Source organism: Paenibacillus sp. YAE3, from assembly GCF_057546105.1.
Genome location: NZ_BAAIYF010000006.1, coordinates 286,590 through 344,260 on the forward strand (window position 1 = coordinate 286,590; position 57,671 = coordinate 344,260).

Below are 57,671 nucleotides of genomic sequence, written 5' to 3' on the forward strand. Positions count from 1 at the left end.
TGTTCACATACAAATTCCACGAACATATAGGAGAACTGGAATCCTTTCATCGTTTCGAAATCCCAGGTATCGTTATTTAATTCATCAAATGATGGAATCGCCAGATTGCGGATCGCATCTTCCGTCGAACCTTTAATAAAGTCCTGAGTCATCTGTTTGGCTTCGAATCCGCCTATCCCCTGCCTGATCCATTTGGGAGCCGTTGGATTAATATCATTGATTAGCCACATGGTGAACAAATGGACCGTGCTTTTCAGGATGGATTGATACGTATGTTCGGGTCCTGGATTCAACGGAGATACGATTTTAAGAATATGTCCTTCATATGTGCCCATAAACCAATTGGGTGCATCGGCTTCTCCTACAGCTTGATGAAACGTTGGCAGATCAGGGTATATTTCAATAACGACTTTTCGTGATGGACGGTGATTGTATTTTGTCGAGATACGTTCTACATTATTGCTGAGTTCGGCGAACAAGTCATGTTGTACCTTCTTCAAACGATGACTCGAGCCTTCGTTGCCACCCTTATCTACAATTGAAATCAAATCTTGAATAGACATAATGGTAATTTCTCCCCATTCTTTGAGTTCTTTTTTTAGTCTTTCCAGTGATCTGTACAATCTGTTCTTTACTGCACTCTCACGCATCCCAACGATTTTAGAAATTTCAGACAACATACAGTCCACAAAAAAACGCAGGGCAATAATTTCTTGGTCTACCTCATCTAATTCTTTTAGCGCCGCTCCGATATCAATCCGAAAATCAACATATTTCGTAAATTCAAGGGAGATCGACTGTGATTCGTAATCTTGAAAATCAAAAGGAGATTCTTTTTTCCGGGATAACTTCCGATATTCGTTTTTTACTGTATTCTGAGCGATCTTAAAAATCCACGTGAATAAACTAGAGGTACCTTTAAAGCTGTGAATATTTTCGGCAGCCTTTAAAAAAACCTGTTGAGTCATGTCTTCCGCAACCCGTGGGTTTAATTTCAGCGAAAAATATTGGCGGATTCGTTGACGATGCTGCTCATACGCTCTTTCAAAGCTTGTGATGATCTCCTGTTCATCCGGATAAACAGGTTTTGTGTCATGAGCTCCTGACATGGTGAAAACCTCCTCTTGATTTACAATGAATTAGACACCAGAGGGAGCCAAAAAGCCACGTACATACAAAAAATATTATGTATTACACGTTCGGCAAACGAAAAAAAGCCGCAGTTCGCGGCTAATTAAGCGTGTGCGTCCTTGTCGTCTTACATGTCCTGTCTGTCGTGTCCGTTGAACCTTGAGCAAGCCACGCCCTTACTCCCCGTGCTCCGCGATATATTCCGCCAATCGGCGGTAGATCCCCACGATCTCCTCCATCGGCATCCGTACAAGACCGCTGGACGACGGAGCCACGAACTCGTGGATTTCCGGGATGACCGGGTCCGGTTGAAACCCCCAGTCGACTTTGCTTTTCCGGCTGTATTCGGCATAGACGCCTTTGCCGACAAAGCAAGCCACCTTCGGGCGATACTTCCGGAGCTTCGCGCGGAGAATTTCCCTGCCCTCGGCATATTCGCTGCGATCGATGTCATCGATTCCCCGCGTCGGTCTCGCAACGATATTGGTGAAGCCGTAGCCCATTTTCAAAAGGTCTTGGTCCTCCGAGGCCTCGTAAAGCCGCGGCGTCAATCCCGCCCGGTACAATATCCGGTAAAAATTGTTGCGAGGATTGGCGTAATGATGCCCGGTCTCTCCGGACCGCAGGCTCGGATTAAAGCCGATAAACAGGATGGACAACCCCATGTCCAGGTGATCCGGTATTTCCGGCATCGCGCTCACCTCCTTTGGATACGTTGGATTCGGAAAGGCGTCGACCGGAGGAACGGTTTATTCCGGCGCCGTTCGGCTGTTGCCCGATCCCCCGCGCCGTAAGCCTTAGGCTTATGATCATGGTATACCCCCGGAGCAGCGCCTGCAACCAGATCATCCGAACCTTTAACACTAAATTAACATCCCCCTCCCTATAATGAAGTTGTCGCCAAACTGAATTGAATTAAGAAAGGGGTTGCCTTTTATGAATCGAAGAAAGCGCTATCAAATGTTGCTTGCCGCCTTTTTCCTTCTCTTCTCCGCAGCGTTGTCCGCCTGCTCCTCGGCAAGCTCAACCGGCAGCGCTCCTCCGCCCGCGGAAACCGCAAAAGACAGCGCCGAAGCAACGCCAAGCCCTGCGGAAACGCCCAAAGAAACAAACGATGAACCGGTCACCATTAAAATTTTGTACCCTTGGGGGGCCGATGCCTTCGAGCAGCGGTACCGCGGAATCGAAAAGCTGCTTCCGAACGTGACGATCGAGCTGGTCGATTCCCAGGCTCAGATGGATCCCCTCCAGGAGCTGAACGCCCAGAAAATCGTCCCCGACATCATTTTTGCGAACTGGGGGCTCGATGCCTTATACGAGCTGGACATGATCGAGCCGCTGGACGACCTGATTCAAAAACACCAGTTTGACCTGAAGGCGCTGGACCCTTCGCTCGTCGCTTCCATTCGCGCGATGGATCGCACGGGCCAAGGACGGATTCTCGGATTCCCCATTCAATACAGTCCGTACGGCATTTGGTACAACAAAGAAGTGTTCGACAAATTCGGCATCGAATATCCCACGGAACGTTTGACCTGGGACGAGGTGGTCGAGCTTGCGAAGCAGATGACCGCGGAACGCGACGGGGTTCAATACCGCGGATTGGAGATGGGACCCGGGCTCGCCTCGGGCGAGGTCACCGTTCCGTTGTCCCAGCTTGCGGTAAACTTGACCGATCCGGACACGGGCGAAGTGCTGATCGACAAAGAGCCGGCCGTGACGCAGTATTTTGAACTGATGAAAAAGATTTACGGCATTCCCGGCATTGTGAACGAAGATCCGGAAGCCCGCAAGGATTATGAATTTCCGAAGAAAAACGTAGGCATGATCGTCTCTTGGATCGAATATTTGCGTTGGGGCGTCGGCGACCCCGAAGTTGCCGCGAACATGGAGGCGGCCCCGCTGCCGGTATGGGGGGACGGGGAAGAATCCGCTCCGCCGGCGGGAAGCAACCTGCTTGTCATTAACAAATACAGCGAGCATAAGGACGCGGCCTTCAAAGTGCTGACGGCTTACCTGTCCCCCGAGCATCAGACGGAGCTCGCCAAAATCGGGGATGCACCGCCGTTGTTCAATAATAAAGACGTCATCAGCCACTTCGGCGAAAACGTGGAGGTGTTCCAAGGAAAAAACGTTGCCGCTTTTTACGAGACGTCCCCTGCTTTGCCTCCGGCGAAAATCAGTACCTGGGACCAATACGTCGACATCGGGGGCTCCATGCTCAAGTTTTCCCAGTCGGACATGGACATTGCGTCGTTTTTGCGCCAGCTTAAAGAGGAATCCGAAATCAAGATCAAAGAAGCCAAAAAGCAAAAGGAATGATCCGGCTTTCGGCTTAAGCAAACTCAAGCATAAAGAGGTGAATCTGCTTGAAATACCAGGTGTTTAGCGCCAACGAATGGCTGTACCCGGATCAATCCGTCACGCATCCCTCCGAACATGAGCTTCAGATTCGAATCGCGGGAGCCCGTGGCTCTTATGCAGGCTGTCAGGTTCTCTTGGGCGATTTGCCGGTTCATAAGGTTATAACTTGGGCGTTTCATGACAACGGAAAAGGGCTGCGGGGCCTTACCGCCCTTGCATCGGGATTTAAGATCTACCGGCTGCTGGACGTGCAAGTGAACGAAAATACCGATATCGACGTATCTACCGTGCCCGTCGGGACGCCGGCTCCTCCTTACGTGACGCGCCAAGCCCCGTTCCGCGTGTACGATGCGCTGCTTCCGGTCGAAAAGCCGTGTGCCGCAAGGAACGCAAACGAAGCCTACTACCTATGCTGGCACATTCCGGAAGAGGCTGCTCCGGGCATTTACGGCGGGGGCGTTACCCTGACGGTCGATGATCAAACCTGTGTCATCCCCGTTCACATCGAGATATTTAAGGCCTTGATTCCTGCACACGGACGGCTCCATATCTCCAATTGGTTTTCGACGAGCAACATCGCCGAGCGGCACGGCCTGGAGCCCTGGTCCGAAGCATTTTGGTCGATACTCGAACAATATGGGCTGGCGATGAGGCGCTGCCGTCAGACCCATTTCATGGTGAACGGCTCTTTTATCGACGTCACAGCCCTTGGCGATGGACGTTATGCCTTTGACTTCTCGAAAGCGGAACGGCTGATCACGCTGTTCCTTAAGCTTGGATTTACCCATATCGAAGGCGGCCATGTGGCCGGACGTGTGAATTGGGAAGATCCGGCCTTCGTTTTGAATGCAGTTCCGGGCATCCAAGCCACCTCAAGGGAAGGATACGCCTTTCTGTCCCAATATCTAAGCGCATGGCGGGATTGGCTTGAAAAGAAGGGGTGGCTTTCGCTGCTCGTTCAACACGTGGCGGATGAGCCGATCGCGCCTTCGGCTGCGGACTATCGCATCCTGTCGGGGATCGTGCGCAAATGGCTGCCCGGGGTGCCGCTCATCGACGCCGTCATCGATACGGGCGTTGCCGGAGCCGTGGATGTATGGGTTCCCACCAATAAGGAATACGAGCTCCGCCGGGAAGATTACGAGCATTACCGGAGCTGCGGGGATACGCTGTGGTTTTACACGTGCTGGAATCCGGGCGGCGATTATTTGAACCGCTTCCTCGACATTCCGCTTTTGAAGACGCGTTACCTTCATTGGGGCAACGCGAAGTACGGGCTGGACGGATATTTGCATTGGGGATTCAATTATTATTTCCAAAACCAAGATCCGTTCGAGCTGGCGAATCCGCTGCTTGCCCCCGACGTCCACGATCGGCGCGTACCTGCCGGAGATACCCACATCGTGTATCCCGGTCCCGACGGCCCGCTCCTCAGCATGAGGCTGGAAGCCATGCGCGCCGGCGTGGAGGATTACGAGCTGCTGCAAAGTCTAGGAGATCATGACCCGGAGCTTGCCGGAGACATCCTTGCCTCCTGCATGAAAAGCTTTACGGAGGTCGACACGGACCCCGCCGCTTTTGACCGGGCTTACCGGCGGCTGCTGGAAGCCGTATCGGCGTATGCGCCTTAGGCAAGTCGATTTCCCGTCATGATTTACGCGCCTCGAAAGGCGAACCAAGCCAAAAATGGCTGTTCCGTCCGTAGTCTTGAGCTACGAAGGAACAGCCTTGTTATTTCATGCCTGTACGAACGCCGGAGAACCTGGGCGCCGACAACAGCTCCGACAAACCTGCAAGTCAATACAGCTTGTCCGAAGTCGCCTTGGCGGTAATTTCCCTGTATTTGATCGCTTGGTCTTTCATTCTTAACGATACGGCGACGTTCAGGATGTCGATGATCGCAAGCTGCGACATTTTGGCCGCCAGCGAGCTGCCCTGCAGCGGATTTTCCCTGCCGACGACGATCAGCACGATATCTGCGATTTTCGTGATCGGCGAACGGGCGTTGCTTGTGACGGCGATGATGCGGGCACCCGCCTTTTTGGCGATGTTCAGGTTGTCGATCGTGTCCTTGGTGCTGCCCGAAATGGACAAGCCTACGGCTACGTCGCCTTTGTTCATCAGGGAAGCCTGCATCGCCTGAAAATGGGTGTCGCTGCTCGCCATGCTGTTTTTGCCGATTCGGGCAAAGCTGTGCGCTCCCTGGGCCGCAGTCAATCCCGACGAACCGACGCCGAAAAAATGAATGTTCGCGGCTTCGGCCAGCGCATCGATCGCTTGGGTCAGCTGCTCCTCGCTGACAAGCTCCCTCGTCTGCTCGAGCGTGCGCAGATGCGTGCCGATAATCTTTTGGCTCAGCGTCAGCGGGTCGTCATCCTCGGCGATTTCCTCATGAATATGATCGGTCGGCTTCACCAAGTCCTGCGCCAAAGACAGCTTGAAGTCCTGGAAACCCTGGAATTTCATTTTCCGGCAAAAACGCAGCACCGTCGTCTCGCCTACTTCCGCCTTCTCCGCCAGTTCCGTCACCGAATCGTAAATCAAATCCTGGGCGTTTTCCAAAATATAATGCGCGACCTTCTGCTCGGTTTTCGTCAGGCCGTTCAAGTGGCTGCGGATGCTCAGCAGCGTTTTCCCCATTTCCTGTGTGCCCGGCATGTTTTCCTCCCCTTCCCGTACCATGTCAACGTTTCCCAAACGGCTCGCCCGGAATATGTTCATCATTTGTGCATATAAAAGTGAATTCCGCCTCTAAGTCAATCTTATTGTACCCGGTCGCAAATGCGGTTGGCAAGCGAAAGGCGCGTATCCCCAGCCCTGAAACGGGCCCGTTCCTCATCACAAAAAACAAGTTGCCAATCGAACCTAATATAGTAAAATTTAGAAAAAAGATCAGGTGGTGGGTGGTTTGAAAAGGAGCCTTGGTTGGATTCTGTTATTGATTCTTGCGTTAAGCGGATGCGGCGGCGGCAGCGAAAAAGAAGATGACAAGCCGTTCGCCAAAGAAGACATGGGCATCGTCAAAACCGCCAGCGGCGAAAAAGTCCATTTTGGCATGAAACGGGCGGATGCCGAAAAAGTGCTGGGGAAAGGCAAAGACGCCGGAAAAGGCCGATGGGAATACGCCCCCGGCATCCTCGTGTTCTATAGGAACGACTCCGTCGCCATGATTACGATGGAAAAAGAGACCCTGGGCCAATACCAAACGACCCGCGGCGCCGAAATCGGCATGCGGCTCGAACAAATCAGAAGCCTCTATGGCGAAAACGATATCCCCGATCCGACGGGCGCAAACCTGAATTATATTTACGATTTTAAAAAAGGGGAGTTCCTCGACGAATACCCCTCCGTAACGGATGAAAAAACCAAGGACATTGTTGTGTTTTCAACGATGTTCGATTCCAACGGGCAAGCTGATGCGCTGATCATGATCGACGTCTATTTTCAGAACCACGGAGAATGAGCGCAAAAACTCCAAAGCCGGTATGTATTTACGAAAAAATAGAGCCCGCGCGAATACGTCCGCGGCAGGCTCTGACAATATGGGGTTATCTCGCTTCGATGCGCTTTTCCACGCACCACTTGATGACAAACAGAAACGCGATGCTAAGCAGCAGCTCGAAAACGAACGATCCCAGCCAGTTCCATCCGGCCATGGCGGTCAGCGAATCATGCGTAATCGTGCCGGTTCCGTTTTCGTAATGGAAAGTCACCAGATTGAACGCCTGCGTGGAATCCTGGCCGAACAGCAGGTTTTCCAGCCAGTCCATGACGGCCGACAGGATCATGAACAGCAGCAGGCCGACCCAAAACGCGCCTTTTTTCGTGATGCTGCGGGCCAGCGCAATCACGACGTAAAACAACAAAAACCCGTAAACGGTCGTAATCACGGTCTCCAGCGCCAATCCGATCCACACGTATACGGGAAGATGAAGCGCATCTCCCCAAAAAGACGTATCGAAGCGGCCCAGAAAATACATTCCCGCCCCGGCAGCGATCACCATGACTGCGAGCGTGTTCAGGATGGCGTAGACAAGGGACGCCCAAACGTAAGAGAGGGTGTTTACCGGCAATAGCCTGCGGCTCACCGATTTGATGTTGTAGTCGAACACCCTCAGGTTGTTGATCGTGAAAATAACGGCGGCCGCAAAGTTGGCGACGATGATGACGCCCAGTTTAACCTCCAGCATCGCGGGAGACAAGATCATTCCTAGCTCGCATAAAATCAGCACGGCGCAGACGGCCAGCAGCAAATTCGCGTTCCGTCTCAGGTCGTATTTGAGCAGCTTCATCATTCGCCGAACACCTCTTTGAACATGTCGTCCACGCTCCTTCCATGCTTCATGCGGATGTTTTCCACTTCCTCATGCAGCACGATGCGGCCGTCCCGCAAAAACATCACTTCATCGAAAATCCGTTCCATGTCCCGCACCAAATGGGTGGAGATGATCAGGCTGCTGTCTTCGCGGTAAAAACGGACGATCGCGTCCAAAATTTTGCCGCGGGCCACCGGATCGACACCGCCGATCGGCTCATCCAGCAAATACAGGCTGACGTTCCGGGAGAGGGCCAGCGTCAGCTGCAGCCGTTCGTTCATCCCTTTGGATAGGATGCTAACGCCGCTTTTCTCGTCCAGTTTCATGAAATCGAGCATCTCGCGGGCCTTTTCTATATCAAAATCGGCGTAAAAATCGTGGTAAAAGGCAATCGCATCCTTCACCTTCATCCAACGTTCGGTCATCGGGCGGTCCGGCATGTAGGAAATGAGGTTTTTCGTTTCCCTGCCTGCCGTTTTGCCCATTACCGAGATGTCGCCGGCCGCGGCCGGGGTCAGCCCCGCAATAATTTGCATCAGCGTGCTTTTGCCGCTGCCGTTCGAACCGAGAAGCCCGACCAGCCTGCCGGGGCCGATGTCGAAGCTGACGCCGTCCAGCACCTGCTTTTTGCCGTAAGTTTTCGATATGCCGTTAACCTTCAGAAGCGCGTCCATCCGGATGCTCCTCCTTCCGGTCCTTGCCGCCTTCGGCCGCCACGGCCTCTTTCACGATCGTCACGATGTCCTGATTTTTGAACCCCAGCTCCTGCATGCCATGGATGAATTGGTGAAGCAGTTCTCCGGCCATTTCCTTTTTGATCGCCATAATTTTGGATTCCTCGCTTGTCACATATCTTCCCAGACCCCGTTTCGTCTCAACGACCTCCTCGCGCTCGAGTTCCTGAAACGTCCGCTGAATCGTGTTGGGGTTGATTTGCAAATCCGCCGCCAGCTCCCTTACCGACGGAATTTTGTCGCCGGGCTGGAGCAGGCCGGATACGATCTGTCTTTTGATGTGGTTCATGATCTGAAGATAGATCGGCAAATTGTTGTCGAATTCGATGCTCAAGTGGACAGACTCCTTTCGCCGTCAGCTTAGCTCCTATGCCGCATCAGGCTATATCACGTCTCTTAAACGTAACAAAGCTGGCGCCAAGAAACAAGACCATATATACCGCCAGTACCGCGATGGAAAAAGGAAGCGTCATCCCTTCGATCGGCGGCTGCCCTCCGTGGCTGTACACCGACAGATCGGTGTTCGGGAACAGCACGTATTTGTAAAAGCTTTTCGGAATCGTCAGGCTGCCGAGCACGACCGCCGCCATGCTGACGCCCATCGCCGCGCCCGTAGAACGGGTGAGCACGCCCATCATGAAACCCAGCGTCACGTAAACGATGCTGTACACCAAAGCGCTCCCGCCCGCGATCCATAGATCCCGCCAAGCACCGGCAGAAGCTTCCATTCCGAAAAACGCCGCGCCGGAAGCGAATCCGACCGCTATCAGCCAAACGAAAAGCGATAGCGTAAAGAGCAGCGCCGCTGCATATTTGGAAGCAAGCACTTTCATGCGGCTTTGGCCGCGGATCAGCAGAAATTTGATCGTGCCGAGGTTATGCTCGCTTGCCACCAATCCTGCAGTGAAAATGACGGCCAGCATAGCGGCAAATTGGCCGAATCCGCTCGTCGAGGCCATCATGGCCGTATATTCGAATGCGGAGCCGATCATATCCCCGCCCCAGCGTTTGAAGGCCCAGGCCAGCCCGGCAAGAGCAACGGCGATGATGGCGTAAGGAATAAAAAAGCTGCGTTTTTTGGACATTTTCAGCCACTCGTTGATGACAAGCCGATTAAAACTAAGCAATGCGGTTTCCTCCCGTCCATTTCAAAAATTCGTCTTCGAGCGACTGCTTCAGCTCCGTAATCTGGTAAATCGGAACCCCGGCGGCGCCGAGCGCGGTAACCATGTCCGGAATATCTTTGTAGCGAAGCGCCACCAGCAGTTCGCTTTGGTCCTCCGCCACCTGCAAAATCTCGGCATGCTCCTGGCTTCCCAGCACTTGCTTCGCTTCCTCGAAACGCCCGACCCGGAACATGACGCGCACGAAATTTTTCTCTTCCGGCCCAGATCCGCCGCTTTCGCCCACGGTGCGTACCGTCACGAGCTTCCCGTCCTGAATGACGACGACCCGGCTGCACAGCTGTTCCATCTCCAGCAGCAAATGGCTGGACACCAGGATCGAAATGCCTTCCTCGCGGGCGATCGTTTTCAGGTAATCGCGCATTTCGCGGATGCCGGCCGGATCCAGGCCGTTCGTCGGCTCATCCAGAATGAGGACCGACGGCTCGTGCAGCAGCGCCTGCGCGATGCCCAGACGTTGGCGCATCCCAAGCGAATAAGCTTTCACTTTCTTTTTCATCGCCTGTTCGAGTCCCACCAGCCGGACAACTTCATCGATCCGCTCGTTGCTGATCCATTCGTTCATCCGCTGATATTGCTTCAGATTGTCGTAGCCCGTCATGTAAGGGTAAAATTCCGGGTTCTCGATAATGGCCCCGATATGGCGGATCGCCTTCTTCCACTCATGCCGGATGCTGCTGCCGCGGACGAACACGTCTCCTTCGGTCATCCGGATCAGCCCGGCAATCATCCGGATGGTCGTCGTTTTCCCGGCTCCGTTCGGGCCGAGCAGCCCGACGATTTCGCCCTCGTGGACGTCGAACGTCAGCTGATCGACGATTTTTTTGCTTCCGATTTTTTTGGACACGCCTCTTAGCGAAAGCACGGCGGCATCCCCATGTATAGGTTGAGATTGGGTCACGTTCACATCTCCTTTGTATTAGTGTTATAGTTAGATAGTACACTAGAACAATGGTGATGTAAAGCCCGAATTGAATCCGGCAAAACATACGGAAAAGCCGCCCCCTTGTTTCAAGGAGCGGCTTTTCCAAACATGCAGCCATTATTTATATTGGTTCACGTTCAAGCTTCCGGCAGCGACATCGATCCAATAATAAGCCTCGGGCGTAACCAGGTACAGGTTTAAGGCATCCTCGTTATACGGTCCCGCGGTAGCCAGGTGGAAAACACCGTCCTTGTCGAGCGTAACGTGAAGGTCCTCGATCTGCTGCGGCCGGTCTCCCCCGGTCTGCACCATGATTTTCAACGTTTCCCCCGCGTGGCCCGCAAACTTTCCGTCAAGCGCAAGCGTACGGTCGGCACGGAAATCCGCGACGAACATGTAGTCCTCCAACCGATCCGGCTTACGGTACACTTCCCGTTTCGGCAGCGGCGGCAGCACGGTTGACGGCGTTACGGACGCCGGTCTGCCGCGAAGCTCTTTCAGCTTCGGCCGCAAATACTGCAGCAGCTCCGCCGCCTCCCCCCGCGTAAGTTCCTCGCTTCCCTTGAAGCCATCCAGCGAGCGTTCCGTGACGCCCTTTACATAGTCGAGCGCAAGGACGTACCAGACCGCTTGGCTTTCCGGGTAGTTCACCCCATCCGCCGCAGCAATGATTTCGGCCGCTTTTTGACGTGTAATCGCCAAGTCCCTTGCGGTTTTGTTAGCGATTCCGGCAAGCGGAATGTTCCGCTCGGCCGCGGCTTTATAAGCTCCGTCCGCCCAATGCGTTTTTTTTGCAGGCGCATAAGCTTCATCATCGACTCGGTACATGCGAAGCAGCGCCGTCCAGAATTCGGCCTCCGTTACCGCCGCATCGGGCCGAAACTGATTGCGGTCCGATGCGGTCATCACTCCCGACCGAAGGGCCCATTCGATCGCGGACCGGCCCGTGTGCCCGGCGATATCCGTTATCGCGGCGGGATTCGTTCCCGGATATTCCTTTAGCTTGAGCTTCGGCAGCACTTTGACCTTGATCCGGTTTTGAACGCTCCCCGATGTCAGCGTTACCGTATAATCGCCGGGTTTAACGCCTTTTAACATGCCCTCCGGCGAGACGGCCAGCCCTTTGGGCTCGCTGCTAACGTAGCCGACTCCGGTTTGGAGCGGTTCCGTCACCCCGTCGTCATACATCCCCTCGGCTTCGATCGGCAGTTCCCCGCCTTCATTGAGAACAAGCTCGGGATATCGGGATTGGACGAAGACCAATTGATGTCCTTTTCCGGTGGTAAAAGACCATGTCTTTTGCAACTTCCCGGACGTTCCTTTCATCTGATAGGAAAGCGATATTTTGTATGTATGATTGCCTTTCAGAATCTGTTTGGGATACAGGAACAACGTATCCCCGCCGTAAAGCTCCTCATAATACGGCACCGCCGCGCCGCTTTCGTCCGCGATTTGCGCTTCATGCCAAACCATATCCCGTTCCGTCGTAGCCGAAATGATGTAACCGGAATGATCCACGTTAAATTGGCTCAACGGGTTCGGAGATTCAAGACCGTAAAAACCGACCCCGACGTTCGTCATGCCGTCATAGGGATAAACCGAGATGCCTCCTTGGATCGGACCAGGCTCCGAAAAACCGGCAAAATCGGCCACGGCCGTTCCGTCCGCCAAACCGAAGCCGACTTCCCTGTATTTCGGGCTCAGAATGATTTTGCGGTGATAGGCGGTGTCCAGCCAGCCGTCGATCGCATCCTTGCTGCTCGCCTGCTTGTAATGCATGACCTCCCCGGTGGAATACCCCTTCGAACCAAACGTCCAGCCGGCGGCTTTCAACCGGTCCGTTACGGTTGCTCCCGTATACCCGGGCATCCCTTTGGTTTCGTTATGGGCGCCCTCGGTTTTCTTCCCGTGATTCGCGTTGTAATACGCCGCATGAAGGCTTGCCGCCTTGAATATCAGGCCGTTAAGCTGCAACGGCTGCAGTCCGGCCTTCGCCCGGACGCTGTTCAAATGGGAGAGCGCCTCGCTTTGATCTTGGTCCGTCCCTGCCGATAGCACCTGCGCAGCAAACGCCGGCGTCGCTATCGTCCCGGTTCCCAGCAGCAGCCCGGCGGCAACGAACGGCATGATCGCCCATTTGCGGAGCCCTCCGTTTCGTGCGCGCGTTCCCTGTCGGGCGTTTCTCTTCGGCACTCCATCGTCCCGTAAGGACGACTGCCCGCTTTTTTTCATACTCATCGAATAATCTTCCTTCCTTTCCTTCGGATGTTCTCTATATTCGACAAAATCCATCACTTTCCTCCCAAACCAAAACGGGACTTCCGGCCCTATAGCGCCTGAAGTCCCGTTTTTTTGCCGATTCGTCACGGATGGTCCCGTGCCTGAAACAGAAATTTGCCTATTCCTTTTCGGCCGTACCGGCATAGATTATGCTATATATCCATCATCTCTATTATGGACCTGCCCGAAAACGTAGGTCCTTTTTCGTCTCTCTGATATTATCAAAAAATCCAGCTGACCCAATACGAAAGGACGATGAGCGTAAACAACACGGTGACGGGGATCGCAACGGCTGTCACCTTCAGGTATTGGCCCCAACCGATCTTAACGCCGCCTTTGCGCACGATATGCAGCCACATCAAGGTTGCGAGCGTGCCGATCGGCAGCAGCAGGGAACCGATATCGCTTCCGATGACGCTGGCCAAGTATGATATTTTTAACGTGAGCGGGTCAAGCCCCATATTCGTCAAAGTGATCGTCCCGACCATCAATGCCGGATGATTGTTGAATATGTTGGATAAAACGCTGAGCAGGCCGCCCATCAGCACGCTGGCGTACAGCAGGCTTCCCGACACGAGCGGCTGCAGCATCCGGATCAGCCATTCCGTCAGACCGATATTGTTCAAGCCGTAGATGATGACGTACATGCTGAAGGCGAAGACAAGAATGTACCACGGCGTTTTTTTCAGCATGTCGGTAGGGGGGATTTTAAGGCGGTACCAGCGCCAGGCGAGCAAAAACGCAGAACCGATGACGGCCATCAAGGATACCGGGAAGTGAACGAAGGAAGCGACGAACAAACTGATGCGGACGCAGAAAACGAAAATCAAAATATTTCTCATGAATTTGGTGCGGTCTTCCTGCTGAAGCGGCTGCTGCAGCGGATGCTGCCCGGGTTTTAAGATCCATTTCGGTTGGGAAGGAATCCTTTTCGGCAGGGTCCGGTAAAAGATGAGAAACAGGATGACGGTGAGCAGGAGGAGGCCGAGCGTTGCGGGGACGAACATCATGGCCGTATGCATGTACAAATCCATGTTCACGATTTTGAGCGCGATCAGGTTAACGATGTTGCTGACGCCGATCGGAGCGCTGGAAGCGGTGGCTATAAGGGCGCCCGAGATTAGGTAGGGTATTTTTTGATGGTTTTTGAGCCCGATGTTTTTCAGCATCATCAGCAGGATCGGCGTCGTGATCAAAATGCTGCCGTCATTGTTCACGAACAGCGTCATCAAAAAACAGAACAAGTTCGTCAGCCAAAACAGCCGGATTCCGGAGCCTTTGGCCTGCCTGGTGAGCAGCTCCGTCGCCCAATGGAAAAAACCGAAGCTTTCCAGAACGATGGCCATGACGATGGTCGCCATGATCGTGACCGCCGCGCCGCTGATCGTCTCCGTGATATTCCCCAGGTCGGCCAGCGTGACGCTGCCGCTGATCAGAACCAAGGCCGCGCCGATCGTTGCCGGAATCGCTTCGTTGACTTGGGGACGCCAAAAGATAAAACCGATGGTGAACAAGAAGGAACAGACCGTAATCAACACCATGAAATCATGCATGTTAAACCCTCATCTCTAACTAAAAAAATGTTATTTCCAGTGCACAACTCTCCTTTGCTTCGAAATCTGGAATCTCGTTTTCTATTAAAACTCCATCCGCCCCCCCTCCTTAGGTTTCGTTCAAATGGATGTCACTGGTGATACTGTATGTATACGTGAAGTAAACGAGCTTCGACATGGCCAACGCCACGGTTCTCTCAAAATCTACTAATGTCAATCATCGGCATTCGGCCCGGGACGGCATAGGCCGATCCGGGCGGATTGCCCTGAAAAATTGCTATTTTCCAAGCGTATTTGCGAGAATGGGAGCAGATGACCCGAATAAACGTTACACGCAAAAAAAGACCTCAGCCGTTTGGCTGAAGCCTTTCGTTTCGCCGATCATGAATTGATGTTTGCCGGTCCCAGCTTTCCACCATCCATTTTTAATTTTTTGTAGGCTAACGGGGTGACCTTCTTCAACTTCCTGAATCTTTCGATAAAATAACTCGTGCTGTTAAATCCGACCTTATAGGCGACTTCCGTCACGTTGGATTCCGTTTGCTGCAGCAAGACTAAGCTTTTTTGAATCCTGTAATCGATCACGTAATTCAGCGGAGTCGTATTTAACATTCGTTTGAAATACCGGCAGCATTCCGAACGGCTCAATCGGCCGGCTCTTGCGATCTCATCCAATGTGACTTTTTCGGCGTAATGCGTATCGATCCAGCATAACATTTCCTTCATCCGCCGATTCTTTGCCGCTTCCATCGGGTCGTGCTCGAGTTGAAAGCCGTTCATGACAAGGTTTTTCCAAATGAGCGCCAGATTTAGCGACATATCGATTTCAAAGTAAGGCGGCTTTTGTTGAAGCCATTGATGAATGTTCCATACGGCATCCAAAATGTTTTTTCCCCAAGGCTTATCGGACTCAATATATAAGTGGGGCAAATTCGTCGCTTGAATATAAGGGGCTACATATGTGGCGTAAAGCTCTGGCGATACGACGAAATCGGGGGACACATTCAAACAGATATAGACGCAGCCCGATTCATTCAGCTCCTCCGCCATGTGCAGGCAGCCGCTATTGATAAAGAGCCCGTCGCCTTGTCGAACGACCAATTTCTCTTCGTTGATTTGAAAGCTTGCTTCCCCTTGGACCATCCGGACAAATTGAAGTTCATCGTGCCAATGAAGCGGAATATATCCGTGTATATTTTGATGGATCGTCGTTTCGTAACAGGCAACCGGCAATACGACCGTCCGATGCTCGGTGAGTTCCTTTAAGTTTTGGCCAATCTTGAAATTTTTGATCTGCAAACGACCACTACCTCAATATATTTATATTTTTTCATTCAATATCGATATATTTAAACAGACTTTCCACCTATTATAACACTATCATTATATTTAAGGTGGAGAATCCCGTTCATGGACAAATCATCAGGAAAAAAAGGATTGTTTCTCGTGACCACGGGAGCGGTATTTTGGGGGATCAGCGGCACCGTTTCCCAAAAGCTTTTCCAACAAACGGCCGTCGATATCGATTGGCTTGTAACGACGCGTTTGCTCATCGCCGGCGTGCTGCTTTTGGCCGTTCAATGGTTGGCGAAAGACCGCTCGCAACTATTTGTCGTATGGAAAAATAAAAAGACGGCCCTCCAGCTCGTTGCCTTCGGATTGCTGGGCATGCTTGCGGTTCAATATACGTATATGGCATCGATTAAATACGGCAATGCTGCGGTCGCCACGCTGCTGCAATATTTAGCGCCGGTCATGATTATTATCTATTTAGTTCTGCGAAAACAAACGGTTTTCACGCGAAAGGATTTGCTGACCGTCCTCCTCGCTTTAGCCGGCTGTTTTTTCTTGTTGACCGACGGCTCCGTTTCCCGATTATCCGTGCCGGCTCCCGCCGTCTTTTGGGGTGTTTTGTCGGGAGCGGCGCTGGCTTTTTATACCTTATACGCAGGTCCTCTTTTGAAGCAATACGATTCCCTCGTCATTGTCGGCTGGGCGATGGTCATCGGCGGTTTGGGATTAAGCGTCATTCATCCCCCTTGGCAAATCGACTTTAAAAGCTTGACGCCGGAAGCCTATGTATACCTGGTATTCGTGATCCTCTTCGGCACCATGATCGCCTTTTGGTTTTATATCGAAAGCCTGCAAAGCCTGTCGCCCAAAGAAACAAGCCTGCTAGGCAGTTTGGAACCGCTGGCTGCGGTTTTAACGACCGTGTTTTGGCTGAAAGAGCCCTTTGGACGTTTCCAATGGCTGGGGGCGGCATGCATCATTGGACTGATTTTGGTTTTGGCATGGGATAAAAAGCCGGCCTCAACTAACCAAACGAAAAGAGCTCAGCAGAAGCGCTAGCTAGTTGACCGCGAACGAATCCCTCCGGATCAGCAAAAAATGCCCCTTGCCTCGTAGGCAAGGGGCACAAACGCCATGTCTCCTGCGTTAGTCCAGTTTTTGGGCTATATCGCTGCTTCACGGCAGCATTCCGGATCCTCTCGTCTTGTTCTTCCGCGAAGAGACGGATCGTTTCGCCGTTTCCCTGCGCCCAGTAATTCGGGAAGATAAGGCGGAATGCAAGAAGCTTGAGGCTGAGTGGAAAATGCTTCAAAATGTATATATGTAAGTTAAAACGGGAGAGGAAAGACACCACCCGTTCAGTGGTTACTGGAAAGCGATCCCGTCAGGAGGCATAGGTCCCGATGAAACTTCATATCACGTACGACAACCCCATTCCCATCAATGCTTTCGAATGGACGCCCGCGGCGCACAGGCAGCCGCCCCATGTGCATGAAAGCCTGGAAATCGGCCTTTGCTTGTCGGGCAAGGGCCTCTTTTTCTTCGGCCATAAACGGTATGAGGCCGGCCCCGGCGATTTGTTTCTGGTCAATAGTGAGGAACCGCACATCGCCCAAGCGGACCCGGCGGACCCGAGCCGATATCTTTTCATTAATTTTGATGCCGCGTTGCTGCTGCAGGAAGAACCCGGCTTGCTGCTTCCTTTTTCTTACCGCGCGGCGCATTTTTGCAATCATATCCCCGGCGGATCGGCGCTTGCGCGGCAGCTTGCCCCCTGGATGCTGGCCATCGCGGAAGAATTGCGGGAGAAAGCCCCTGGCTATCCGGCGATGGCAAAAAGCGCGCTGATTCAGCTATGCGGCCGCCTTCTGCGCCATTATAACGACCGGCTTACGGATGAGGAACGAAGCGGCATGGTTCAGTCTGCGCGCCATGCGCAAGCGCTGGCCGCTTTGGTTGAGCAGCGCCATCGCGAACCGATCAGCCTGAAGGAACTGGCCGATGAACTCGGGCTGAGCGTCTCTCGCGTAAGCCGGGCATTCCTGGAAGCGACGGGTTATCGCTTTTCGGAATATGTGTCGCTGCTGCGCGTTCAGACGGCCAAACGGGATTTGGCCGGCACGGACAAATCCGTCGCCGAGATCGCATTCGACTGCGGCTTTCAAAGCTTGGCAACCTTTTACCGGATTTTCAACGAAAAGGTCGGCATGTCCCCGAATGCTTACCGGCAATCGGGGGGAAACTTTTCCGCTAGCAAAAAATGAGAGGGTCGCCTGCACAATTTGAGAAGTCACGGCTTCCGGATGCAAGTTATAATGAGTGCAAAATTCGATTTGGCTGGACGCCAATGAAGGGGGAGCACGCCCATGACGAAGTGGCATGGATTACGGGAATTGGTCTTGGCGGAAATAACGCAGCGCCGGGAAGAGGGATGCGACGTCGCAGGTTTCCGGGAGCATCTTGACGCCGCCGGCACCGATGAAACGCGGTTGATGGATGTCTACCGCGAGCTCGCGAAATTAGAACCAAGCACGGATTTTAAATATGATGAGCCGAACGATCTGGAATCGATTCGGAACGAACGCCCGACAGGCCCACGAATGCTTGCCGCCAACAGGGACGAAGATAAGTGGCAGGACAAGTTTTACGGGGCTTGGCTCGGCCGGGCCGTTGGGTGCGCTCTAGGCAAGCCGCTGGAGGCTCCCGCCTTTATGAGCGGGTCGGACGGCAAACCGGGATGGCATAACGTCAAGCTGTGGTTTGAAGGCGCCGGACAGTGGCCGATCCGCCACTACACGCCGAGCGATTCGGCAGCCAAAGCGGAGTACGGCATCGATATCGCCCGCTGGAGCAGCCTGGCCAGCTGCGGCGACAATATCCGTTTCATGGAAACCGATGACGACATTCGTTATACGGTGCTTGGCCTGCTTATGCTTGAGCAGCGCGGTCTGGATTTTAATTCATGGGACGTCGGCAAGCTGTGGCACCGGCATTTGACGTTTGGTCAGGTGTTCACGGCCGAAGCGCAATCCTACTTGAATTTTGCCCGCGTCACTTCGTATATTAACGGAGAGCAGCCGGAGGATTGGGAAAAACATATCCGCTGGTGTCGTTCCTATTTGAATCCGTTCCGCGAATGGATCGGCGCCCAGATCCGTGTCGACGGCTATGCTTACGGGGCCGCCGGCCGGCCCGAGCTTGCGGCTGAGCTGGCTTGGAGGGATGCCTCCTTCTCCCATGAGAAGAACGGTATTTATGGCGCGATGTTCTGTTCGGCTATGATAGCTGCCGCATTCGTAGAGAACGACGTGAAACGGATCATTGAGATCGGATTAAGCGAAATTCCGAAAAACTGCCGTTTGGCGGAAGATGTGGCCTTGGCGGTACAGATCGCAGCGGAAACGGAAGACACCTTGGAGCTGGTCGCCAAAATATGGGAGTCCTTCAAGCACTATCACGCCGTTCATACCAACAATAATGCAGCCTTATGCGCGGCGGCGCTCATCCATTCCGGCGGCGATTTCGAAAAGGGGATCACGACCGCCGTGCTTGGCGGCTGGGATACGGATTGCAACGGCGCGACAGTCGGCTCCATTCTTGGCGCATCGCTTGGAGCCGCAGCGCTGCCCGAATCGTGGACCGCGCCGCTGAACGATACGTTGTATGCGGACGTCAGCGGCTTCCACCCGATCGCCATCTCGGAATGCGCCCGCAGAAGCTACGACGTTTTTCGGAAAATTCAAGCAGAATAAAAGGCCCGCTTTTCCTTAAACCGGCTTCAACAGGTTAAGTCCCTTCCCCTACAAAGGATCCGGAACGCCGGGCGCCATGTAGCGTATTTATTTTACTGCGCCTCCTAAAATAAAACCCCCGTATGACCCATGTCATACGGGGGTTCAATGCGTGCGCCCGAACTAGAACAATTGCCGCTGGAATTCGGCGATGGCTTTATACTCTTCTTCCAGGTTCCGCGAAATTTTAATGAAAATCGGCAGCAGCCGGTGGTAAATTTGCGCGTGTTCCTTGATCGGCTTATGCTGGTGGGTGGACCCGATCATGCCGGAAACGATGTCCAGCGTATCGGTTTTGCCGAGCGCGTACAGGCCAAGGACCACGGCGCCGAGGCAGGAGCTTTCGTAGCTTTCGGGAATGACGACTTCCTGATCGAAAATGTCTGCCATCATTTGGCGCCAGAGCGGGGAACGCGAAAATCCGCCGGTGGCGTGGATTTTGGTCGGACGCCCGATGATTTCCTCCATCGCCAGCAGCACCGTGTACATATTGAATATAACGCCTTCCAGCACGGCGCGGATCATGTGCTCCTTGCGGTGATGCATCGTCAGCCCGAAAAACGAGCCGCGCGCGTCCGGGTTCCACAGCGGCGCCCTTTCGCCCGTTAAGTACGGATGGAACAACACCCCGTCCGCCCCCGGCTTCACCTGCTCCGCGATCCGGGTCAGCAGGTCGTACGAATCAAGGCCGAGGCGTTTCGCCGTCTCCACTTCGGAGGCGGCAAACTCGTCCCGTACCCATTTGAACAGCATGCCTCCGTTGTTGACCGGTCCTCCGATGACCCACTTCTTGTCGGTCAACGCGTAACAGAAAATGCGGCCCTTCGGATCGGTCACGGGCCGGTCCACGACGGTGCGGATCGCGCCGCTTGTGCCGATCGTCGCCGCGACGACACCCGGCTGGGTGGCATCGACGCCGAGATTCGACAGCACGCCGTCGCTTGCTCCCACGATAAAAGGAGTGGAGGCCAAAAGCCCCATCTCCTCGGCGTAAACGGGATTCAGCCCCGAGACGGCATGGGTCGTCGGAACGGGAACGGAAAGATTGTCCGGCTTGACGCCGGCAAGCTCCAGCGCCTCCTTGTCCCAATCGAGCTGCTCCAAATTGAACATGCCGGTCGAAGAAGCGATCGAATAATCGATGATGTACTGGTTGAACAGCTTCGCGAAGACATATTCCTTGATCGAAATGAATTTGTCCGCTTTGTTATAGATATCAGGTTCGTCATGACGCAGCCAAATCAGCTTCGACAGCGGCGACATCGGATGAATCGGCGTGCCCGTGCGCAAATAAATCTCATGCCCGTTCATGTCCTTTTTCAGCTTCTCCGCCCATTCCGCGCTGCGGTTGTCCGCCCACGTAATGCAGTTCATCAGCGGCTTGCCGTCCGCGCCGACGGGGATTACGCTGTGCATCGCCGAGCTGAAGGACACGAACATGATCTGCTCGGGAGCTGCCCCGCTTTTTTCCATCGCCTGCTTCACCGAATGAATGACGGCGGCGAAAATCAGGTCCGGATCCTGCTCGGCAATCGATGACGTCGGGGTATGGAGCGGATAGCCTTCGCTGCCCTTGGCCACGACCTTGCCGTTCTCCTCGAAAATGACGGCCTTGGTGCTTGTCGTGCCGATATCGATGCCGATCATCATGTTATTGCTCATGCTTTAACCTTCTTTCTTGAATCGATGAAACTTCTTGTTTCATTATTATACAAACATACTGACGACGAGAATGAACGCAAGCCCCGCCACCGACAGCAGCGTTTCCATCACGGTCCATGATTTCAGCGTCTGCGGAACGGACATGTTGAAGAACTCTTTGACCATCCAGAAACCGGCGTCGTTGACATGGGACAGAACGAGGGAACCCGCGCCCGTTGCCAGCGCGACCAGTTCAGGGCTCGCTCCGGGATTCAGTGCCAGCACCGGAGCGACGATGCCTGCGGCCGTCGTCATGGCCACGGTAGCCGAACCGGTCGCCACGCGGATCAACGCCGCTACGAACCATGCGAACAAAATGATGTTGATATTCGCGGACGTGGCGATTTGCGCGATCGCGTCGCCGACGCCGCTGTTAATGAGCACCTGCTTGAACGCGCCGCCTCCGCCGATGATCAAAATGATCGTTGCAGTAGGAGCCAGGCATTCGCTCGTGAATTTGGAAATCTGGTCTTTGGTGAAACCGCGCGAGAAGCCGAGCGAAAAAAAGGAAAAGACGACCGCGATCAAAAGCGCGATCACTTCATGCCCGATAAACTCGCAAAATACGGTTAATCCATGCTTGGCATTCGGATCGATAATGGTGGCGATCGAACCGATCAGCATCAGAATAACAGGAAGCAGGATCGTAAACAAGGTAATGCCGAAGCCCGGCAGCTTGCGCTCGCCGCTGGACGAAAACTGCTCTGCCAGCTCTGCCGGCGGCTCGACCTTGATCCGTTTGCCGATCCATTTGCCGAAAAGAGGTCCTGCCACGATCGCCGACGGAAGGCCGACGATTAAGGAATATAATATGGTTCTACCCAAATCGGCTTTGTATGCATCAATCGCGATCATGGGTGCCGGATGCGGCGGAACCAGACCGTGCACGGTGGAAAGCCCCGCCAAAATCGGAATCCCGATTTGCAGGAGCGACATTTTGGTTTTCCGCGCGACCGTAAACACGATCGGAATGAGCAGAATGACGCCCACCTCAAAAAACACCGGAATCCCGACGATAAAACCGACGATCATCATCGCCCAGTGCACGCGTTTTTCGCCGAAGCGGTTAACGAGCGTCGTGGCGATTTGCTCGGCACCGCCGGACTCGGCCATCATCTTGCCGAGCATCGTGCCGAGGCCGATGACGATGGCGATCGTGCTTAACGTTCCGCCAAGCCCTTTCGTTACCGAGTCGACGATATCAAGCGGTTTCATGCCCGTCAAAAAGCCGAGGATCAGCGCCGACAGCAGCAGCGTAACGAACGGGTTCCACTTGAATTTGGCGATAAATACGATCAAAAACGCAATCGCGACAAGCGTCCAAACGATCAGCGTCCAATTATGGCTCATACCGAAAATACTGGACATCAAGACAACCTACCTTTCTTCACCTGGTTTTTCTGGATGATTTATGAATTCCCTTCAAATTATCATGCCCATTTGCCAGCATTTAATTTAAGTATTGGTATACTTGTCGACAACTTTGAGCGGCAACGTCCGCGTAGGGACATGTGCCGACCGCTTCAGGATGTACGGCCGGGGATGCTGCTGTGAAGCGTTTTCCTGGAATCCGCGAAATATTCCCTGACCACCTGTTCGATGACGTCTCTTTTGCGGGATTCCAAGCCTTTCATGATCGTATAATGTTTGTCGATGACCGAATGCAGCTTTTGTTCGCCTTTCGAAAAAATTTCGTCGGTCGTGAGCAGCATGACGGTCATGACGATCGGCCGGATGCTCTTCCAAAGATGCAAAATCCGGTTGTGGTTCGCGGCCGTAATGATCGTTTCATGAAAGGATAAGTCCTGGTAAGAAAATTCCACGGCGTCGTTATGTTTCATCGCCAGCTCCATTTTGTCCACGATCCGCTGGAGGCAGCCGAGCAAACCGGTCACATCCGATTGGGCCAGCCGCTGCTGAGCGAAGCTTTCAATCAAAAAACGAACGTCGTACAGCTCTTCGACATCCGTTACGTCCAGACCGACCACGACGGCCCCCATGCGCTCAAGCCGGATCAGTCCTTCGCTTGAGAGCGTTTTTAAAGCCTCCCGCACCGGGGAACGGCTTGTGCCGAACTCGGAAGCCACCCAATTTTCCGAAATGGTCTCGCCCGTCTTGATCGTTCCGTTGATGATTCGAAGCCTCAGCTCGCACGCGATGGTTTCCCCAAGGGATGCGTTCTGCAGCCAGGCCGAAGGATACTGCAACATCAGACAACTCTCCTATTTCAAGGATTGTTTATCAATCCCGATTCGTAAGCATACTAATAGGATTTTATCATATCCGCGCAGTGCCGTTCCAACCTTTCGCAGTTTTTCATCCTGAACCGATTTTTCAATATTACAAGTATACTTGTCGACAACTTAAAACCTTTTTTATTTTAAATCAGAACCCGGCATCTGTAAACCTTATTTTGAAAGCGCTTCAAAGCAATGTTTTCCATCTGTTTTGACCATGAAATTTCCTTCCGTTTCTTGATCCGCGCCGGGTTCGGGCTTCGTCCCCCTCCCTTCATGCATGCTTTTAGCTGGAATATTTTAGCCGTCATCAAAAAGAAAGCTGCTAAAAAAAATATTTTACGTTTCGTTTTCATAGCCATTTTCAAGGAATCGATCGCATAAAAACGGAAATGATTCGCAGTCCAGGCAGCCTTTATATGCAGGGATAGAGCCCGGAGATTTCCTCCGGCTCCATCCTTGGTTCGCGCAAAGCCAAGCTCCTTCCTACGACCCCAAATCCCAGGCCGAGTGGATTTTCGGGACGTCGTTGATGAGCTGCCGGGTATACCCGTGCTGCGGATTCAGGATCATGTCCTCGGCGGGGCCGCTTTCGACGATTTTCCCCTTTTCCATAATGTAGATCGTATCGCTTACGTAATAAGCCAGCCCTACGTCATGCGTGATGAAGATGATCGTCATTTCGTTTTCGTCCCGCAGCTTCAGCAGCATATCGAGAATCGTCGAACGGGAGCACGCGTCCACCATGGACGTCGGCTCGTCGGCGATGAGCACCTTCGGGTGCAGCATGAAAATCCGGGCGATCATCAGCCGCTGCATCTGGCCGCCGGACAGCTCGAACGGGTATTTGTTGTGCAGCTCCTCGAATTTGAGATTGACGAAGGAACAGGCTTCCTGCATTTTGCGGTACCGCTCTTCCTTCGTCAGCTTCAGCCCCTGCAGCTTAATGCAATCGAGCAGCAATTTTTCCACCCGGTAAAACAGGTTAAACGACGAAAACGGATCTTGAAAAATCGCCTGGATATCTTTCCAATACCGTTTCCGTTCGGCATGGGACTTCAAACGGCGGGGCTGCCCTTTATACTCGATGATCCCGGAGGATTCCTTCAGAAGGCCCATGATCATTTTGGCCAGCGTCGTTTTGCCGCTTCCGCTTTCGCCCACGATCGAAATGATTTCCCCTTTATGAAAATCGAAATCCACCGCATCCACGGCGGTCGTTTTTTGGCTGCCATAACCGAACACTTTTGTAAGGCCTCTGCCGCGGATCAACAGGTCACGATGGTTCATTCGCATACCACTCCTTCAGCGTTTCCGTTTCAAACAGGCAGCGGTACCAATGGTTCCCGCCCGCGCGAATCGGCACCTTGCCGGTTTTGCATTCGCTTTGCGCAAAGGAGCAGCGTTCCGCAAACCGGCAGCCGGGCGGCACCTGCTTCAGATTCGGCGGAGCGCCGGGAATCGCGGCCAGCTTTTGGCCTTTCATGCCTTCCTCCGGAACGAGGATGGAACCCATCAATTTTTTCGTATACGGATGGACGGGATCAAAAATCATCTGCTCCGCCGTGCCCCGCTCGACGATTTCGCCCGCGTACATGACCATGATTTCGTCCGTGACATGATAAAGCAGCGGCAGCTCATGCGTGATAAAAACGAGCGACCGGATATACTTTTTGTCCAGCAGATCCTTCAGCAGCTTGATGACCGCTTTCTGCGAAGTGACGTCCAGCGCGGAAGTCGGTTCGTCGGCGATCAGCACTTTCGGATTGAGGATGGTGGAAATGGCGATGACCGTCCGCTGCTTCATCCCTCCCGACAGCTCGCTCGGATACGATTTCAGCACCTTTTCCGGCAGATTCAGCGTCTTAAAACGATCTGCCGCCAGCTCCCATACCTGCTTTTTGGACAATTCGGGCCGGTGCTCCTTCATGATGTCTTCGATAAACCGGATGATTCGCAGCGTCGGATTAAGCGCGTTCATCGCCGCCTGCGGGATATAGGCGATTTCGCGCCCGGAAACTTTCGACCTCAGCTGCTCCTTGCTCAGCTTCATAATGTCGTTGCCGGAGATTCGGATGGAACCGCTGCCGTAATGGAGGGGCGGGAAATAAAAGCCCATCAGGCTGAGCGCAAGCGTCGATTTTCCGCAGCCCGATTCTCCCGCGATGCCGAGCGTCTTCCCCTCCTCCAGATTAAAATCGACGCCGTCCACCGCAAACACCTTTTCCTTCAGGCGGGTTTTATAATAGGTCTTCAGGCCGCTGACCTCCAAAATGTTCGTGCTCATACGCCTTAGCTCCTTATTTTCGGATTAAAGATCTCGTCCATGCCCGTGTTCATCATGTAGAGGGAGAACGTAATCAGCGCGATCGATAACGCTGCCGGGATAAACGCCCACCATGCCCCCGCCACCGGCGCCTCGAACACGAGCGCCCAGTTCATGATGATGCCGAGCGAAATGGTGTTGTACGGCCCCAGGCCGAGCATGGAGATCGACGCCTCCGACAGGATGCCCGAGGCGGTTTGCAGCACAAACGCCATGACGACGTACGAAGCGATATACGGGAGAATTTCGAAAACGATGATTTTGGGCGTGCTGTGACCGGATATTTTGGCGATATGGACGTGATCCCGGTTTCGCAGCGACGTGGTTTGCGCCCTGACCGCCCTCGCGGTCCACGGCCAGCTCGTGATGCCGATGATGATTGCGGTCACGAGCGAGCTGCGCGAATTGATGCTGACCGAAATGAGGATCAGAATGACGAATGACGGGATGACGATAAAAATGTTCGTGACGGCGGTCAGCAGGTTATCGAGCATGCCGCCGACGTAGCCGGAAACCAGACCGATGAAAAGGCCGATGACGGTGGCGAACACGCCGGCGATCAGCCCGACGCGGATGGAAGTCCGGATGCCGTACATCAGCTCGAGAAACAAATCGCGCCCGAAATTGTCCGAGCCGAGCCACAGGTTGGCGTCCGGGGGCTGGAAGGCGAGGGCGATCATCTCCAGCGGGTCCTTGCGGTTGATCTGCGGGTAGATCAGCACGAGCGCAAGCATCAGCAGGAACAATACGGCGCCGATCATGAACTTCGGCGATTTCAGAAGAATAGCGAACGAATTTTTCATCTCACTGTTCCTCCATTTGCGAGGCTTTGATTCTCGGGTCGATCAATCCGTAAACCATGTCGATCGTAAAATTGGCGAGCAGCACGGTGATGGCGATCAGCAGCGTGCAGCCGGAGATCAGCGGATAGTCCAATTGGCGGATCGCCGTGAACATCCATGTGCCGAGCCCCGGGTAACTGAACACGATTTCGCAGATCAGGGAGCCGCCGACCATCGTCCCGAGGGACAGAGCCAGTCCCGTAATTTGCGGAAGCATGGCGTTGCGGAACACGTACCTGGCGATTTTCGAATCCCGGATGCCCAGCAGCTTCGCGTACAGCACGTAATCGGCGTTCAGCTCGTAGATGGACATTTCGCGCATCCCGATGGCCTGCCCGCCGATCGTCACGAGCACGATGGACAAAAACGGCAGCGTATGGTGGCGGAGCACCGAGCCGATAAATTCGAAGCTAAGGCTTGGCACCATTTGAAAATCGTACCCGCCGGAAAGCGGAAACCACCCCAGGGTGAGCGCAAACAGGTACAGCATGATGATGGCAAGCGTAAAAAACGGGATCGAGTTGATAAACAAGGCCACCGGAAAAATCGCTTTGTCGAAGACGCCTTTTTTATAAGCGGCTACCGCCCCGAGCACGTTGCCCAAAATCCAGCCGACCAAAATGGCGGGAAGCTGGAGCCCGACCGTCCACGGCACGGCGGAAGCCAAAATGTCGGTCACCTTTTTCGGGTACAGCCCGAAGGAGGTTCCCCAGTCGCCGGTGAACAGGTTTTTGACGTAGATGAGAAACTGCATCCAAATCGGCTTGTCGATCCCGAATTCGGCCATAAACGTCTCATAGACGCGTTTGATCGTATCGCTGTCCGTCATGCCCTGCGACATTTGCGAAACGATCATGCTTACGGGATTGCCTTCGATCATCCGCGGCAGGAAAAAATTCAGCGTGATGGCGATGGCGAGCGTCAGCACGTACCAAAACAGCTTTTTCACGAAATATCTCGAATAGGCGTTCACGAAAAGCTCCCCCCTTCGGACTTGCGCGGCGGAATATCATGCTGCCGGTGACGGAGAGCCCGCATAGGTACGGCCTGGAAAGCCGTCCTTTATGCAGGCTGCGTGCATGTTTGCTTTGGGCCGTCACTCGAACATGATTGGGCTTCCGGATTGCGCGGCCTCCTCAGTTATGAATCTGGTACAAGGCCCGGATGCCCGCGCCGTCCATGGCGATTTGCGGCGGAATGTTGCTGCCGTCCCCGTCGACGGGGAACCCCTTCCATACGGATTCGTTGACGGTGTGGAACACCCATGGGCGGTACATCAGCGGAACGGAAGGGATATCCGTCAGCCAGATTTTCGTCAGCTCGGTATACAGGTTTTTCAGCTGCGCTTCGTCGGTGACGGTAGGGATTTGGTCGATGATTTGATCGGCCTTGTCGTTTTTGTAGCGTCCCCAGTTCCAGAACGCCATTTCTCCGGCAGGCGCCACGCCTTTCGAGTACATGATGTCATGGGCCCGGCTCCAAGGCTGGCTCGGATTGACGCCGCCGGCCGGCGTGTTCATGATGATGTCGAACTTGCCTGTTTGCAGGTCGTTCGTCCATACCGGAGCTTCCGGGAACTTCGTGCGGATTTCGATGCCGATCGCCTTCGCGCTTTGCGCGACGATTTCCAGCGCCGCGTTCCAGTCGGACCAGCCGTACGGGCATTCGATTTCATACGGACCGAGGCGGGTGCCGTTCAGGACGCGGATGCCGTCCTTGCCTTTTTGGGCCCCGATTTTGTCGAGCAGTTCATTGGCCGCTTTGACGTCGGTCGTCCACTGGAGCGGTTTGATCGCGTCTTTGTCGACGTATTTGGATTCGGCGTCGGTATTCAGCGTCAAGGAAGGTTCCATCGCCGCCGAGTAGCCGCTCATCGCCAGATCCGATATTTTTTTGTAGTCGATGGCCATCGCGATGGCGCGGCGGACGTCGGCGTTGTCGAGCCCTTTTTTCGACATGTTGAAGAAGACGGACGGCATGGAACCCGGCACGTAATACGGAGCGTCCTTCAGGAACGTCTTGATCGGCGCTCCCTTTTCCCACATGTTCCAGACCTGCGGAATGAACTGCTGCGATACGTCCACTTGGCCGCTCTTGAAAGCCAGGTCGCCGGCCGCGTTATCCTTGTAAATGACGTGCGTGATGTATTTCGGAGCCGGCAGTTTGCCGAACAGCGATTTGCCCCAATAATTGTCGTCGCGCTCGATCGTGATTTTCTGGTCGTTGTAGAAATACAGCTTGTATGGCCCCGTGCCGACCGGGTTATCGTTGACTTCTTTCCGGATGGCGGACAGGTCGTTGCCCGCTTTCTTTTCGATTTCCTCCCAAACATGCTTCGGAAGCATCGGGATCAATTCAATGCTGTCCAGCACCCTCAGCCGGTTGGGATTATCCTTGTTCAGCTTGATGTTGACGGCATTGGCCCCGTCGGCGGTTACTTCGGAAATATTCGTCCAATAGCTGCTCCAGTTGATGTCGTATTTTTTGCCGAGCTCGTAAGTATAAACGACGTCCTCCGAAGTGAACGGCTTGCCGTCGTTCCATTTCGCGTCCTTGTTCAGCTCGACATGCAGCGTATCGTCCTTCCATTCGTATTTGGTTCCGAGCAGCGGCTCAAGCGCCCCGTTCAGCTGGTTGATCATGAACAACGTTTCGTACACCAGCTCCCGGGAGTTGCCGTAATTGATCGGAAAAGCCGGATTGCCGCTCAGCAGGTTGAAGTTCGTCGGTGCTCCCCACTGCAGGCCGTTGACGTACAACGTTTCGTTTCGCGGCGTTTCCTTGGCGTCGCCTTTGGAGGTTCCGGTCGCGGGTTCTTTGGAAGGCTCCGTCTGAGTGCCCGAAGGCGGTTTGTTACCTTCCTGCGTTTTCGGCGTTTCCGAAGCGGACGGCGGCTGCACGGTTTGGCAGCCTGCGATGAGAACTCCCGCCATCAAAAGCGCCATCAGCGGTTTCGAAGCGAATTTCAGCCTCATGAACATTCCCCCATTCATCACATTGACACCTTGAATCTTGAATCTTGAATTGCACCGACCATTTCTAAAACGTATTCTGCAAGCGCTTACTTATAAAAATGTATGTCGAACCGTTTAAATCATGACTGAAAATCTTGGGTCCCTAAAAGTTATTCACGCGCGAAAAAAAGGCCGCTTTCGCGGGCGGACAAACCGCCCCGGAAGCAGCCTTTTAAGGCAACAGCTTTGAATTATTTTATAGGGAAGGCCACCAGAAAATACGTTTACGATTCCTTTGCGCTTTGGCGCGATATGATGAACAGGACGGCCCAGATCAGGACAAACCCGCAAATTTGGTGGAATTTCACGACCTCCTGGAACGCGATCCAGTTGATGAGCACGCCGACCATCGGGAAGCTCAGCTCCGCGAGGGTCGCCACCGACGCTTTGGTCGTCGTCAGGCCCTTATAATACACCATCAGGCTGAACAAGCCGGGCAGCAGCGCCTGGCCGAGCAAGTTGATCGATACGGCCGCGATCGTGCCAGCGCCGGAAGGAACATGCCAAGGATCCCCTTGATTGATCGTAATGGCGATCAGGAGCGGCAGCGCCACGATGAAACGAAGCGAAGTGACCGTTTCGTATTCCATTTTGCCGACCATCAGGCGGCCCATGACGGTCGAGCCGCCCCACAGCGCCGCCGCGCCCAGGGACAGCAGGCTTCCCACTTGGACGAAATCGTTGACATGGCCGAACGGGAACGTAAACCCGAAAGTGAGCAGGTAGGTGCCTGCCAGCGCAAGCAGCAGCAGCCAGCCGAACTTCTTCGGCAGCTGTTCCTTCAACAGGACCCGCGCCATGAGAATGGCGAAAATCGGCTGCATTTTCTGCAGCAGCAGGACAGCGTTCAAATTGCCGTGGGTCAGCCCCAGCGTGAACAGAATAGTCGCGATGGCCGAGCCGCCCCAGGACAGGAACAGCAGCGCGCCGATATGGCGCAGCTTAAGCCCTTTTAATTCGGAGCGGTGCTTCCAAAGCATCGGCGCCACGAACAGCGCAATGATGATATGTTCGAGCAAAACGATCTGCGTCGGCGTGATCTGCTCGCGCAGCAAAATGATCCGGAAGAGCGGGTCCGCTCCCCACAATGCCGCCCCGAGCACGACCAGCCAAAAGCCGGTTTTCGGGCGGACCGCCTGCTTGCGCAGGGCGGGATTCAGCTTGAACTTGTTGCTTACGTTTTCCATATTCCTAATCCCCTTGCCTGAATACGGAGTCAACATTGGAAAACCCCCGTATATCGACCGAAATCGACAAAACGGGGGCTGATCAAATAAGCCTGCGGAAATGTTACGAAAAAACATTTCCGGCAAACCTGCTCTATTGATCTTCTCCCATCCGGACTTTACCGTCGGCCCTGGAATCCCACCAGGTCAGTCGCTGCCTTTCAATCGCTTGAAAAGCAGGAGTCGCGGGCTTGACGTCGCTTTGGCGTTCAAGGACGTTCACCGCCGGTCAGGAATTTCACCTTACCCCGAAGATCCATATTCATATTTTTAGTATTGGTTTGAGTTCGTTCATACCATGATACTGCGTCATCGTATGAAAAAGCAACCCGAATGGTTACTTACATAAGTATAGCACATATCTTCGATTTAGCGGAAGCTTCTTTCAATAAAGAATTTTTTCCATGCTATCGATATTTTCGATAGCATTATTTCTGCTGCAGCAATGCCGAAATGACGACCACCGCCTCGGCGCGGGTCGCATGGGCGTTTGGCGCAAATAAGCCGCCGCTTCGCCCGCTCATGATGCCCCGCTGTGCCGCCGTCTCGGCGTAAGGCTTGGCCCAGGCGGGGATTTGCGCGCCGTCGGCAAAAGCAGGCTTGCCGCCGCCTGCCGGCGCTTCGGTCGAAGGCAGCGAACGGACGGCCATGGCGGCCATTTCCGCCCGCGTAATCTTCCTCGCCGGCCCGAACGATCCATCGGCGTAACCGTTCATGATCCCCCGGACTACCGCTTCTTCCACGAAAGGCAGTCCCCATGCCGGAATTTTCTTCGCATCCTTAAATTGGACAGGCTGGCGGGCAGCGTCGCCCGCCCCCAGGGCCCGGATCAGCATGGCGGCCAACTCGATCCGCGTCACTTCCTTGCCCGGTTGGAACGTCCCGTTCGCGTAACCCTTCACCCAGCCTTGCTGCACGGCCTGCTCGATGGCGTCCTTGGCCCAGTGACCGCCGATATCTTTCAGGGCAGCCGGTACGGGGACGCTTCCTTCCTTGATCGAAATGGATACGGTAATGATCTTGCTTGCGGCAGCATTCAGCTTGGAGTCCACCAGTTTGACGTCATGCAGCGAAACGTCGGCGCTGCCCTTCTGCAGCCTCGCGAATTGAACGGAGGCCAATTGAACGGTGCCGTTGTCGCCGGCCGTTTTGCCTACCTTGGTATGCGCGATCCGGACCGTCCCGTTTCGGACGATCGGATCGACGGAGAAACCGTTCGGGCCTGCTGAGGCGCTTTGATATGAAAGCTTCTGCGCGTCGTATTTCAGCGTGAAATCGTAAGCGTACAGATCTTTAAGATGTTCTCCCGTCACGACGACCGTGATTTGATTCCCGCTGGACGTTGATTGCAGAGAGACGCCGGGGGCTGCGTCATCCGCCGACGCCTGCGTTTGCGCGGCAAACCACCCGAATACGAGCACGAGTCCGAGAATTGAGGCTAACTTTTTCAGCAATGGGCTTCATCCTTTCGAACATGCCAATCGCAGAAAACGGCATACGGCCGCCTTCTGCGATGGGTGTTGGATTCATCCTTCGTTGGTTTATTTGCCGTACCAATCGCCGATAATCATTTGGGCGACGCCGGCCAGCGCGCGGATCGTGATTTCCCCTTCATTGAAAAGATCGGCGGAGGCCACGCGGCTCCAGTTGCCGTCGGCCGATGTGATGCCGAAATATTTGGCCATGATCGACAGGTCCTGCACGGTAATTTTGCCCGTTCCCGGCACCAGCGTGATCAGCTTCGTCTTGAAGGCCGCAACCGCATTGTTCAGCGCGGCTGTCGCGGCATCAACCTGGGCTTGGGCAGCCGCGGAGCTGTTTTTCACCGAAACGGCGGACTGGATCGCGGTTTGAAACGCCGACTTGGCCGACGCCGGATACTGTCCGATCTTTTCGCCTGCGGCGGCGCGGTCGTATACGTTCTGAGCCGAAGCGATCGCCGCGTTTAAGGCGGACTTGTCCACAGGAACGGACGGCACCGGAATGACCGCGTTTTTAAAGGTATGAACGGCGCTTGTCAGCGCAGCCAGCGCCGCATTGATTTGCGTTTGGGTAGCGGATGCATCGTTGTAAACCGCGGTTGCCGCTTGAATGGCCGCAAGCAGGTCGGCCTTGGCCGCAGGCGGATATTGCCCCGGTTCGGTACCCGTTACGGCTTGATCCGCCAGTTGTTGCGCATCCTGAATGGCTGCATGAAGCGCGCTGCGGTCAGCCGTTGCCACTTGGATCTGAACGGCGGCCCCGCCCGTGTCGATGTCCTGCGAAGCGCCGTCCGAGGATACCGTAAATGCCGTCACCGACAATTCCGCGCTGCCGGCCGCATCCTCCCTCAGCTTGCCATGCAGTTGAAACAATTCGCCGCTTTCTTTGATCGCATTCGCCTCCCCGGTGCTTGCCAGCAGCAGCCGGATTTGTCCCGCTTCCGGCTTGATGCCCGCCGCCAGCAAATTCAAGCCTTCCCTGGAAGAAGCGACCGCCCCCTCGGCGAGAACGGGACGGCCTTCCTGATCGGTTTGCGTTTGAAACGTCATCTTGGACGGATCGTATTGGATCGTGACGTCCATTGCGGTAAAGGAATATGTCAACGCGCTGACGCCAACCGCCACGTCGACGGGAGCCCCCGCATAAGCGGAAGCCGGCCCCGTCATCGTTGCCGCATTGCTTTTCTCCGGGCCCGCTCCCGCCGGCCGGATATCTTCCAGTTTCAGCAGCTTCAGCTGGTAATTGTTTTTGAAGATGGACGAAATGCCGGTGATGTCGACCTTCGTTCCTTCCGGAAACGACTGCTTCAGCCTATCGGCTTGAACCCCCGTGCGGCTGTCCACGCGCACACGGTTGGTCACGCTTCCGTTGACCAGGTCGAATTCCAGCGAACCGGTAACGGTCTGGTAATTCCGTACAGTCATATTTTTCAGGGTAATCAGCTGCCCTTGATTGCTGTCGTTCACCGTATCTTGAACGATGGGGGTCGGCGCCGGAATGCCCGCCGAATCGTCCAGCTTGGCAACCTGAACTTCGTTCATCAGCTCCGCCTCGGAGTTGAAGACCGTTTTCTGGGCGGTCATTTTAATTTTGTCGCCTGCGTGGAATCCCGTTGCCGCGCTTGGATAGACATAGATGCCGGCGGTTCCGTCCTGCAAATAAAATCCCGATCCGCCGAATATTCCCGGTTCGGACGTGATGACGCCTTGTACCGTCACGTAACTGTTGTCCGCAGCGGACCTGGCGTTTCGGATCGTGGTCAGCTCCGGAATCGTCACCACCGGACCGCTATCGCCGGAACCGTAAGAGCCTGCTTTATACGTTGCAGGATCGTACCATTTATAGCCTGCAGCCGGTGTCGTCCAGGGCTCCGTGCCGGGGATTTCGGCCGAAGTCGCCGGTTCCTCGAGCGCTCCGAGCAGCGGCGTCGGCTCGTCCAGCGCAATGCCCCGGTTTTCAAACGTCTCGTAATCCTCGTGAATGGCCAGCCATTTTACGGTTTGCACGAGGAAGACGCCGTCCTGGGCTTCGCCTTTGAATCCGTCATAGGTTTTTTTCTTGCTGCCGTTGTCTTCGCGGACGTATTTCGGGCTCGCGTCCTCCACCGGCGAAGAGTCGCCGATGAACGCGGCTTTGCCTTTTCCCAGCTTGGCGATGGCCGCATACGGTCCTTCGGCTTTGCCGCCGTTTTTGTATACGCCCCCGGTCGGGAAATTTTTCTTGTCGCTGTTTTCGACCGCGTTGTTCCAGCCGGGCACGTTTTGCGGCAAGTATACGATCCCTTTGACCCGCTTCGGATCGAGGATGACCAGCGTCGAGCCGCTGTGCATTTCGACGTCGTTGACGCCTGCCGTGATGCCAAAGGATTGGTCGTATTTGACCGCATCCGTTTTGGTCACGTCGCCGACCGAATTATAGCGGAAACGGACCCCGAAGTTTTGGCCCAGCCAATCCGTGCTGGTCACGTCCCTCATCGCGCCCGATGCGGCTTCGGCGGCAGCCATGCCTTTGGTCGGGTCGCCGAAAGCTCCGCGGCGGTATCCGTTCATCACTTCGGAGGAATCCCAACGGTTCAGGTTCCGGTCGGAATTGTAATGGTCAGAGATGAAGAAAATGCTGCCGCCTTCCTTGACGTATTGCAGCATCGCGGCTTGCTCCGAGGCTTTAAAAGGAATGTTGGCTTCGCCGATGATAAACACGTCGTACGGCTTCAATTTATTCAAAGTAACGGTCGGTTCAGCGTAGGCTTGGGCGCTCATCGGGAGCGTCCGTTCCAGCGCATCCACCTGAAAGTTCGCTTCCCTTAAGCCGTCCGCAAAATCGGAAAAGGCTCCGTCGATCACCCAATCGGCGGCGCCGGCCGTCTGCCCGTGGCTTTGGTCAAACAACACCTTTTTGCCGGTTCCGTCGGGAAGCGTCGTAGGCACGCCGATATTTTCGCTGCCGGGATCGGACGGATTTGGCGTCCCGCCCCCGCTTCCGGGATCCCCGCCGCCGGACTCGCCCGATAACGTGATGGCCGTCGGGCTTTTGACGCCGAACATGCCGCTGTACGCCGTCAGCGTTCCGGTGACCTGAATCTTTTTGCCGAGATTGCCGGGATTGGTTTTGAGGCCGATCTGCGGACGGTAGCTCGCCGTCACCTGGACGTCGATCAGCTTGTCCTTGCCCGTTTCGCCGGGGGAATCCGCGATCAGCACGTTTAAGTCGTCCTGAAAACCCGAAAAAAGGAGCTTCGAATTGTAGACCTCGCCGACGATATACCCTTCGATCGTGGCGGTTTCGCCGCTGTTGTTTTTGGCGATGGCTTCGGCCACGGTAAGAACGGATGATGCCGCCTGCGCAGGCAGACCGCCAAAAAGGGCGGACAACATCAATATCATTGCCAAAAACGCACCGGCAAGCTGCCTGCCCCGGAATTGGAACGGAATGGCCGTTTTCATTTTCCCTACCTCCCCATGTTTTCTTGTCAAAATCGTCTTCCCCTTAAACGTAGCACCCCTGTATTATTGCAATTTGCTGAAAATGTAAAATTTTACACCTTATTCATAACATCGCCCCCAACCGATTGGTAGTTGGATTTTATATTAAAAATGAACGCCGCATAAGCGCCTTAATCCTTATCTTTGCAATAAAAATACAGAGGTCTCGGGACATCCGAAACCTCTGCATGTCGATGAAATCTGGGAGCGGATCACTATGGCAAATATGAAAAGCGGCGCAATCCGTCGGATTTCGTATGTTGTTGGCGAACCGGCTTTGGCCCGGAAGGCATGGACGTTTCCGACAGATCCGCGGCCAAATCGATGCGGTATAGGCCATACCCGCGAGCGTCGGTCCGCCCCGTATGCGCGATCCCCGGAAAGTCCTTCACGTATCGGGCCGCCTCGGGCGAACCTGCGAAGATGACGTTGACCGGTTTCCCGATAGGGCTGAAACTCCAGTTTTCCTCCGGTTCCGCGACGAGGCAGCCTTGCTCCGCAATATAATCGATCAGCGCCTGACGGTTTTCGTCCGCCGAGTCGAGCACCAGTTCCGCTTCGCGCAGGCCCGGCACGATGCCGCTGGACACGCGGTAATTGCTTGTGACCACGATCAACGGCTGCCCCGGGTCCACCGGGACCCCTTCATGCCGCAAGTCTTCGATCCGGCTCGCGTCCGGGTTCAGCAGCGTGCCGTCGGGGCCGTATTTTGCCGGCCGGGCGACGTTTACGCGATACGTAACGCCGCCGATCACGTCAAAGTTGAAGGCGGGAAACGCCGGGTTCAGAAGAGGCTGCTCCGAGGTTTCGTCCGGGTCGATGAGATTGTAGATTCCCGCCGAGAACTCAAGCCATTCTTTCAGGGCGGCACCGCTCAATTTGACGGCCTTGACGGTATTTTCGAACAAATACAGCTCCGAAGCGCTGCGGATGGCAATCGGTCCGGGCGGAATCTCCGCATAATCGTTCGGGCCGTTCCGTCCGGCTTTGAACGGCGACGAGGCCGCAAGCACGGGGAGATGCCGCAGATCCGGCGCAAGCGAAGCGATCCTCCGGCGGGCGTAATCCCTTTGGGCATGATTCAGCAGCTGCACGGAAGCATCCGCATGCACCAAGGAAAAATACGTATGCAAAGGAACCTCGGTCCGGCCGATGGGGGCGTTGGCATAAGCAACCGTTTGTTGATGCGCCTGCTGCAGCAGCGCGGCGATTTCGGCATCGGGTTCCGCGGACTCGCTGCCCTCCGTCCCGTCGCAAATCTCCCGTACCATCGCTTTTCCATGCACCGCCTGCCATTTTCCGTCCAGCTGCCGGAGCGTCAAATCGATGATTCCGAGCATCGCCCCGCTATATCCGGCCTGCACCGCCGGCAATCCGTTGATGGTCCCCTCCTGCCAGTCGACCGCCGGCAGCGGCGTTCCGTCCGCATGTTTAAAGGAAGCGTCCAAGGAAGCGAAATCCCTTGCCGGGAACGTCCGATGCGTATGGGAAAACGCGATGGCGTCAATCCCCGGCACCAGGCTGAGGGGCAGCACCGCGTTTTCGGCATCGTGATCCTTCAAGGATACGCCGGCGTCAAAACCGGTATGCGCCAGCGCAACAATGACGTCCGCTCCCTCCTCTTTCATAGCCGGAACCCATTCAAGCGCCGACAGGACCATGTCTTTGACCTGCACTTTTCCGGCCAAGTGGCCCTGGTCCCAGTCCAGAATTTGCGTAGGCGCGAAACCGATGAGACCGATCCGGATCTCATGCGACCGCCCCATCCCGTCTACGCAGGTTTTCGTCAAAATGACGTACGGCCGGTAGCGGTTGACGGCAAATTTCCTCCCCGCTTCCGCTTCATGCACGTATATATTGGCGTTGACGTAAGGAAAGGAAGCTCCCGCGACGACTTGGTCCAAATATTCCAACCCGTAATTGAATTCATGGTTGCCGAACGTGGCCGCATCATATCCCATCGCGTTCATGGCGCGAATCGCCGGGTGAATCCAGTCCCCCGCCTTGAGCCGGTCCGGATCGACCCGCGCGGCAAACGTGCCGAGCGGCGTGCCTTGAATCAAATCCCCGTTGTCTGTCAGCAGCGCGTTTGCTGCTTCCGCCCTGGCCCGCTTCACCAAGGTCGCCGTCCGGACCAATCCGACCGCGGCATCCTTCCGGTCCCGGTAATAATCGTAGTCCATCAAACAAGCATGCACGTCCGTCGTGGACATAATCCGCAGCTCGATGGACGGCTCGGCGTTTCTTCCCAAGCCGTCCGCCTGCGTATTCGGAATGCCATTCACGTTCACCACTCCTTTTCGCCTCTCCATTCGATCCTGGCTACGCCCATTATACCGTCCGCATATTAAACGGGGGTAAAATCGCCGATTACGGTTTTTTACCATATATAGGGACAGATTCGCGGCCGCCCCGGGACCAGAAATGCGGCGGATCGGGCGGATATTTTACGGCCAATCAACAAAAGTCGCCCTTTCCGTTAACCCTTGTTTCCCGCGCCTATGTTACGCTCATTCCTGTCGGACGGCATGCTCCGGCCGAAAAACCATAGAAAAATTCTGGAGGGGACCATCATGTTTAAAAAAGTACTTGCGATCGGCATGACGCTGGCGCTTGCAGCCAGCCTTGCCGCATGCGGCTCCAAAAGCGCCGGCAACGGCAGCGGAGACGCGGCTTCGGGCACCGCGGAAGCGGCATCTTCCGGCTATGTGCCGAAAGAGCTGAACGTTCAGTTCGTGCCGTCCCAAAATGCCGATACGCTTGAAGCCAAAACCAAACCGCTCGAGAAACTGCTCGGGGACAAGCTGGGCATTCCGGTTCACGTTACCGTATCGCCGGATTACAACACCATCGTCGAAGCGATGGCTTCCAAGCAGGTCGACGTCGGCTTCCTGCCGCCGAACGCTTACGTGCTGGCCCATGACAACAAAAAAGCGGCCGACCTTCTGCTGCAGGCGCAGCGTTACGGCATCAAGGACGAAACCGGCGAGGACACGACCGAAAAAGTCGACTTCTACAAAGCGATGATTGTCGTGAAAAAAGATTCCCCGATCCAAAGCCTGAAAGACCTGAAAGGCAAAAAAATCGGCTGGCAGAACGTCACTTCCTCCGCAGGTTACGTCTTCCCGGCGGCCGAGCTGAAAAAAGAAGGCATCGACCCGGACAAGGACGTGCAGGGCGTAACGATCAAAGGGCATGACGCGGCCATCATGGCGCTTTTGAACGGTCAGGTAGACGCCGTCGCCGTCTTCCAGGATGCCCGCAATACGGTGAAAAAGGACGTGCCCGACGTATTCGAGAAAACCCGCGTCCTCCATTACACCGCCAAAATCCCGAACGATACCGTCAGCGTCCGCAGCGACATGGACCAAAGCTGGAGGGATAAAATCAGCCAGGCATTTATCGATATTACGAACGATGAAGAAGGCGCCAAAATCATCAAGGACATCTATACGCATGTAGGTTACGCCCCGGGCGACGACAAAAACTTCGAATCAGTCCGCGAATACGCCGAGGTCGTAGGCCAGGAAATCAAGTAACGCCGACTGTTCCGGCATATCCATACCTTTCTATCGGGCAGCACCGTCCATGAAGTCGATGGCGGTGTTGTTTCCCATTGCAGACGCCGGAACGCATTTCCATTCAAACCCATTACAGAAAGTTGGTTCGCCATGATCGAATTCGATAACGTAACGAAGGTTTATGCCAACGGAACGGTTGGACTCCGCAATATCAACCTCACCATCCGCGAAGGAGAACTTGTCGTCATCGTCGGCCTGTCCGGTGCGGGTAAATCCACCTTTTTGCGGAGCATCAACCGCCTGACGGATATTTCCTCGGGAGACATCCGGGTGAACGGCCAATCGGTGACCCGCGCCTCCGGCAGCCAGCTCCGCCGCATCCGGCGCGATATCGGCATGATTTTCCAAAGCTTCAACCTGGTCAAACGTTCGACCGTCATCCGGAACGTGTTGTCCGGACGGGTCGGCTATCATTCCACGCTCCGCACCCTGCTCGGCTGGTTTCCGAAACAGGACGTGGAGCTGTCCCTTGATGCGCTGCAGCGGGTCAACATCCGGGAAAAAGCATACGTGCGCTCCGACCAGCTCTCGGGCGGGCAGCAGCAGCGCGTCTCGATCGCGCGGGCGCTTGCGCAGGAAGCCCGGGTCATTTTGGCGGACGAACCCGTCGCTTCGCTGGACCCGCTCACCACGCGCCAGGTCATGGAAGACTTGAAGCGGATCAACCGGGACATGAACATCACCACGGTCATCAATTTGCATTTCATCGACCTCGCCCGGGAATACGCGACGCGGATCATCGGCCTTCGCGCGGGGGAAGTGGTGTTCGACGGCACGCCGGAAGAAGCGACCGACGAAGCCTTTGCCGAAATTTACGGCCGTCCCGTGCAGCAGGACGAGCTGCTGGGAGGAGCATGATGAAAACGACCGTTTCTCCCGCTTCGCTGAATCCGGCCGCTTCCGGCATGGAGCCGCCGCGAAAATACAAGCAAATTGCCGGATGGATCATTCTTGCCGCCGTCATCATTGCCTGTTCGGTGCGGACGGAAGCGACCCCGTATCAGCTGATCGTCGGCTTGCCGCAAATGGGGAGCCTCCTGCAGGAAATGTTTCCGCCGGATTGGAGCTACCTGCCCACGATCTGGGGACCGATGATGGAAACCTTGCAGATCGCCATTCTGGGCACGACGCTTGGCGCTTTGCTCGCCGTTCCGGTTGCCCTGCTCTGCGCTTCCAATTTGGGCGTCAGCCGCTGGGTTTCCCTGCCGACGCGGATGGTGCTCAACTTGGTCCGTACCATTCCCGATTTGCTGTTTGCCGCCATTTTTGTTGCGGTATTTGGCATCGGGCCGTTTGCAGGCATGCTGGCGCTCGTGTTTTTCTCGTTCGGAATCATCGCCAAGCTGACCTTCGAAGCGATCGAAGCCATCGATCCCGGCCCGCTTGAAGCGATGACCGCCGTGGGCGCCAACCGGCTGCAGATCATTATGTACGGCGTCGTGCCCCAGGCTCTGCCTTATTTCATGTCCTACCTGCTTTATACCTTTGAAGTCAACGTGCGGGCAGCAGCTGTTCTCGGACTTGTCGGGGCCGGAGGCATCGGCCTGCTGCTCGACCGTTCGCTCGGCTTGTTCCGTTATGACCGGGCCGCGATCATTATTTTGCTGACGCTTGCGATCGTGCTCGTCATCGATTACGGAAGTACGATGATCCGGAGGAAACTGCTATGAAATCAAACACGACGCCCGTGACCGGAAAAGCTTCCGGCTCCGCGTTCCGTGCGCGGATTCGTTTCGCGCTGACCGCCTTGATCGTAATCGCGGTTTATTACTGGTCGATCCAGGGAATTCGTTTTGAAGGGATTCAGGGTACGGCGGGGACCGTGTCCAAGTCCATCCTGCAGGGATTCCTGCACCCGGACTGGTCCTTCGTCTATATACCGGAGGGAGAGGATTTGCTTCGGGGGCTGCTGGATACGCTGGTCATTTCCATTCTCGGGACGGTGGTCGCCGCCGTCGTTTGCATTCCGTTCGCTTTTTGGGCGTCCACGAACATGAGCAGGCGGCTTGCCGTCTCCGGCAGCGGCAAAATCGCGCTGAGCGTCATCCGCGTGTTCCCGGAGATCATCGTCGCGATTTTGTTCATCAAAGCGGTCGGGCCCGGCTCCTTTGCCGGCGTCCTCGCGCTGGGCATCCACTCGGTGGGCATGCTCGGCAAGCTGTATTCGGAAACGATCGAAAACATCGACCGCGGGCCGCAGGAAGCGTTGATCGCCTCCGGCGCCAACCGCCTTCAGGTCCTTCGTTACGCGGTGCTGCCGCAGGTGATCCCGCAGTTTCTTTCTTATTCGCTGTACCGCTTCGAAATCAACATCCGCTCGGCCACGACGCTTGGCCTGGTCGGCGCGGGCGGCATCGGGACGCCGCTGATCTTTGCGCTCCAGGTTCGGAACTGGAACCGGGTCGGCATCATATTGCTCGGCATTATCGCGCTTGTCGTATTGACGGATCTGGTATCGGGCTGGCTCCGAAAACGGATTACGTGAGCCCGCATCCGCACGTTTTTTGCAATCATTGGGCAATCCCCGAAATCCCGGCCCTAAAAAGGACTGTTCCTAGGAAATTCCCGGAGCAGTCCTTTTCGCGTTCAGACTCCATACGAACATCATTTATATCCTGCGAAGGGCTGCCGGAATGTTTTTTCGAGCAATTCGGTGGAATAAGGGATATATACGCGGGTTCTTTTACAATTTTATCCATCTGAATAAAAAAAGAAAAACGCCGCACTCCCCATGGAATACGACGTCCCCTCTTCCCGTTATCTCATTTGATCCGTTTGCTTCATGACCTGCATGTACCGGATCAGCTCCGCTTTTTGCTGCTCGATCGCCCGCACCCGTGTGGCCAATCCGGTAAAAAAGGCTTCCACGTATTCGCGCGTCACGTTCGCCGATTGCCCGTTCCAATCGCTAAGCCTGGCGTACAGGCTTCGGGCTTCCTGCTCGTCGGCCTGAATACGGGCAAGCAGCCAGCTCAGTTCCCGCTCCGCCTGCTCCAGATCGACCAGCTCTACAAGGATTTCGCTCATGTTATCCCTCCGCTTCGAAAGCTTATTGCATCAATTACGGGCCGGAAGCATCGGCCTGACGGAATTGCTCGGCCTTCGATTTGATGAACGTGAGAAACTGCGTCGTCTGCTCGACATGCCATTTCGTCAGCCCGCTGACCGAAGCGTCCAGCTGCGCCACGATCGGCTGCAGCCTGCGGCTGTGGCTGGACTGGGTATATTTCATCAGCTTTGCCCTGACCGCCTGCATATCGGAGCTGATCTGCTGGGCGTTTTGGCTCCATTTTTCGGCGACGCTTTTCAGCTCCTCCGGCGTCACGCGGATCATGCCTTTGCCCGCGCTCATGGCCGCCGCGAGTCCCGTTCCCATCGCGAGCCCGATCGGCCCCATAAAGGCGCTTGGTATCCCGAGCGCCTCGGCCAAAGACAGCGGCGCCCGCGGCGATCCTCCGACATATTCTCCGGTTTCCCCGTGATACAGTTTGTTGTCGATATATCCGTTCTCGTCGAATTTGTAGCGTTTCAGGCCATGGTAATAAGGACCGCCCAGCGTGTTTTTGATCTTGTCGATGACGCCGACCCCCTCGTTGGCATCCTCGTAGTTGGAGTCGATGTAATACGTCGAGCCGACGTGCCGGTCGTAACCTCCCAAGGTGCCGCTGGCGATGATATCGCCGGGATGGGCGTAATTGATGATTTGCGAATCGAATTCCCCGTTTTCGGCTTTGCGTCTGGCGCTGCTGGTCAAGCTCCCCATAACGGAAGGCGCGCTGAACGTGACCGCCGATAATCCGGTATAAGCCGCGGCATACTGCGCATTGGCGCCTCCAAGCGAATGTCCCGTCAACGAAAAATTCAAATCTTTGTATTTGCTTTTCATTTCATTGGCGTAATCTTCGGCCTGATACAGCTGCTTGTCGCCGTCAAAAAATTTGTCCACGGCTTTGCCGGCATCGCCCAACCAATCTTTGGCCTTGGTAATGCCCAGATTATCTTCGACTTGCTGCACCTTGTCGTCCCAGGGCATTTTAACCTCGAAGCTTTTGTCCAATTTCCGATCCAGCTCCCGCAGGCCGATGCCCCCGTCGGTCACGTAGTCCGGCAACGCATCCTTTAACGGTTTGCCGCCTTCCGTTCCGCGGTAAGCGATGACCGCCTGCTTCGTTTCCGGGTTGTAAAACGTGACCGCGTCAAACCCCGAAGAATCGTCGTTGGCAGCATCCTCCAGCACTTCCCAGCCCGGCAGCTCCTGCGGCTTGCTCCCTTTTTTCAAATCGGAGTAGGCGAGATCCGACATGGTTTTATACATTTCGTCCGTGATTTCAGATCCTTTGCTCAAACGTGCTCCTCCCCCCTCGGTTCATCCGAACGTGACCGCGTCCTAGTTGGACGCATCCTTTTTCGCGAAGGGATCGATCCCTTTGGCGCGAATGGCCTTTTCAAGCTCCGGGCTCATGACGAAGTTGGTCGTTTTTTTGTCCTCGTAATCGACCGCGATGTTGAAGCTTTCCTCCGGCTTGCCTTTGACGTGGCCTTTCATCGTAATTTTTGGCGTTATGTATTCGTCCAATTTTTCCTGATCCGTGATTTCCACGTCCAGTCCGTATTCATCCTTGAAATACTGGATGGCGAGGTTTTTGGCCTCCTGCATTTGGCCGTCGTTTTCCGATTTGTTCACGCTTTGACAACCTCCCAATAAAACGATCGTAAACAGCATAAGAGCGATAGACCGGAATAAGCGAGAAATAACCATCAGTCCTCTCTAACCCTTTTTCTAAAAAATTAAACATGATTCCCTACCATTAATCCAGTTTCTTGAAAAAATCAGGAAATTATGACCACTCGCAGCCGAAAAACAAGACCTAAAGTCCATATTAAAATCGGCCTAATTTCCATCGTATGAGCCTATGGGCGGCCGGATGACATTTCGCAAAAACCCTTGCGGAAGGACCAAGTCGTCGTTCAAGCAAACCTTAACACATGATTTGTCTGCAGCGCCCCCCGCTTCCGCACAAAAAAAGCCGAGGAAACGATTCCTCAGCTCATGTTTTTGCCGTAATAAATTTCATCCATCTCCTGCGTGATCCGTTCCGTGATTTCCTTCTGCTCCCGTTCGCTTAATCCGTCCTTGGTATATCCGAACAAATAGTTGTCCAGGTCGAACTTTTTCAGCTTGCATTTGGTATGAAATATATGCTCCGGGTAGACGTTGACGTCGATCATGTGGTAGAGGTCTTTGACGTTATCCGGGATGTAATTCTGGATCGAATTGATGTCGTGGTCGATAAACAGCTTATGCCCCGTAATATCCCTCGTAAACCCCCGCACCCGGTAATCGATCGTCATGATGTCGGTGTCGAAGGAATGGATCAAATAATTCAGCGCCTTCAGCGGCGAAATTTCCCCGCAGGTGGATACGTCGATATCGGCACGGAACGTGCTGATCCCGTCATCCGGATGATATTCGGGGTACGTGTGGACCGTAATGTGGCTTTTGTCGAGCGACATGACGACCGATTCGGGCAGCGGCCCCGGCGATTCCGCATACGACTCCTTCGGCACCTCCACCACGGGCCCCTCCGATACGAGAATCGTGACGCTCGCGCCTTGGGGGACGTAATCCTGTTTGGCGATGTTCAGCACATGGGCGCCGATAATGTCCGAAACCTGTTTTAAAATGGCCGTCAAACGTTCCGCGTTATACTGCTCGTCGATATATTCAAGGTACGCTTCCCGCTCATCCTTGGTCCGGGTATAGCAGATATCGTACATGTTGAAGGCCAACGACTTCGTCAGATTGTTGAATCCATGCAGCTTGACGTGCTGCTCCGGTGCTGCCATGCATCATTCACCTCGCTGTTTCTTTTCAATGCCTAATATTCCCTGATCCAGCCCGGATATCCGTGACGGACGGTCCTTCTATTACATTTCATTACCCGAATTCCTCCGTTTCAACCCTTCCGGCCGTCTCGTCCAACGCCAAAAACCGCCCCGCAGTTTGCGGGACGGCTTCGATGGCGCCGTTTTACGGGGCAGGTGCATTGCATCCGCCTGCTTCATCGACGGGAGAGAAGGACGGAATGCAAGGGCTGCCCTTTTCGTTATGGCAGTTTCGGCGTGTTTTGCGGAACCGTTCTTGCTTTCGTTGCTTGTTCGAAGGCATAAGCCAGGTTCAGCAGCTTTTGTTCGCTGTATGCCGGTCCGAAGAATGAAATGCCTACCGGCACGCCCGCTTCCACGGTACCCGCAGGGACGGTGACTTCAGGGAATCCGGTTGCCGACGCAACGTAACTTGCAGCGTAGGTGTCGTACGCGGTACATACGTAGGTCGGGTCTTCTTTGTCGAACCGGTTGGATGCCGGGCAGGACATCGTCGGGAATACGATCGCATCCAGCTTGTTCTTTTTCATGATGTCCATGATTTCTTTGCGCGTTTTGGGAATTTCTTGGTGCACGAGTTTTTTGTATTCTTTCGAATTCAACGTGTCGGCTTTGGCAAGTGCCGTTTTGAGGCCTTCAAGACGTGCCGGGTTGACCGGCGTCGCCGAATTCATCACCTCGGGCGACTCGCTGATGGCGATGACTTCCTGCAGCGTTTTCGGTCCGCCGGCAGGCAGCATGCCCAAATATTTTTCGAATTGGGTTTTGAATTCCGCATCGCCTACAGGCCCGAGAATCGGCGTCCACAAATATTTCGTCTGGGCGGAATACGATACCGGCACGGCGACGGCTCCCATGCTTTGCATTTTGGCGATCGCTTGTTTCGTGATGGAATCGACCTCGGCATTGTCGCCGAAGAAATCGGTGGCTACGCCGATGCGCGCATGCTTCAGCGAGGAAGCATCCAGGGATTTTGCGTAATTCTGCACGACACGATGGGCGGTTTGGGTTGCTTTGTCGTTTTTGTCCGTTCCCGCCATGACGCTCAGCACGATGCCGGCGTCCTTCACGCTTCGCGCCAGCGGTCCCGTCACGTCAAGCGACAGGGCGGACGGCACGACGCCGCTGCGGCTGGTCAGCCCAAGCGTCGGGCGAATGCCCACAAGACCGGTAACGTTGGCCGGGCCGCGAACCGAACCGGACGTATCGGTTCCCAGACCGAAAACGGCAAAGTTGGCCGCGACCGCCGCGGCGCTGCCGCTGCTGGAACCGGAAGCGTCGCGGTTCAGGTTATACGGGTTGAGCGTCAAGCCTCCCATCGAGCTGTATCCCAATCGGCCGTAGGAAGCGGCAAGCTCGGACATGTTCGTTTTGGCGATGACGATCGCCCCTGCGTCGATCAATTTTTGCACGGTAAACGCGTTTTTGGACGGGTAGTCGTTTTTCAGGGCTACCGATCCGGCCGTCGTCGGCATGCCGACCACGTCGAAATTGTCTTTGACGACAAACGGAATGCCGTGAAGCTTGCTTCTCGGCCCTTTCGTTTTGCGCTCCGCATCCAGCTTTTTGGCGGTCTCCAAGGCTTTGTCGTTGACCGTAATGATGGAATTGATGGCGGGACCTTGCTTGTCGAAGGCCTCGATGCGTTTCAGATAGTATTCGACCAGCTCCTCGGAAGTGATTTGGTTCGTATCCAAAGCGTTTGCGATTTCGTCGATGCTTTTTTCGAACGGATCAAACGCCGGTTTTTCTGAAGCTTCCGCGTGTGCTTGGTTCCATGGCAGCAGGGCCGTCACGAGCAAAATGGCCAGCAGCGCTTTGAAATGAAAATGCTTTTTTCTCACGTTGTCATACCTCCTGATGTCTTTTGTCATTGGCCGTAGTTCTTACAGCATGATTTCTCTCCCAACCTATTTATCGTTATTTACCTACGTTTATTGAATAGCAATAGACAAAAGTCCTGATTATCCGATGCGTTTTTCGACAAAATTTAACAAAACTTCGATACCTGCCGATATATATCCCAGAGAGAAAAATATTCATGCTTAAAACACAGGGATGTTGCAAGATTCGAAATTTGCGGCTTCCTGCACATGGAGGAGAGAAACAACTTGAGAAAGAAATTGCAGTGGAATTTAAAGATGCAGTTCCTGGTCACGATGGTGGCGCTTGTCCTGCTGTCCACGTTGTCGCTGGGTTTTGCCATCAACCAGAAAGTCACGGGGGACATGGAGAAGAATTTCTACGACGCGACCCGGAAGGAAATCATGCAGGTCAGCGGAGCCATGAACCTCTATTTCAGCACCGTCAACGAATCGGTCGAATATTTCGCTAAAAACCCGCTCGTGCAGCAAATCGACGGTTCGATTACTTCATACGTCAACGCGGTAGGCAAAGACGGAACGATCCAAATGACGCCTTCGCAAAAGCCCGGGATCGAATCGGAAATATACAATCTGTATGTGAACTACGCCAAGACGCATCCGAGCATCTCCTACATTTATCTGGGCACGAAGGAGGGCGGATACATCCAATGGCCGGAGGGAACCTCCAAAGACAAATACGATCCGAGAACGAGAGCATGGTATACGCAGGCGATCGAAAATCCGGATAAGGTCAAACGTACGGGCGCATACGCTTCGTTTACAGGCAACGTGCCGATCGTGAGCTCTTCGGTGACCATTAAAGACAAAGCAGGCAACGTCGTGGGCGTTCAAGGCGTGGACGTCAGCCTGGAGGCGCTCACCCAAACGATCAACAACATTAAAATCGGGGAAACCGGCTACGTCATTCTGACGGATGAAACCGGAACGATTCTGGCGAATCCTAAAAACCCGGAAACGAATTTCAAAACGCTGAAGGATTTGAACGTCAAAGCGTTCGCCGATATCGACAAGATGACGGACAAGCATTTCGAAGTCTCGTTGAACGGCAAAAGCTACACCGTCAACGTCTACGTTTCGCCGGAAACGCACTGGAAATACATCGCGATGATGGACAAAAGCGAGATCGCCGAGTCCACGAAGGAAATCCAGCGCATCATTTATTTGGTCATGCTCATCATCGTGGTCATCGTCATTGCGATTTCGCTGTTTATTTCGAGGGCGATCGCTAAACCGCTGAATGCGTCGGTGCATTATTTGCAGCAAATCGGCAGCGGCAACCTGGCGACCGAAATTCCGGAGTCGATGCTGAAAAAAGGCAACGAAACGGGGGCCATGCTCAGGGCGATCAATGCGATGAAAACGGACATTCAAGAGATGATCGGCAAAATTTCAGGTTCGGCGCACATCGTTTCTCAATCGGCGCTCAACCTGAAGGACAGCATGGACCAGACGCAAAAAGCCTCTGCGCAAATTACCGAATCGATCATCCAGCTCTCTTCCGCGGCAAGCGACGAGGCGAATACGGTAATGATGGGATCCGAAAAAGTCGAAGAGCTCGGGGGTGCCATCGATCGGGTCACCGCCTCGACCCAAGAGATTCTCGAATTGTCCCGCCGGACCGGGGAACTGAATCAGCGCGGCATCGTTATTGTTCAGGAGCTTGTCGGCAAATTCAACAGTACGCTCCAATCTTCGGAGGAAACGGCCCAAGCCATTTCCCAGGTCAGCGGCAGCGCCGGCGAAATCAGCACGATCCTCGACACGATCCTGGAAATCTCGGCGCAAACGAATCTGCTGGCGCTGAACGCGGCCATCGAAGCTTCAAGAGCCGGCGAACACGGCCGGGGTTTTTCGGTGGTCGCCGCGGAAATCCGCAAGCTCGCGGAGCAGTCCGCCGCAGCCGTCAAAAATATAAGCCATATCATTTCAAGCGTAAACGGTCAAATCTCGAATGCGGTGGAAGCCATCGGCACTTCGCGCGAGCTGTTTTCCGACCAAGAGCAGGCCGTGAGGGAAACCGAATCGATCTTTCATGAAATCATGGTCTCGGTCAACAGCCAGATGAATAAAACGACGGAAGTGGACGAGCATATCCAGGTCATGGTGGAAAAACGCCACGAATTGACCGACGTCTTCACCAATATTTCGGCCATTACGGAAGAAAACGCGGCCATTACGCAGGACGTATCCGCCGCGGCCGAAGAGCAGCTTGCCACGATCGAGGATGTCGCCGGCTATCTGACCCAGCTTAAGGGCCTGTCCCGCGACCTTGAAGAAAATATTAAAAAATTTACGATCAACAAATAAAGGATTTTCGGTTCGTTTTCCATAAAAAAGGCCCGGTTCGAGCATCGCTCGATCCGGGCCTTCATATTTTTAGCCGATCACGTATTCGCGGTAGCGATCATAATCCTTTTGTCTGCATTCAAGCGTAAGGCGGGTCCCCTCGTTTTCATATTCGGTCGCTTGAATGTCCGCGTGCTCGTTTAGATAAGACACCACTTGGCCTTGGTCATAAGGAATCAGCATTTCGCACCGGACGTAATCCTTGAAAATGAAGCTTTTAATAAGATCAACCAGCTCGTCGATGCCGATTCGCGGTTTTGCCGCCAGATATATCCCGTTTTCCTGCACCTCCGGAATGTTCCGGCCTGCCAAATCGCATTTGTTGTAGGCAAAAACGGTCGGAATATCCGTAACGCCGATGTCCTTCAGCGTATTTTCCGTGATTTCGATCAGCTGCTCGTATTTTTCGTTGGCATAATCCACGACATGGATCAGCAAATCCGCCTCGGCCACCTCCTCGAGCGTCGAACGGAAAGCTTTGACGAGATGATGCGGCAGCTTGCTGACAAAACCGACGGTGTCGGTGAGCAGGAAGCTTTTGTTGTCCTCGAGCTGAATGTTCCGCACGGAGGTTTCGAGCGTGGCGAACAGCATATCCTTTTCGAACACGCTTTTTTCTTCGGCGCTTCCCGCCGCCCCGAACCGCTCGATCATGGCGTTCATGATCGTCGATTTGCCCGCGTTGGTGTAACCGACAAGCGAGACGACCGGCAGCTCGTTTTTCTTGCGCTTTTTGCGCTGCGTCTGGCGCTGGAACACCAAAGACTCGAGTTCTTTGTTCAGCGCCGTTATTTTTTCCTCGATCCGGCGGCGGTCCAGCTCCAGCTTCGTTTCCCCCGCCCCTCTGTTTTTCAGGCCGACGCCGCCGCTTTGCCGCCCCAGCGATTCGCGCAGACCTACAAGACGCGGCAGCATGTACTGCAGCTGGGCCACCTCGACCTGAAGCTGAGCTTCGCGCGTTTTGGCGCGTTTTTCGAATATGTCCAGAATGAGGATCGTCCGATCGATGACCTTGCATTCCAGGTCGGCTTCGAGGTTCCGCAGCTGGGAAGGGGAAAGTTCGTCGTTAAAAATGATCAGGTTGGCTTCGAGCCCTCTATACAAACCTGCGAGCTCCTCCACTTTGCCCGTGCCGATGTAGTGGGATTTGTTGACCCGCTCCATGTTTTGCGTCAGTTGGCCCACGACCTCGACGCCGCAGGCTTCGGCCAGGTTGCCGAGCTCTTCCATCGAATAGTCGAAATCCCGCTGGTTGTTCAAATTGACGCCGACGAGCACGGCGCGTTGATCGATCGTTTCAAGCAATTCAGGTTGTTTCATATAGGAATCCCTCCAAGTGATTATTATTGGCGAAAAAACGCAAAAAACCGCAGGCTGCTGCCTGTGGTTCGGGACGAACGGAGAAACAAGCGGCTGCCCGGCGGTCTGCCGCATGCCTAAAAAAGCCTAAAAGGCCTTGGATTCGCATCGATCCGTTTAAGTTCAGGAAAACAGCCGCGAATGCAGCCGTAAAGCGTACCTGAAAACAGCAAAGGAGGGGCTTTCGAAGCCTCTCCTTTGCAACCCTTGCGCGCCTCAGCCTGAAACAGCCTAGACGGCACGCGTATGAAGATATTGGGTTCATCCGAAGATATGCATACCAATCCCGTTCGCCCTGCACAGCGCAGAGCCTTTGAGCACTATTCAATTAGCGGCACAAAGAGAAAAAACGGAATTTAATATTAATCATAACTTCGCGAACCCTCCGATCATTCTAATTGTTTCCATCTTAACACATGATGGCCGTTTTCACAATCACAAAGTTTTGCGGTAGGTGAGCCAGGCCTACGCCCCCCGGCTCACCGTCGTCCGGTCCCTGCCGTTTTCTTTGGAATGGTACAGCGCCTCATCCGCCCGCATCACAAGCTGTTCGGCGGAATGGCCATGGGCCGGAGATGCCGAAATGCCGGCGGATATCGTAATCGGTTGCCCGGTCGGGCTTTTCGTCACGGCCAGCTGCTCCCGCAGCCGGTCCGCCAAATCTTTGGCCCGGCCCAGGCCGCAATGCCTGATCAGGATGCCGAACTCCTCGCCGCCGTAGCGGAAGCAAACGTCTTCTTCGGAGGCGACCAGCTGCATCAGGCGCGCCAAATAGCGGAGCACTTCATCCCCTATGACATGTCCGTACGTATCGTTCACCTGCTTGAAATGGTCGATATCGATCAAAATGAGCGCAAACGGCACGTTGCTCTTCAGCCAGCCGGCCAGCACGCTATCAAATCCCCTGCGGTTGACAAGACCGGTCAGTTCATCGATGTTGACCTCATGCCGCAAATGCGTCAAATCCTGGTTCATGTTTTGCAGCGCAATCTTGACGCTTTGCGATAACAACCTGACCTCGTAATAAGAAGAATCTATGTCGGGAATGTCTTCGGCAGGCACCGGCTTCAAGGTCGCCTCATCCGAAAATTTCGCCAGCGTATGAAGCGGCTTGGCAATCCGGCTTGCGACCCACCAAGCGAGGACCAGAATCAAAATCAGGAAAGGCAGCGAAAACAGCAGCATTCGGTTGACCAAATGACGCAGCGGCTTGTCGATGACTTCATACGGCGTTTGCGAAATGATCCCCCAGGAGCTGCTTGGCTCGTATGCATACCCCGCCAGAAAAACCCGGCCCAAGGTATTCGTGACCTTTTGGGAGCCGCTCTCGCCCGACACCACTTTCCGCACGACTTCATTTTGAAGGACCTGCTGCCCGACGCGCCTTTGTTCCGGATGGAAAATCAAATCCCCGTTTTCCTCCACGACGTACACGTAAGTGCCGTCGCCGAAAAAATGCTCCTTGAGCATCGTGCTCAGCACGTTTTTTTCCTCCAGGTAAATGGTTCCTCCCACGAATCCTTTATAGTTCCCGTTCTTATCAATGATCGGGGCCGATATGAGAATGATCAGCCGCCCCGTCGTTGCGCGGTAAGGTTCGGAAACGAAAGGTTTTTTCATGGTTACGGCCTTCATGCTCTGTTCGGAGGAAAGCTTGTCCCCCACGATGACTCCCGTCGTGTGCGGACTGATCGCCCGGACCACCCGGTTGTGGTCGGCAATGAGGATCGAGTTGAAATATTGGGTGTTTTCCTGGAACAGATCATCGAACATCTGGGGAGTGATGCTGCCATCGCGGCCGGAAATGTCGGCAATCGCCCGGATGTTTTCCTGCATCGTATTCAGCAGCTCGCTCGTATTGGACGCAAGCTTTTTCGAATACGCTTCGTTTTTGCTCAAATAATTGTCGATCAAGGAAGTACGGTTAACCTGCACGGCAGACGTAATGCTTGTCAGCATCGTAAGCAAAATCGCCGTGATGACCAGCAGCGAAATGGTAAACCGAAGTGTGATTCCTTTTTTGATAACATGCCTCAAAGTGTCTCATCCCGCCTGCTTCTTAAATGTGGAAGATCCTGTCTTCCGTGTCCTAAAGCACATTATACAACAGAGCCTCGTCGCGAATATATAAGAATCGGAAATTGCTTTACGGGATACGGAAAAAAGCTTTGGTCGTCTGGAGCGTGCCGCTGGCGACCTCTTCCACGTCCTTTCCCATGCAGGAGGCGATCACCCGGGCAATATGGGCAAGAAAAGCGGGCTCGTTCCTTCCGTCCTTCGGCTTCGGTCTGAGGTCCCGCGGCGTAAGATAAGGCGCATCGGTTTCGATCATGAGGCGATCCAGCGGAATTCGCTGCACAAGGTCGCGCAGATGCCGGCCGCGCCGCTCGTCGCAAATCCAACCGGTAATCCCGATATGGAAGCCCATATCAAGATACGCCTCAAGCTCTTCCCCCGACCCGGTAAAACAGTGCACCACCGATTTGGCGATCATGTCCGGATAATCCCGCATGATGGCGGCAAAATCGGCATGCGCATCCCGTTCATGCAAAAACAGCGGCATTCCCAGCTCTTCCGCCAATTCGACCTGCTTTCGGAACCATTCGCGCTGCACGTCCCGCGGCGAAAAATCCCGGTTGTAATCCAAACCGCATTCGCCGATGGCCACCACCTGGGGCAGCGACGCCAGCTCGCGCAGCCGGTCCAGCGTGCCGCTTTCGCATTCCTTCACGTCATGGGGATGGACGCCCGCCGTCGCATACAGCTTCCCGGGACGAAGTCCCGCATACCGCGCGGCTTCCTCGCTGCTTCTGACGCTGGTTCCGGTGATGATAAGCGGGAAAACCCCCGCCTCCTCCGCCCGTGCGACGACTTCCTCGCGATCCTTATGGAACGAGCGGTTCGTCAAATTGACTCCGATATCTATCATTTGCGGATGCATGTTTTCTCCTCCATTTTCCATAACATTTTCAAAACCGATTGAGGTATAGTATATTATATAAACAAGAACAAACGTTCGCAATCAAGAGGTGGATATCCTTGGCCAAAAAAATATACGAAACCCAAACCGTCAAACAAACGCTGAACAAGGTGCAGGCAAAAAGCATGCCCTTCGACTGGTCCATCAATCCCTATCGCGGCTGCGCCCACGGCTGCAGCTTTTGCTACGCCAGAGCTTTCCAATCCTTTATCGGACGGGAAGCGGACGATGATTTCCAAAACCGGATCATGTTAAAAACCAACGCGGCCGAAGCTCTGGATGCCCAGCTGTCCAAACTGGCCCAACGTTTCAGCTACGATATCGGCGAGCTGCAAAACCATGTCGGCCTCGTCGTGTTGGGGACGGCGACGGACCCTTATCAGCCGGTGGAAATCAAGGCGAAAATTACGCGTGCTTGCCTCGAGGTCCTGGCCAAATACCGGATCCGCACCAGCATCACCACGCGTTCGCCGCTCATTTTGCGCGATCTTGACCTGCTCAGCCGGATGAATATCGATTCGGTCAACATCAGCTTGAATTCGCTGGACCCGGCGGTCATCCGGATGATGGAACCCGGCGCCCCGCTGCCTTATAAAAGGCTGGAAGCCATGCAAAAGCTGTCAGCCGCCGGCGTGCGCGCCGGGCTGTTTATCGCCCCCATCCTTCCCTTCCTGACGGATTCCCGGGAAAGCCTCGAGCAATTGATGACGGCGGCCAAGGATCACCGCGCCTCGTTTGCGATGACCTCGCTTCTTCGGTTGTCCCCGGACGTGAAAGGCTGGTTTCTGCACATGCTGCAACAACATGAACCGGAGCTGGTCCCCCGCTACAAAAGCTTGTTTCAAGGCGCCTATCCCGATCCCCGCTATGCGGATAAGATCAAGCTGCTCGCAAGGGAGCTCAAGCAAAAACTTCAGCTGTACGACGATGAGCCGGAGAAGCGGGACGCCTCTTCCCCTGCGGCCGTAGCGGCCGTCCCGGCTTCTTCATGGATGCCCGGCTCGCCGCTGCCCGGGCCTGAGGTGGAACAGCTCAGCTTCCCGTTCTGAATGCACGGAAGGCCCCGTGCAGCGCACAGGGCCCTTCTCTCGTCCTATCTAAGGTCTCTGGCCGGAATCGATCCGTTCCAATTGTCGTTCCAGCTCGGCCTGCTCGTATCGTGACAATCCCCCGTTGGAGGAGCCGATATAGAGCTCGCCCCCGGCGCTTTGATTGACAAGTCCTTCGATTCCGTTCCGGTAGCGGGCTTCGGCGAAATCGACGCGCTGGTTCGGCAGCCTGCCCAGCACGCTGCCATCTTCTTTGCGCAGCACGAGCAGATCGGAGCCGTAACCAAGCAGGAGATGCCGCGAAAGCACGGCAAAGCGGGTTTTGGCCATCTCATCCATCGCGTAGGGGCTTGAGGATTCGCGGGAGGTGACGGGCATCTGCCACAAAAGCGTCCCCTTCTCCCGGTCGACGGCTGCAGGCCTTCCGTCCAGCACGACGTACAGCCGGTTTCCGTCGATCATGCCGTTTGCAGCCTTGCCGGGCAACGTCCATAGGCTGCGCCGCAGGACAGCGTCATAAAAAACGGTTTCCTTGACTTTGGAATGGTCGAAATCCCCCGTGCCTTCTGAACGCTGCACCAAAAGATATCTTGAGTCATTGGTTGCTTCGAAGCGCTCCTGCGGTTTCCACGGATATTTGCCAAGCACCTTCCCGTTTTCGGTATTCAGCAGCATCCATTCGCTGCCGATCAGGAACCAGCGGCTCGCGTCATGCCCCAGCGGCTGCCGGAGATTTCCGTAACCGAAGTACGGATTCCCCTGAGGATCCTGCTGCACGGCTCCGGCTCCCTGCACGCTCCACTTCTCTTTTCCGCTCAGCGGATCCAGCGCCTTCAGTTTCGAGCCGTCCTGCAGCAAAATGCAGGGATCTTCCGCCCCGGTTTCAAGGACTTGCTGTTTGCCCGTCAGCGCTCGGTTCCACCGCTGTTTGCCCGTCGCACGATCAAGCACGCTGAGCACCTCGGAAGCTCCGTTCGAAGCTGTCTGCTGCAACAGAATGGCGCCTTTGACTGCATGCATCCGAATCTGGCGTTCCTTCGGCAGGCTTTTCTCCCATACGACCTTCCCATCCCGCAAACGGAATTCACGGATGCGGCCTTCATACTTTTCCCGTCCGGGGTCGTATTCGGTATACACCGCAGCCGTGCCGCGGGAAGCGTCAAGCGATGCTCCAAACATCCCGAATCCCGCATCCGCTTGCCACAGCTTCTTCCCCGTGTCCCGGTCCACGGCATAAATGGAAGACGCGTAATGCATGCCGCTGAATCCGCCGTCGTCGCCGTTGACAAGCAGCACGTCGCCGGTTGCGCCGATCAGATAGGCATAATTCAAATTCCCTTGGTTGCGCCATGCCGGCTTGACGTCCATCGTCGACGGAATCGGCATCGTTAGGAAATCGTATGTAAACCGGTAGTCGCTCCCCGCCGTCCTGTTGAGCTCCAGCCTCCCGTTTGCCGGGAGCATCCACTTCCAAGCCGCAAGCTTGCCCTCGGGAGAGAAGGTGACCGTGAACCGGGCCTGCGGAAGCTCGTAGCGCCAGGTCGTTCCCAGCCGCATCGGTTCGTGCGTTTCCGCGAGATTGGCCGAACGCTCCCTCACGTCGGGCGTCCCCAGCAGCTGCTGAACTTTGGAGGCGGCATCGCCTTCTTCCAGCAGCATTTCGGTCAAATTCCTTGCAAAGTCAACCGGCACGGCGGACCCCCGGCTTAAAATCCCTTTCGGGATCGCGCTTTTGGAAGCAACCGCTTTCGCGTTCACCCATAGAAGCACGGGTCTGTACATCTGATCTTCCCCATGCCATGCCCGGGGGCTGACCATCACGGCCGTCCAATCCTTCCACCCGGCCAGCGCAATGAACCGCGCGCCTTGTCCGGGAGGCGCCCATTTCAAGCTGCTCCCCGGGGTGAGCGACAGCTCGGCATCGGGATGCAGGGTGACGTAAGCCGGCTCCGTTTCCACGATGGACTTGGCCGCGTCGGTCGTATACCAGCGGGGAATCCAGCGGCTGTTCTCGGAATCCGTGGCTGCCGCGGCCAGATCCCCGCCCAGGGAGTCGGCCGGTTGGCCGTCGCCGCTTTCCGCGGGTTCGACGTATGCCCATTCTCCGGCGAGCCCGTAATCGGCCGCTCTCAGATCCTCCCACCGGGAAGCAGAGGTCGGCTTCGCGTCAAAATAAGGCGTTTTATACCGAAAAAACAGCTTGATGGCAGGCTGATCCTGCTTTGCCGCATAGGCTTGAGACGATGCCAACCAACCCGCACTGCCCGGCACGCCCGGCAGCAGCGCGGAGGATACGGCCAGCACCGCAACCCCGGCCAACAGCTTTAAAGGCTTAAATCGCATCCTCGGAACCACCTTTTCAATAGATTCCCATTGCCATTGAGACAGCTAGCGAATGACGCATGACGAAAAAAAACCTCCCGCATGACGATTCAGGACGAACGTTCGCAAAGTTCCGCCAAAGACCGGAGCACATATTGGATCAGTTCAGGCAGATCTCCCATCTGTTCCTCGTCGATTTTCCGCTGGAACCTCAGTTCCGCCTTATTTTCATAGCCGCCACTGGCGGCCCCGTAGACGCGGGTCAAGGTTTGCACGAGCGGAATATCCGGCCAGATCGTTTTCAAAATCCGTTCGATCTCCCCGCATTCCGTCTCCGCTTCCGTGACGTTCATCCCGAAGCCGATCTTTAGCCGGCATCCC

The 57,671-nt window shown here is 54.8% G+C and carries 45 protein-coding genes and 1 riboswitch (2 of these 46 cut by a window edge); of the genes, 12 read left to right on the top strand and 33 right to left on the bottom strand.

Features of this window, described 5'->3' with window-relative positions:
* Positions 1-1,109 carry the 5' portion of an RNA polymerase sigma factor gene (locus AC27KL_RS14080; RefSeq protein WP_487170087.1) on the bottom strand. 115 nt of this gene lie to the left of the window's left edge, so the window shows 1,109 of its 1,224 coding nt (coding positions 1-1,109); it begins with the start codon at positions 1,107-1,109; its stop codon lies off the left edge, out of view.
* Between the two features lie 198 nt (positions 1,110-1,307).
* A complete protein-coding gene (locus AC27KL_RS14085; RefSeq protein WP_487170088.1) occupies positions 1,308-1,823 on the bottom strand; it encodes a mismatch-specific DNA-glycosylase in 516 nt (171 codons plus the stop codon).
* A 244-nt stretch (positions 1,824-2,067) separates the two neighbouring features.
* On the opposite strand from AC27KL_RS14085, the gene AC27KL_RS14090 reads away from it, so the two are divergent.
* Together AC27KL_RS14090 and AC27KL_RS14095 are read left to right on the top strand one after the other, a co-directional pair.
* Positions 2,068-3,453 (top strand): ABC transporter substrate-binding protein, encoded by a 1,386-nt coding sequence (locus tag AC27KL_RS14090; protein WP_487170089.1) that lies wholly within the window; start codon positions 2,068-2,070, stop codon positions 3,451-3,453.
* A 47-nt stretch (positions 3,454-3,500) separates the two neighbouring features.
* Positions 3,501-5,126: a DUF4091 domain-containing protein gene (locus AC27KL_RS14095; protein ID WP_487170090.1), complete on the top strand. Its 1,626-nt coding sequence runs from the start codon at positions 3,501-3,503 to the stop codon at positions 5,124-5,126.
* A gap of 166 nt (positions 5,127-5,292) precedes the next feature.
* On the opposite strand, the gene AC27KL_RS14100 is transcribed toward AC27KL_RS14095, so the two are convergent.
* Entirely contained in the window at positions 5,293-6,153 is an 861-nt protein-coding gene (locus AC27KL_RS14100; protein ID WP_339323715.1) for a MurR/RpiR family transcriptional regulator, read from the bottom strand.
* Positions 6,154-6,403: 250 nt separating this feature from the next.
* Between AC27KL_RS14100 and AC27KL_RS14105 the strand changes: the two genes are divergently transcribed.
* Entirely contained in the window at positions 6,404-6,958 is a 555-nt protein-coding gene (locus AC27KL_RS14105; RefSeq protein WP_487170091.1) for a hypothetical protein, read from the top strand.
* Positions 6,959-7,043: 85 nt separating this feature from the next.
* On the opposite strand, the gene AC27KL_RS14110 is transcribed toward AC27KL_RS14105, so the two are convergent.
* The 8 genes from AC27KL_RS14110 to AC27KL_RS14145 all read right to left on the bottom strand — a co-directional run bounded on the left by AC27KL_RS14110 (position 7,044) and on the right by AC27KL_RS14145 (position 15,786).
* Complete coding sequence (locus tag AC27KL_RS14110) at positions 7,044-7,790, bottom strand: hypothetical protein (RefSeq protein ID WP_487170092.1); 747 nt, start codon at positions 7,788-7,790, stop codon at positions 7,044-7,046.
* On the bottom strand, positions 7,787-8,485 hold the full coding sequence (locus AC27KL_RS14115) for an ABC transporter ATP-binding protein (protein WP_487170093.1): 699 nt from the start codon (positions 8,483-8,485) through the stop codon (positions 7,787-7,789). Before AC27KL_RS14115 ends, AC27KL_RS14110 begins: the two co-directional genes overlap by 4 nt.
* The gene (locus AC27KL_RS14120) at positions 8,463-8,879 is read right to left on the bottom strand and encodes a GntR family transcriptional regulator (RefSeq protein ID WP_487170094.1); all 417 of its coding nucleotides are present in this window, start codon (positions 8,877-8,879) and stop codon (positions 8,463-8,465) included. Before AC27KL_RS14120 ends, AC27KL_RS14115 begins: the two co-directional genes overlap by 23 nt.
* Positions 8,880-8,922: 43 nt before the next feature.
* Positions 8,923-9,672, bottom strand: a complete 750-nt coding sequence (locus tag AC27KL_RS14125; RefSeq protein WP_487170095.1) for an ABC transporter permease — start codon at positions 9,670-9,672, stop codon at positions 8,923-8,925.
* Complete coding sequence (locus AC27KL_RS14130) at positions 9,665-10,630, bottom strand: ABC transporter ATP-binding protein (RefSeq protein ID WP_487170096.1); 966 nt, start codon at positions 10,628-10,630, stop codon at positions 9,665-9,667. Before AC27KL_RS14130 ends, AC27KL_RS14125 begins: the two co-directional genes overlap by 8 nt.
* A gap of 141 nt (positions 10,631-10,771) precedes the next feature.
* Positions 10,772-12,946, bottom strand: a complete 2,175-nt coding sequence (locus AC27KL_RS14135) for a CAP and S-layer homology domain-containing protein (RefSeq protein WP_487170097.1) — start codon at positions 12,944-12,946, stop codon at positions 10,772-10,774.
* Between the two features lie 209 nt (positions 12,947-13,155).
* On the bottom strand, positions 13,156-14,487 hold the full coding sequence (locus AC27KL_RS14140) for an arsenic transporter (protein WP_339323707.1): 1,332 nt from the start codon (positions 14,485-14,487) through the stop codon (positions 13,156-13,158).
* Between the two features lie 381 nt (positions 14,488-14,868).
* Positions 14,869-15,786 carry an AraC family transcriptional regulator gene (locus AC27KL_RS14145; protein WP_487170098.1) on the bottom strand — a complete coding sequence of 306 codons (918 nt, stop codon included), beginning with the start codon at positions 15,784-15,786 and terminating at the stop codon, positions 14,869-14,871.
* A gap of 111 nt (positions 15,787-15,897) precedes the next feature.
* Here AC27KL_RS14145 and AC27KL_RS14150 point away from each other — a divergent pair, with 111 nt between their 5' ends.
* The 3 genes from AC27KL_RS14150 (at position 15,898) to AC27KL_RS14160 (ending at position 19,532) form a co-directional block, all read left to right on the top strand.
* Complete coding sequence (locus AC27KL_RS14150) at positions 15,898-16,839, top strand: DMT family transporter (RefSeq protein WP_487170099.1); 942 nt, start codon at positions 15,898-15,900, stop codon at positions 16,837-16,839.
* Positions 16,840-17,183: 344 nt separating this feature from the next.
* Entirely contained in the window at positions 17,184-18,044 is an 861-nt protein-coding gene (locus tag AC27KL_RS14155) for a helix-turn-helix transcriptional regulator (RefSeq protein ID WP_487170100.1), read from the top strand.
* Between the two features lie 102 nt (positions 18,045-18,146).
* Positions 18,147-19,532, top strand: coding sequence for an ADP-ribosylglycohydrolase family protein (locus AC27KL_RS14160; protein WP_487170101.1), 1,386 nt, complete (start codon positions 18,147-18,149; stop codon positions 19,530-19,532).
* A gap of 162 nt (positions 19,533-19,694) precedes the next feature.
* Here the strand turns inward: AC27KL_RS14160 and gntK are convergent, their stop codons facing one another.
* From gntK to AC27KL_RS14220, 12 genes are all read right to left on the bottom strand, one after another.
* Positions 19,695-21,233 carry a gluconokinase gene (gene gntK / locus AC27KL_RS14165; RefSeq protein ID WP_487170102.1) on the bottom strand — a complete coding sequence of 513 codons (1,539 nt, stop codon included), beginning with the start codon at positions 21,231-21,233 and terminating at the stop codon, positions 19,695-19,697.
* 45 nt (positions 21,234-21,278) lie between these two features.
* A complete protein-coding gene (locus AC27KL_RS14170) occupies positions 21,279-22,640 on the bottom strand; it encodes a GntP family permease (RefSeq protein WP_487170103.1) in 1,362 nt (453 codons plus the stop codon).
* A gap of 155 nt (positions 22,641-22,795) precedes the next feature.
* The gene (locus tag AC27KL_RS14175; RefSeq protein WP_036712253.1) at positions 22,796-23,479 is read right to left on the bottom strand and encodes a GntR family transcriptional regulator; all 684 of its coding nucleotides are present in this window, start codon (positions 23,477-23,479) and stop codon (positions 22,796-22,798) included.
* Positions 23,480-23,995: 516 nt separating this feature from the next.
* Complete coding sequence (locus tag AC27KL_RS14180; protein ID WP_487170104.1) at positions 23,996-24,799, bottom strand: ABC transporter ATP-binding protein; 804 nt, start codon at positions 24,797-24,799, stop codon at positions 23,996-23,998.
* The gene (locus AC27KL_RS14185) at positions 24,786-25,796 is read right to left on the bottom strand and encodes an ABC transporter ATP-binding protein (RefSeq protein ID WP_339323699.1); all 1,011 of its coding nucleotides are present in this window, start codon (positions 25,794-25,796) and stop codon (positions 24,786-24,788) included. Before AC27KL_RS14185 ends, AC27KL_RS14180 begins: the two co-directional genes overlap by 14 nt.
* 5 nt (positions 25,797-25,801) lie before the next feature.
* Positions 25,802-26,638, bottom strand: a complete 837-nt coding sequence (locus tag AC27KL_RS14190; RefSeq protein ID WP_339323698.1) for an ABC transporter permease — start codon at positions 26,636-26,638, stop codon at positions 25,802-25,804.
* A 1-nt stretch (position 26,639) separates the two neighbouring features.
* Positions 26,640-27,650, bottom strand: coding sequence for an ABC transporter permease (locus AC27KL_RS14195; protein WP_339323697.1), 1,011 nt, complete (start codon positions 27,648-27,650; stop codon positions 26,640-26,642).
* A 163-nt stretch (positions 27,651-27,813) separates the two neighbouring features.
* Complete coding sequence (locus AC27KL_RS14200) at positions 27,814-29,652, bottom strand: ABC transporter substrate-binding protein (RefSeq protein WP_487170105.1); 1,839 nt, start codon at positions 29,650-29,652, stop codon at positions 27,814-27,816.
* 263 nt (positions 29,653-29,915) lie between these two features.
* A complete protein-coding gene (locus AC27KL_RS14205; RefSeq protein ID WP_487170106.1) occupies positions 29,916-30,878 on the bottom strand; it encodes a DMT family transporter in 963 nt (320 codons plus the stop codon).
* 135 nt (positions 30,879-31,013) lie between these two features.
* A riboswitch (FMN riboswitch) is annotated at positions 31,014-31,177 on the bottom strand.
* 168 nt (positions 31,178-31,345) lie between these two features.
* Positions 31,346-32,371, bottom strand: a complete 1,026-nt coding sequence (locus tag AC27KL_RS14210) for an S-layer homology domain-containing protein (RefSeq protein WP_487170107.1) — start codon at positions 32,369-32,371, stop codon at positions 31,346-31,348.
* 87 nt (positions 32,372-32,458) lie between these two features.
* Positions 32,459-35,842: a DUF6359 domain-containing protein gene (locus tag AC27KL_RS14215; RefSeq protein ID WP_487170108.1), complete on the bottom strand. Its 3,384-nt coding sequence runs from the start codon at positions 35,840-35,842 to the stop codon at positions 32,459-32,461.
* A 254-nt stretch (positions 35,843-36,096) separates the two neighbouring features.
* Entirely contained in the window at positions 36,097-38,175 is a 2,079-nt protein-coding gene (locus AC27KL_RS14220; RefSeq protein ID WP_487170109.1) for a bifunctional 2',3'-cyclic-nucleotide 2'-phosphodiesterase/3'-nucleotidase, read from the bottom strand.
* A 279-nt stretch (positions 38,176-38,454) separates the two neighbouring features.
* Between AC27KL_RS14220 and AC27KL_RS14225 the strand changes: the two genes are divergently transcribed.
* The 4 genes from AC27KL_RS14225 (at position 38,455) to phnE (AC27KL_RS14240) (ending at position 41,947) form a co-directional block, all read left to right on the top strand.
* A complete protein-coding gene (locus AC27KL_RS14225; protein ID WP_339323692.1) occupies positions 38,455-39,420 on the top strand; it encodes a phosphate/phosphite/phosphonate ABC transporter substrate-binding protein in 966 nt (321 codons plus the stop codon).
* 132 nt (positions 39,421-39,552) lie between these two features.
* A complete protein-coding gene (gene phnC, locus AC27KL_RS14230) occupies positions 39,553-40,320 on the top strand; it encodes a phosphonate ABC transporter ATP-binding protein (protein WP_036712191.1) in 768 nt (255 codons plus the stop codon).
* Complete coding sequence (gene phnE, locus AC27KL_RS14235; protein ID WP_487170110.1) at positions 40,317-41,132, top strand: phosphonate ABC transporter, permease protein PhnE; 816 nt, start codon at positions 40,317-40,319, stop codon at positions 41,130-41,132. Before phnC ends, phnE (AC27KL_RS14235) begins: the two co-directional genes overlap by 4 nt.
* Positions 41,129-41,947 carry a phosphonate ABC transporter, permease protein PhnE gene (gene phnE, locus AC27KL_RS14240; protein ID WP_052147120.1) on the top strand — a complete coding sequence of 273 codons (819 nt, stop codon included), beginning with the start codon at positions 41,129-41,131 and terminating at the stop codon, positions 41,945-41,947. Before phnE (AC27KL_RS14235) ends, phnE (AC27KL_RS14240) begins: the two co-directional genes overlap by 4 nt.
* 272 nt (positions 41,948-42,219) lie before the next feature.
* On the opposite strand, the gene AC27KL_RS14245 is transcribed toward phnE (AC27KL_RS14240), so the two are convergent.
* From AC27KL_RS14245 to AC27KL_RS14265, 5 genes are all read right to left on the bottom strand, one after another.
* The gene (locus tag AC27KL_RS14245) at positions 42,220-42,489 is read right to left on the bottom strand and encodes a hypothetical protein (protein WP_339323689.1); all 270 of its coding nucleotides are present in this window, start codon (positions 42,487-42,489) and stop codon (positions 42,220-42,222) included.
* Positions 42,490-42,523: 34 nt separating this feature from the next.
* Positions 42,524-43,777: a Tle-like phospholipase domain-containing protein gene (locus tag AC27KL_RS14250; RefSeq protein WP_487170139.1), complete on the bottom strand. Its 1,254-nt coding sequence runs from the start codon at positions 43,775-43,777 to the stop codon at positions 42,524-42,526.
* Positions 43,778-43,849: 72 nt separating this feature from the next.
* The gene (locus tag AC27KL_RS14255) at positions 43,850-44,146 is read right to left on the bottom strand and encodes a hypothetical protein (protein ID WP_156124631.1); all 297 of its coding nucleotides are present in this window, start codon (positions 44,144-44,146) and stop codon (positions 43,850-43,852) included.
* Positions 44,147-44,505: 359 nt separating this feature from the next.
* Positions 44,506-45,309, bottom strand: coding sequence for an adenosylmethionine decarboxylase (gene speD, locus AC27KL_RS14260; RefSeq protein ID WP_487170111.1), 804 nt, complete (start codon positions 45,307-45,309; stop codon positions 44,506-44,508).
* 260 nt (positions 45,310-45,569) lie between these two features.
* The gene (locus AC27KL_RS14265; RefSeq protein WP_487170112.1) at positions 45,570-47,192 is read right to left on the bottom strand and encodes an amidase family protein; all 1,623 of its coding nucleotides are present in this window, start codon (positions 47,190-47,192) and stop codon (positions 45,570-45,572) included.
* A gap of 267 nt (positions 47,193-47,459) precedes the next feature.
* Between AC27KL_RS14265 and AC27KL_RS14270 the strand changes: the two genes are divergently transcribed.
* Entirely contained in the window at positions 47,460-49,541 is a 2,082-nt protein-coding gene (locus AC27KL_RS14270; protein WP_487170113.1) for a methyl-accepting chemotaxis protein, read from the top strand.
* Between the two features lie 69 nt (positions 49,542-49,610).
* Here the strand turns inward: AC27KL_RS14270 and hflX are convergent, their stop codons facing one another.
* The 3 genes from hflX to AC27KL_RS14285 form a co-directional block, all read right to left on the bottom strand.
* On the bottom strand, positions 49,611-50,900 hold the full coding sequence (hflX, locus tag AC27KL_RS14275) for a GTPase HflX (RefSeq protein WP_487170114.1): 1,290 nt from the start codon (positions 50,898-50,900) through the stop codon (positions 49,611-49,613).
* 504 nt (positions 50,901-51,404) lie between these two features.
* Positions 51,405-52,976, bottom strand: coding sequence for a sensor domain-containing diguanylate cyclase (locus AC27KL_RS14280; protein ID WP_487170115.1), 1,572 nt, complete (start codon positions 52,974-52,976; stop codon positions 51,405-51,407).
* Positions 52,977-53,085: 109 nt separating this feature from the next.
* On the bottom strand, positions 53,086-53,880 hold the full coding sequence (locus AC27KL_RS14285) for a TatD family hydrolase (protein WP_339323682.1): 795 nt from the start codon (positions 53,878-53,880) through the stop codon (positions 53,086-53,088).
* Positions 53,881-53,978: 98 nt separating this feature from the next.
* Here AC27KL_RS14285 and AC27KL_RS14290 point away from each other — a divergent pair, with 98 nt between their 5' ends.
* Positions 53,979-54,968 (top strand): SPL family radical SAM protein, encoded by a 990-nt coding sequence (locus tag AC27KL_RS14290; RefSeq protein ID WP_487170116.1) that lies wholly within the window; start codon positions 53,979-53,981, stop codon positions 54,966-54,968.
* A 48-nt stretch (positions 54,969-55,016) separates the two neighbouring features.
* Here the strand turns inward: AC27KL_RS14290 and AC27KL_RS14295 are convergent, their stop codons facing one another.
* Positions 55,017-57,311: an outer membrane protein assembly factor BamB family protein gene (locus AC27KL_RS14295; protein ID WP_487170117.1), complete on the bottom strand. Its 2,295-nt coding sequence runs from the start codon at positions 57,309-57,311 to the stop codon at positions 55,017-55,019.
* A gap of 89 nt (positions 57,312-57,400) precedes the next feature.
* A protein-coding gene (locus AC27KL_RS14300; protein WP_487170140.1) for a hypothetical protein crosses the window boundary here: on the bottom strand, positions 57,401-57,671 show its 3' portion. 248 nt of this gene lie beyond the right edge of the window; only the last 271 of its 519 coding nucleotides appear in the window; the start codon falls outside the window, past its right edge; its stop codon occupies positions 57,401-57,403.

Coding starts and splice junctions, on each gene's coding strand:
- AC27KL_RS14085 (WP_487170088.1), bottom strand. CDS start 1,823: ATGCCGGAAATACCGGATCACCTGGACATGGGGTTGTCCATCCTGTTT.
- AC27KL_RS14185 (WP_339323699.1), bottom strand. CDS start 25,796: ATGAGCACGAACATTTTGGAGGTCAGCGGCCTGAAGACCTATTATAAA.
- AC27KL_RS14140 (WP_339323707.1), bottom strand. CDS start 14,487: ATGCATGATTTCATGGTGTTGATTACGGTCTGTTCCTTCTTGTTCACC.
- phnE (WP_487170110.1), top strand. CDS start 40,317: ATGATGAAAACGACCGTTTCTCCCGCTTCGCTGAATCCGGCCGCTTCC.
- AC27KL_RS14205 (WP_487170106.1), bottom strand. CDS start 30,878: ATGGAAAACGTAAGCAACAAGTTCAAGCTGAATCCCGCCCTGCGCAAG.
- AC27KL_RS14170 (WP_487170103.1), bottom strand. CDS start 22,640: ATGTCCAGTATTTTCGGTATGAGCCATAATTGGACGCTGATCGTTTGG.
- AC27KL_RS14295 (WP_487170117.1), bottom strand. CDS start 57,311: ATGCGATTTAAGCCTTTAAAGCTGTTGGCCGGGGTTGCGGTGCTGGCC.
- AC27KL_RS14285 (WP_339323682.1), bottom strand. CDS start 53,880: ATGCATCCGCAAATGATAGATATCGGAGTCAATTTGACGAACCGCTCG.
- AC27KL_RS14110 (WP_487170092.1), bottom strand. CDS start 7,790: ATGATGAAGCTGCTCAAATACGACCTGAGACGGAACGCGAATTTGCTG.
- AC27KL_RS14115 (WP_487170093.1), bottom strand. CDS start 8,485: ATGGACGCGCTTCTGAAGGTTAACGGCATATCGAAAACTTACGGCAAA.
- AC27KL_RS14225 (WP_339323692.1), top strand. CDS start 38,455: ATGTTTAAAAAAGTACTTGCGATCGGCATGACGCTGGCGCTTGCAGCC.
- hflX (WP_487170114.1), bottom strand. CDS start 50,900: ATGAAACAACCTGAATTGCTTGAAACGATCGATCAACGCGCCGTGCTC.
- speD (WP_487170111.1), bottom strand. CDS start 45,309: ATGGCAGCACCGGAGCAGCACGTCAAGCTGCATGGATTCAACAATCTG.
- phnC (WP_036712191.1), top strand. CDS start 39,553: ATGATCGAATTCGATAACGTAACGAAGGTTTATGCCAACGGAACGGTT.
- AC27KL_RS14090 (WP_487170089.1), top strand. CDS start 2,068: ATGAATCGAAGAAAGCGCTATCAAATGTTGCTTGCCGCCTTTTTCCTT.
- AC27KL_RS14180 (WP_487170104.1), bottom strand. CDS start 24,799: ATGAACCATCGTGACCTGTTGATCCGCGGCAGAGGCCTTACAAAAGTG.
- AC27KL_RS14135 (WP_487170097.1), bottom strand. CDS start 12,946: ATGGATTTTGTCGAATATAGAGAACATCCGAAGGAAAGGAAGGAAGAT.
- AC27KL_RS14215 (WP_487170108.1), bottom strand. CDS start 35,842: ATGAAAACGGCCATTCCGTTCCAATTCCGGGGCAGGCAGCTTGCCGGT.
- AC27KL_RS14100 (WP_339323715.1), bottom strand. CDS start 6,153: ATGCCGGGCACACAGGAAATGGGGAAAACGCTGCTGAGCATCCGCAGC.
- gntK (WP_487170102.1), bottom strand. CDS start 21,233: ATGAGCAATAACATGATGATCGGCATCGATATCGGCACGACAAGCACC.
- AC27KL_RS14160 (WP_487170101.1), top strand. CDS start 18,147: ATGACGAAGTGGCATGGATTACGGGAATTGGTCTTGGCGGAAATAACG.
- AC27KL_RS14250 (WP_487170139.1), bottom strand. CDS start 43,777: ATGTATAAAACCATGTCGGATCTCGCCTACTCCGATTTGAAAAAAGGG.
- AC27KL_RS14200 (WP_487170105.1), bottom strand. CDS start 29,652: ATGAGGCTGAAATTCGCTTCGAAACCGCTGATGGCGCTTTTGATGGCG.
- AC27KL_RS14155 (WP_487170100.1), top strand. CDS start 17,184: ATGAAACTTCATATCACGTACGACAACCCCATTCCCATCAATGCTTTC.
- AC27KL_RS14190 (WP_339323698.1), bottom strand. CDS start 26,638: ATGAAAAATTCGTTCGCTATTCTTCTGAAATCGCCGAAGTTCATGATC.
- phnE (WP_052147120.1), top strand. CDS start 41,129: ATGAAATCAAACACGACGCCCGTGACCGGAAAAGCTTCCGGCTCCGCG.
- AC27KL_RS14150 (WP_487170099.1), top strand. CDS start 15,898: ATGGACAAATCATCAGGAAAAAAAGGATTGTTTCTCGTGACCACGGGA.
- AC27KL_RS14245 (WP_339323689.1), bottom strand. CDS start 42,489: ATGAGCGAAATCCTTGTAGAGCTGGTCGATCTGGAGCAGGCGGAGCGG.